Annotated in this window: 58 protein-coding genes and 2 tRNA genes (2 of these 60 only partly in view); 20 read left to right on the top strand and 40 right to left on the bottom strand. The window is 53.0% G+C overall.

What is annotated here, in order from left to right:
- From IE076_RS19490 to rirA, 4 genes are all read left to right on the top strand, one after another.
- A protein-coding gene (locus tag IE076_RS19490; RefSeq protein ID WP_189438456.1) for a thiamine/thiamine pyrophosphate ABC transporter permease ThiP crosses the window boundary here: on the top strand, positions 1–968 show its 3' portion. The gene continues 580 nt to the left of window position 1, outside the view; only the last 968 of its 1,548 coding nucleotides appear in the window; its start codon lies off the left edge, out of view; its stop codon occupies positions 966–968.
- The gene (locus IE076_RS19485) at positions 955–1,647 is read left to right on the top strand and encodes a thiamine ABC transporter ATP-binding protein (protein ID WP_189438455.1); all 693 of its coding nucleotides are present in this window, start codon (positions 955–957) and stop codon (positions 1,645–1,647) included. Before IE076_RS19490 ends, IE076_RS19485 begins: the two co-directional genes overlap by 14 nt.
- Positions 1,648–1,837: 190 nt before the next feature.
- Positions 1,838–2,818 carry a glutathione S-transferase family protein gene (locus tag IE076_RS19480; protein WP_189438454.1) on the top strand — a complete coding sequence of 327 codons (981 nt, stop codon included), beginning with the start codon at positions 1,838–1,840 and terminating at the stop codon, positions 2,816–2,818.
- A 507-nt stretch (positions 2,819–3,325) separates the two neighbouring features.
- The gene (gene rirA, locus IE076_RS19475) at positions 3,326–3,796 is read left to right on the top strand and encodes an iron-responsive transcriptional regulator RirA (protein WP_189438453.1); all 471 of its coding nucleotides are present in this window, start codon (positions 3,326–3,328) and stop codon (positions 3,794–3,796) included.
- 53 nt (positions 3,797–3,849) lie between these two features.
- On the opposite strand, the gene IE076_RS19470 is transcribed toward rirA, so the two are convergent.
- From IE076_RS19470 to IE076_RS19450, 5 genes are read right to left on the bottom strand one after another with little or no spacing between them, the layout of a single operon-like run.
- The gene (locus IE076_RS19470; protein WP_189438452.1) at positions 3,850–5,067 is read right to left on the bottom strand and encodes a TonB family protein; all 1,218 of its coding nucleotides are present in this window, start codon (positions 5,065–5,067) and stop codon (positions 3,850–3,852) included.
- Positions 5,064–5,450: an ExbD/TolR family protein gene (locus IE076_RS19465; RefSeq protein WP_189438451.1), complete on the bottom strand. Its 387-nt coding sequence runs from the start codon at positions 5,448–5,450 to the stop codon at positions 5,064–5,066. The genes IE076_RS19470 and IE076_RS19465 overlap by 4 nt, the downstream gene beginning before the upstream one ends.
- 33 nt (positions 5,451–5,483) lie before the next feature.
- Positions 5,484–5,867, bottom strand: coding sequence for an ExbD/TolR family protein (locus tag IE076_RS19460; RefSeq protein ID WP_189438450.1), 384 nt, complete (start codon positions 5,865–5,867; stop codon positions 5,484–5,486).
- Complete coding sequence (locus IE076_RS19455; protein WP_189438449.1) at positions 5,857–6,591, bottom strand: MotA/TolQ/ExbB proton channel family protein; 735 nt, start codon at positions 6,589–6,591, stop codon at positions 5,857–5,859. Before IE076_RS19455 ends, IE076_RS19460 begins: the two co-directional genes overlap by 11 nt.
- Positions 6,592–6,633: 42 nt before the next feature.
- Positions 6,634–7,077, bottom strand: a complete 444-nt coding sequence (locus IE076_RS19450; RefSeq protein ID WP_189438448.1) for a hypothetical protein — start codon at positions 7,075–7,077, stop codon at positions 6,634–6,636.
- Positions 7,078–7,374: 297 nt separating this feature from the next.
- Here IE076_RS19450 and hemP point away from each other — a divergent pair, with 297 nt between their 5' ends.
- The gene (hemP, locus tag IE076_RS19445) at positions 7,375–7,542 is read left to right on the top strand and encodes a hemin uptake protein HemP (RefSeq protein ID WP_189438447.1); all 168 of its coding nucleotides are present in this window, start codon (positions 7,375–7,377) and stop codon (positions 7,540–7,542) included.
- A gap of 85 nt (positions 7,543–7,627) precedes the next feature.
- On the opposite strand, the gene IE076_RS19440 is transcribed toward hemP, so the two are convergent.
- The 7 genes from IE076_RS19440 to kynU all read right to left on the bottom strand — a co-directional run bounded on the left by IE076_RS19440 (position 7,628) and on the right by kynU (position 14,728).
- On the bottom strand, positions 7,628–8,827 hold the full coding sequence (locus IE076_RS19440) for an ABC transporter substrate-binding protein (protein ID WP_189438446.1): 1,200 nt from the start codon (positions 8,825–8,827) through the stop codon (positions 7,628–7,630).
- 81 nt (positions 8,828–8,908) lie between these two features.
- Positions 8,909–9,889, bottom strand: coding sequence for a branched-chain amino acid ABC transporter permease (locus IE076_RS19435; RefSeq protein ID WP_189438445.1), 981 nt, complete (start codon positions 9,887–9,889; stop codon positions 8,909–8,911).
- A 12-nt stretch (positions 9,890–9,901) separates the two neighbouring features.
- Complete coding sequence (locus IE076_RS19430; protein ID WP_189438444.1) at positions 9,902–10,774, bottom strand: branched-chain amino acid ABC transporter permease; 873 nt, start codon at positions 10,772–10,774, stop codon at positions 9,902–9,904.
- Between the two features lie 14 nt (positions 10,775–10,788).
- Positions 10,789–11,559 carry an ABC transporter ATP-binding protein gene (locus IE076_RS19425; protein WP_244649733.1) on the bottom strand — a complete coding sequence of 257 codons (771 nt, stop codon included), beginning with the start codon at positions 11,557–11,559 and terminating at the stop codon, positions 10,789–10,791.
- A complete protein-coding gene (locus IE076_RS19420) occupies positions 11,559–12,332 on the bottom strand; it encodes an ABC transporter ATP-binding protein (protein WP_189438443.1) in 774 nt (257 codons plus the stop codon). Before IE076_RS19420 ends, IE076_RS19425 begins: the two co-directional genes overlap by 1 nt.
- 318 nt (positions 12,333–12,650) lie before the next feature.
- Entirely contained in the window at positions 12,651–13,493 is an 843-nt protein-coding gene (gene kynA / locus IE076_RS19415) for a tryptophan 2,3-dioxygenase (RefSeq protein ID WP_189438442.1), read from the bottom strand.
- A gap of 2 nt (positions 13,494–13,495) precedes the next feature.
- Entirely contained in the window at positions 13,496–14,728 is a 1,233-nt protein-coding gene (gene kynU / locus IE076_RS19410) for a kynureninase (protein WP_189438441.1), read from the bottom strand.
- Positions 14,729–15,096: 368 nt separating this feature from the next.
- Between kynU and IE076_RS19405 the strand changes: the two genes are divergently transcribed.
- Positions 15,097–15,555 carry an NUDIX hydrolase gene (locus IE076_RS19405; protein ID WP_189438440.1) on the top strand — a complete coding sequence of 153 codons (459 nt, stop codon included), beginning with the start codon at positions 15,097–15,099 and terminating at the stop codon, positions 15,553–15,555.
- Between the two features lie 17 nt (positions 15,556–15,572).
- On the opposite strand, the gene IE076_RS19400 is transcribed toward IE076_RS19405, so the two are convergent.
- The gene (locus IE076_RS19400; protein ID WP_189438439.1) at positions 15,573–16,319 is read right to left on the bottom strand and encodes an amino acid ABC transporter permease; all 747 of its coding nucleotides are present in this window, start codon (positions 16,317–16,319) and stop codon (positions 15,573–15,575) included.
- 257 nt (positions 16,320–16,576) lie between these two features.
- On the opposite strand from IE076_RS19400, the gene IE076_RS19395 reads away from it, so the two are divergent.
- Positions 16,577–17,353: a transporter substrate-binding domain-containing protein gene (locus IE076_RS19395; RefSeq protein ID WP_189438438.1), complete on the top strand. Its 777-nt coding sequence runs from the start codon at positions 16,577–16,579 to the stop codon at positions 17,351–17,353.
- A gap of 68 nt (positions 17,354–17,421) precedes the next feature.
- On the opposite strand, the gene IE076_RS19390 is transcribed toward IE076_RS19395, so the two are convergent.
- The 5 genes from IE076_RS19390 to IE076_RS19370 form a co-directional block, all read right to left on the bottom strand.
- Positions 17,422–18,081, bottom strand: a complete 660-nt coding sequence (locus tag IE076_RS19390) for a glutathione S-transferase family protein (RefSeq protein ID WP_189438437.1) — start codon at positions 18,079–18,081, stop codon at positions 17,422–17,424.
- Positions 18,082–18,302: 221 nt separating this feature from the next.
- On the bottom strand, positions 18,303–19,073 hold the full coding sequence (locus tag IE076_RS19385) for a hypothetical protein (protein WP_209009291.1): 771 nt from the start codon (positions 19,071–19,073) through the stop codon (positions 18,303–18,305).
- The gene (locus IE076_RS19380) at positions 19,073–20,140 is read right to left on the bottom strand and encodes a Rieske 2Fe-2S domain-containing protein (RefSeq protein WP_189438436.1); all 1,068 of its coding nucleotides are present in this window, start codon (positions 20,138–20,140) and stop codon (positions 19,073–19,075) included. The genes IE076_RS19385 and IE076_RS19380 overlap by 1 nt, the downstream gene beginning before the upstream one ends.
- Positions 20,141–20,303: 163 nt before the next feature.
- Positions 20,304–20,573 (bottom strand): hypothetical protein, encoded by a 270-nt coding sequence (locus IE076_RS19375; RefSeq protein ID WP_189438435.1) that lies wholly within the window; start codon positions 20,571–20,573, stop codon positions 20,304–20,306.
- 42 nt (positions 20,574–20,615) lie between these two features.
- Positions 20,616–22,232, bottom strand: a complete 1,617-nt coding sequence (locus tag IE076_RS19370) for a glutamate synthase-related protein (RefSeq protein WP_189438434.1) — start codon at positions 22,230–22,232, stop codon at positions 20,616–20,618.
- A 465-nt stretch (positions 22,233–22,697) separates the two neighbouring features.
- Between IE076_RS19370 and mog the strand changes: the two genes are divergently transcribed.
- Positions 22,698–23,222, top strand: coding sequence for a molybdopterin adenylyltransferase (gene mog / locus IE076_RS19365; RefSeq protein ID WP_189438433.1), 525 nt, complete (start codon positions 22,698–22,700; stop codon positions 23,220–23,222).
- 5 nt (positions 23,223–23,227) lie between these two features.
- On the opposite strand, the gene IE076_RS19360 is transcribed toward mog, so the two are convergent.
- Complete coding sequence (locus IE076_RS19360) at positions 23,228–23,812, bottom strand: nitroreductase family protein (RefSeq protein WP_189438432.1); 585 nt, start codon at positions 23,810–23,812, stop codon at positions 23,228–23,230.
- 211 nt (positions 23,813–24,023) lie between these two features.
- On the opposite strand from IE076_RS19360, the gene IE076_RS19355 reads away from it, so the two are divergent.
- A complete protein-coding gene (locus tag IE076_RS19355; RefSeq protein WP_189438431.1) occupies positions 24,024–25,244 on the top strand; it encodes a dipeptidase in 1,221 nt (406 codons plus the stop codon).
- A 71-nt stretch (positions 25,245–25,315) separates the two neighbouring features.
- Here the strand turns inward: IE076_RS19355 and IE076_RS19350 are convergent.
- From IE076_RS19350 to IE076_RS19330, 5 genes are all read right to left on the bottom strand, one after another.
- A tRNA-Arg gene (locus tag IE076_RS19350) sits at positions 25,316–25,392 on the bottom strand.
- 74 nt (positions 25,393–25,466) lie between these two features.
- Positions 25,467–25,543, bottom strand: a tRNA-Arg gene (locus tag IE076_RS19345).
- Between the two features lie 191 nt (positions 25,544–25,734).
- Positions 25,735–27,282, bottom strand: coding sequence for a sensor histidine kinase (locus IE076_RS19340; protein ID WP_209009289.1), 1,548 nt, complete (start codon positions 27,280–27,282; stop codon positions 25,735–25,737).
- Positions 27,283–27,412: 130 nt separating this feature from the next.
- Positions 27,413–28,858: a dihydrolipoyl dehydrogenase family protein gene (locus IE076_RS19335; protein ID WP_189438430.1), complete on the bottom strand. Its 1,446-nt coding sequence runs from the start codon at positions 28,856–28,858 to the stop codon at positions 27,413–27,415.
- Between the two features lie 40 nt (positions 28,859–28,898).
- Positions 28,899–29,675, bottom strand: coding sequence for a TVP38/TMEM64 family protein (locus IE076_RS19330; RefSeq protein WP_189438429.1), 777 nt, complete (start codon positions 29,673–29,675; stop codon positions 28,899–28,901).
- Positions 29,676–30,121: 446 nt separating this feature from the next.
- Between IE076_RS19330 and rpmH the strand changes: the two genes are divergently transcribed.
- From rpmH to IE076_RS19280, 10 genes are all read left to right on the top strand, one after another.
- Positions 30,122–30,256, top strand: a complete 135-nt coding sequence (rpmH, locus tag IE076_RS19325) for a 50S ribosomal protein L34 (protein ID WP_189438428.1) — start codon at positions 30,122–30,124, stop codon at positions 30,254–30,256.
- 62 nt (positions 30,257–30,318) lie between these two features.
- A complete protein-coding gene (gene rnpA, locus IE076_RS19320; RefSeq protein ID WP_209009287.1) occupies positions 30,319–30,723 on the top strand; it encodes a ribonuclease P protein component in 405 nt (134 codons plus the stop codon).
- Between the two features lie 49 nt (positions 30,724–30,772).
- Positions 30,773–32,581: a membrane protein insertase YidC gene (yidC, locus tag IE076_RS19315; RefSeq protein ID WP_189438426.1), complete on the top strand. Its 1,809-nt coding sequence runs from the start codon at positions 30,773–30,775 to the stop codon at positions 32,579–32,581.
- Positions 32,582–32,743: 162 nt separating this feature from the next.
- Positions 32,744–33,394 (top strand): ribosome biogenesis GTP-binding protein YihA/YsxC, encoded by a 651-nt coding sequence (gene yihA, locus IE076_RS19310; RefSeq protein ID WP_189438425.1) that lies wholly within the window; start codon positions 32,744–32,746, stop codon positions 33,392–33,394.
- A 283-nt stretch (positions 33,395–33,677) separates the two neighbouring features.
- Positions 33,678–34,604, top strand: coding sequence for an EAL domain-containing protein (locus IE076_RS19305; RefSeq protein WP_189438424.1), 927 nt, complete (start codon positions 33,678–33,680; stop codon positions 34,602–34,604).
- A 145-nt stretch (positions 34,605–34,749) separates the two neighbouring features.
- Entirely contained in the window at positions 34,750–35,637 is an 888-nt protein-coding gene (gene argB / locus IE076_RS19300; RefSeq protein ID WP_189438423.1) for an acetylglutamate kinase, read from the top strand.
- A 216-nt stretch (positions 35,638–35,853) separates the two neighbouring features.
- The gene (locus tag IE076_RS19295; RefSeq protein WP_189438422.1) at positions 35,854–36,552 is read left to right on the top strand and encodes a pyrimidine 5'-nucleotidase; all 699 of its coding nucleotides are present in this window, start codon (positions 35,854–35,856) and stop codon (positions 36,550–36,552) included.
- Positions 36,553–36,743: 191 nt separating this feature from the next.
- Positions 36,744–37,637: a LysR substrate-binding domain-containing protein gene (locus IE076_RS19290; RefSeq protein ID WP_189438421.1), complete on the top strand. Its 894-nt coding sequence runs from the start codon at positions 36,744–36,746 to the stop codon at positions 37,635–37,637.
- 110 nt (positions 37,638–37,747) lie between these two features.
- The gene (gene dapD, locus IE076_RS19285) at positions 37,748–38,599 is read left to right on the top strand and encodes a 2,3,4,5-tetrahydropyridine-2,6-dicarboxylate N-succinyltransferase (protein ID WP_189438420.1); all 852 of its coding nucleotides are present in this window, start codon (positions 37,748–37,750) and stop codon (positions 38,597–38,599) included.
- A gap of 152 nt (positions 38,600–38,751) precedes the next feature.
- Positions 38,752–39,210, top strand: coding sequence for a DUF4265 domain-containing protein (locus IE076_RS19280; protein WP_189438419.1), 459 nt, complete (start codon positions 38,752–38,754; stop codon positions 39,208–39,210).
- Between the two features lie 643 nt (positions 39,211–39,853).
- Here IE076_RS19280 and IE076_RS19275 read toward each other — a convergent pair.
- The 10 genes from IE076_RS19275 to IE076_RS19230 all read right to left on the bottom strand — a co-directional run bounded on the left by IE076_RS19275 (position 39,854) and on the right by IE076_RS19230 (position 48,863).
- Entirely contained in the window at positions 39,854–40,471 is a 618-nt protein-coding gene (locus IE076_RS19275; RefSeq protein ID WP_189438418.1) for an HAD family hydrolase, read from the bottom strand.
- A 103-nt stretch (positions 40,472–40,574) separates the two neighbouring features.
- Entirely contained in the window at positions 40,575–41,063 is a 489-nt protein-coding gene (locus IE076_RS19270) for a dienelactone hydrolase family protein (protein WP_209009285.1), read from the bottom strand.
- 187 nt (positions 41,064–41,250) lie between these two features.
- Positions 41,251–42,432, bottom strand: a complete 1,182-nt coding sequence (locus IE076_RS19265; protein WP_189438417.1) for an acetate/propionate family kinase — start codon at positions 42,430–42,432, stop codon at positions 41,251–41,253.
- Positions 42,433–42,457: 25 nt separating this feature from the next.
- Complete coding sequence (locus IE076_RS19260; RefSeq protein WP_189438416.1) at positions 42,458–43,879, bottom strand: bifunctional enoyl-CoA hydratase/phosphate acetyltransferase; 1,422 nt, start codon at positions 43,877–43,879, stop codon at positions 42,458–42,460.
- A 275-nt stretch (positions 43,880–44,154) separates the two neighbouring features.
- Positions 44,155–44,769 (bottom strand): TadE/TadG family type IV pilus assembly protein, encoded by a 615-nt coding sequence (locus tag IE076_RS19255; RefSeq protein WP_189438415.1) that lies wholly within the window; start codon positions 44,767–44,769, stop codon positions 44,155–44,157.
- A 3-nt stretch (positions 44,770–44,772) separates the two neighbouring features.
- Positions 44,773–45,381: a TadE/TadG family type IV pilus assembly protein gene (locus IE076_RS19250; RefSeq protein ID WP_189438414.1), complete on the bottom strand. Its 609-nt coding sequence runs from the start codon at positions 45,379–45,381 to the stop codon at positions 44,773–44,775.
- A gap of 14 nt (positions 45,382–45,395) precedes the next feature.
- A complete protein-coding gene (locus IE076_RS19245; RefSeq protein WP_209009283.1) occupies positions 45,396–45,905 on the bottom strand; it encodes a pilus assembly protein N-terminal domain-containing protein in 510 nt (169 codons plus the stop codon).
- Positions 45,906–46,045: 140 nt separating this feature from the next.
- Entirely contained in the window at positions 46,046–46,915 is an 870-nt protein-coding gene (locus tag IE076_RS19240; RefSeq protein WP_189438412.1) for a C40 family peptidase, read from the bottom strand.
- A gap of 103 nt (positions 46,916–47,018) precedes the next feature.
- On the bottom strand, positions 47,019–47,369 hold the full coding sequence (locus tag IE076_RS19235) for a MarR family transcriptional regulator (protein ID WP_189438411.1): 351 nt from the start codon (positions 47,367–47,369) through the stop codon (positions 47,019–47,021).
- Between the two features lie 111 nt (positions 47,370–47,480).
- On the bottom strand, positions 47,481–48,863 hold the full coding sequence (locus tag IE076_RS19230; protein WP_189438410.1) for a leucyl aminopeptidase family protein: 1,383 nt from the start codon (positions 48,861–48,863) through the stop codon (positions 47,481–47,483).
- A gap of 212 nt (positions 48,864–49,075) precedes the next feature.
- Here IE076_RS19230 and IE076_RS19225 point away from each other — a divergent pair, with 212 nt between their 5' ends.
- A complete protein-coding gene (locus IE076_RS19225) occupies positions 49,076–49,858 on the top strand; it encodes a tetratricopeptide repeat protein (protein WP_189438409.1) in 783 nt (260 codons plus the stop codon).
- Between the two features lie 21 nt (positions 49,859–49,879).
- Here the strand turns inward: IE076_RS19225 and IE076_RS19220 are convergent, their stop codons facing one another.
- The 6 genes in view from IE076_RS19220 to IE076_RS19195 are tightly spaced (at most 41 nt apart) and all read right to left on the bottom strand, a layout consistent with a single transcriptional unit that may run on beyond the window.
- Positions 49,880–50,854 (bottom strand): type II secretion system F family protein, encoded by a 975-nt coding sequence (locus IE076_RS19220; protein ID WP_189438408.1) that lies wholly within the window; start codon positions 50,852–50,854, stop codon positions 49,880–49,882.
- A gap of 10 nt (positions 50,855–50,864) precedes the next feature.
- Positions 50,865–51,884: a type II secretion system F family protein gene (locus IE076_RS19215; protein ID WP_189438407.1), complete on the bottom strand. Its 1,020-nt coding sequence runs from the start codon at positions 51,882–51,884 to the stop codon at positions 50,865–50,867.
- Complete coding sequence (locus IE076_RS19210) at positions 51,877–53,355, bottom strand: TadA family conjugal transfer-associated ATPase (protein ID WP_189438406.1); 1,479 nt, start codon at positions 53,353–53,355, stop codon at positions 51,877–51,879. Before IE076_RS19210 ends, IE076_RS19215 begins: the two co-directional genes overlap by 8 nt.
- A 41-nt stretch (positions 53,356–53,396) precedes the next feature.
- Positions 53,397–54,677, bottom strand: coding sequence for a CpaE/TadZ family protein (locus IE076_RS19205; RefSeq protein ID WP_189438405.1), 1,281 nt, complete (start codon positions 54,675–54,677; stop codon positions 53,397–53,399).
- 11 nt (positions 54,678–54,688) lie between these two features.
- Positions 54,689–55,423 carry a CpaD family pilus assembly protein gene (locus IE076_RS19200; RefSeq protein ID WP_189438404.1) on the bottom strand — a complete coding sequence of 245 codons (735 nt, stop codon included), beginning with the start codon at positions 55,421–55,423 and terminating at the stop codon, positions 54,689–54,691.
- An 11-nt stretch (positions 55,424–55,434) separates the two neighbouring features.
- Positions 55,435–56,683, bottom strand: the 3' portion of a protein-coding gene (locus IE076_RS19195; RefSeq protein ID WP_189438403.1) for a type II and III secretion system protein family protein. The gene runs 176 nt beyond the window's last position; 1,249 of the gene's 1,425 nt are visible here — the last part of the coding sequence; its start codon lies off the right edge, out of view — the gene reads right to left on this strand; its stop codon occupies positions 55,435–55,437.

The raw sequence follows: 56,683 nt of genomic DNA, 5'->3' as shown, positions 1-56,683 counted from the left end.
TGATCTTTGCCATTTGCCTGACAAGCTTTGCTGTTGCGCTTACTCTTGGCGGCGGGCCTCGGGCAACAACCATTGAGCTAGCGATTTATCAGGCTTTCACTTACGACTTTGATCTTGGGCGAGCGGCCTTGCTCTCTGCCGTGCAATTGGCGCTGACCGCAGCAGCAGCCTTTGCAGCCCTGAGGCTTTCGCGCGGAGAAGGTTTTGGGGCGGGTCTCGACAGAGCAATCCAGCGTTGGGATGGGGGCACGCCGGTCGTCGATACGATTTGGATCGTTCTGGCAGCCGTGTTCTTACTGCTCCCCTTAAGCGCTGTTGTGCTTTCCGGGATCAGTGGTCTATTCGAATTGCCGGTTATCGTTCTGAAGTCAGCCCTGATCTCGATTGGTGTCGCCTCAGCCAGCACTGTTATTTTGCTGTTGCTTGCGCTGCCGATGGCCGCTGCCGTTGCAGTACGTCGGCATGGGATGGTTGAAGTAAGCGGCATACTTGGCCTTGCCGCTTCGCCGCTTGTGATCGGGACTGGCCTTTTCATCATCATTCGCCCATGGGCAAACCCGAGTGATCTTGCGCTTCCCGTTACGGCGCTGGTGAACGCTGCCATGGCACTGCCGTTTGCGCTTCGTATTCTTGTGCCAGCCGCACGGGAGACTGTGTCACGTCATGGACGACTGGCACTCTCGCTCAATATGGAAGGCTGGGTGTTCTTTACGCGGGTCCTTATTCCTCGCATGCGCCCACAAATCGGCTTTGCGGCTGGGCTTGCAGCTGCGCTTTCCATGGGAGATCTGGGCGTGATTGCCCTGTTTGCAGATCCGGAAATTGCGACGCTGCCCTTACAGATTTATCGCCTGATGGGCGCTTATAAGATGGAAGCAGCCGCTGGTGGCGCTTTGCTGTTGTTGATGTTATCGCTGGCCCTGTTCTGGCTTTTGGACCGTGGAGGACGCTGGCATGCTGAAGCTTGACACCTGCACCATCTCAAATGGTGCATTTCACTTGCAGGCCGATTTAAGCGTGGATGCTGGCAACAGTGTTGCTGTCATCGGTCCCTCGGGAGCTGGAAAGTCCACTCTTTTGGAGGCTATTGCCGGGTTTCGCGAAATATCGGCAGGCAGTATTTACTGGCAACAGCAGGACCTGACTAAGCTGGCACCCGGCAAGCGGCCCATTGCTATGCTGTTTCAGGATGGCAATCTGTTTCCCCATTTAACGGCTGAGCAGAACGTAGCTCTTGGTTTGCACCCAAGCGGGAAACTCTCGCATACAGAGCAGGATCAGGTTCAGGCCGCGCTGGAGCGGGTTGGCCTTGCGGGTATGGGCGCACGGAAACCGGCGGAGCTGTCAGGCGGTCAGCAAAGCCGTGTGGCGCTTGCCCGCGTTCTCGTGCAGCACCGTGACCTGTTGTTGCTGGATGAGCCCTTTGCAGCACTTGGTCCGGCACTGAAGGCCGAGATGCTGGATCTGGTTGCTGAACTGGCTGCGGAAACCGGCACGACCCTCTTGATGGTCAGCCATGATCCCCAGGATGCGCGCCGCATCACCCGCCAGGCGATCCTTGTGGCAGATGGGCGGGCACACCCGCCCGCCGAGACTGAGGACCTTCTTGATAACCCACCTCCGGCACTGCGGCAGTATTTGGGGTAAGCTTATACTGGAGCCCTGTGCCGGGAAGACGTATAGTGCGCACGGAAGCGTGATTGGCGAATACAAGCGATTTCTGGTTTGGTGTCTCCTCTTGCCAGCAACGCAGGCGAGCACGGAATGCTTTCAGTACCAACCGATGCGCGTGCCTTGGTGCCACGCAGATCTTATCAAGAATAAAGAGGTTTAGGTCATGGGTTTGCTTCAGGATGGTCGCTGGGTCGACCAGTGGTATGAGACCTCATCAACGGGCGGGCGTTTTATGCGCAAGGACGCTCAGTTCCGGAACTGGATCACTCCAGATGGAGGCCCTGGGCCAGATGGCCAGAACGGCTTCAAGGCCGAAGCGGGTCGCTATCATCTTTATGTCTCCCTCGCCTGCCCATGGGCGCACAGGACCTTGATCTTCCGAATTCTCAAGGGTCTGGAGAGCAGTATCTCGGTTTCGGTGGTTCACTGGCATATGGCAGAAAACGGCTGGACCTTCGAGGAGGGCGCTGGTGTTGTGCCTGATACCGTCAACCACGCAAAGTTCCTCTATCAGGTCTACACAACAGCGCAGCCGGACTACTCAGGCCGGGTTACTGTACCGCTCCTCTGGGACAAGAAAACCAACTCTATCGTCTCAAACGAGTCTTCCGAGATCATTCGGATGTTCAACACATCGTTTGACGGCATTGGCGCGAAGCCGGGGGACTATTATCCCGAAGCTCTGCGCAGTGAGATTGATGCCCTCAATGATCGGATCTACTCCACAGTTAACAACGGTGTTTACAAAGCAGGTTTTGCTACCACACAGGCGGCCTATGAAGAGGCTGTGTACCCGCTATTTGACACGCTGGATTGGCTTGATGCCAAATTGGCTACCCAGCGCTATCTGACAGGCAACACGATCACTGAGGCTGACTGGCGTTTGTTTACAACACTGGCGCGTTTCGACCCGGTTTATGTTGGCCACTTCAAGTGCAATCTGCGGCAGATCAAGGAGTATCCGAATTTATCGGGCTATCTGCGCGACCTCTACCAGATGCCTGGCATCGCAGGGACCGTAAATATGGATCACATCAAGGATCACTACTATTCCAGTCACGGAACGATAAACCCGACAGGAATCGTTCCGGTGGGTCCGAAGATTGATTACTCCCTCCCCCACGATCGTGCAAAGCTGGGCTAAACTTCCCTGAGATTGCGACCGTCAGCGGCGCTATACCTCAGCTAGCCTGTGGCTTCTGTGGATCCAAGAAATCGCCCATGAGCGCCCTTCGCGCCATGGGCTTCCTTCTATGTACGGGGCTGAGAACCCGTAATCCCTTGATTTGCCCATGATTCTAGACTGGGACAAATTGTCGGTCCAGCAAAGCTGACACTTGTTTCTCTCCGTTTTTTTACGAAACCCACTTTGCAACTCAAGTGCCTTACCGTACTCACCTTCACCGTTGATCGGGGGCACACCTAACGCTCTGAAGATGTGAGGAGTTTAACACTCCAGATATCTGCATTGGGAGCATTGAAGGACCGGCAGGAGTTAGGTAGTTTTGTGCGTGCATTGGCCAAAGACGGCGTCGGTTTGTGTCCTGTCCGGCAAAGTTTTTAATGACTCTAAACTGCGGATGGTTTATTGTTGAGTTAAAGATGCATATTTATATTGACGACAGACGCCGGAAGACGCATAGCTAATCCTATGAGACTCACTCAACAAACCAACTATGCTGTACGTGCCCTGATGTATTGTGCGGCAAATCCTGGCAAGCCAAGCAAAGTTGCAGAGATTGCAGCTTCGTTTTCCATGTCGGAAACCCACCTTTTCAAAATCATGAAGGTACTCGTTGACGCTGATCTGATGAAAACCATCCGAGGGCGCAACGGTGGTATCATGTTGCCGCGCCCTGCTGATCAGATCACTGTGGGTCAGGTGGTGCGTGCGACGGAAGAGTCCTTCATTCTCGCGGAGTGCTTTGACAGCAGCCGTCAGGACTGCCCACTGGTCAATCACTGCGGCTTTAACGCGGTTCTGCATGAAGCGCTGCAAGCGTTCCTCGGCGTGCTCGACAAGTGCACCATTGCAGACCTTGCGGATAACCGCGCAAGCATTCGTCATCTATTGCAGATTGAAGACCCGCTTCTGCCAAAGAACATGGCTGCTGCTGAATAAGCGCGCCAGCAAAGACGAGATGATCAGGCAGCGAGCAATCGCTGCCTTTTTTGTTAGTAAGGCTTGAAGGTGATCGGTGCGGTTTTGCGAACTGTTCCGCTTCTTATGGAAGGTGGAAAAGGCGGGAATGGCGCTGCTGCCTCAACCGCCTTTAGGGCAGCCTGATCGAACCGCTCATTTCCACTGGAGCGGGACAGTTTAATTCCTGTCACTGAGCCATCTTTGTGCACGGCAAAGCTCACATGGACAACGCCAGATTTCTTCCTCTTCTTTTCACGGCGTGGGTATCGTTTCTGTGCAGCACGCTGGATCTTCGTCTGTACCTTGCCCCAATAGTTGCTCGTGGCAGCATTGCCTGCCGTGTTGCCAGATCCAGCTATATCACTGCCATTTTTCGCAGAGCTTGAGCCTTTGCGCGCAGACTGAGAGCCTCGTGCCGAGTTGACGTCTGAGTTGCCCGTCCTTCTGGCAGGTTCTTTGTTCGCTGTTCTCTTGGGTTTGGTTTTCTGCAGTAGCTTTGGGCGTGGGGGCGCGGCGCGTGGGATCGGAACGGATTGCGCGGCAACTTCAGTCTCGAGCGGCTTTGCCTCAAGGTCCTTAGTATCCTCAACCGGTTCGGCTTGTCTCTTTTCGACCGGGTTCAATTCTTCCGGCTTTTCTGGCTCAATTGGCTTAGCTTCTTCCGGCTGGACGGCTTCCATTGGCTCTGGAGGCTGAGCAGGTTCGCTCTCTCTCACCTGCTCTGCTGGTTTTGGCTGTTGGACCGACTGAGGCTTTGCAGTCTCGGCAGGCTTAAGCTCCTGTACTTCTGCGGAGTTGATTTGCTCTGGCTGGAGCTGAGGTTTGACGGATTCAATCTCTTCCTTGGGTTGGACCGGCTCGTTTTCCGACTTGATGGTCACACCTTCCGCGACCGGCACTACTGCTGGAACGATCGGGTCAGCGGACTGAACTGGTGTAATCTCCGCTACTGCCAGTTCAGTTGGCACAATCTCTTTGAGCGGTTCCACCGGCTGTTCTGCTTCAATCTCACGAGGATAAAGTTCTGTTGGGAGGTCTGGCTCTACCGGTTCGACAACTTCCTTTGATCCTGCAATCAGGTCTTCAATGGAGCCGACGACTGAAATTGAGGTTGAGTGAGTAGAGGCAATTTGAACATCGGAGCCTTGTGCATAGAACCACGCGAACCCAGCAGCGTGGACACTTACGGAGACCAGCAAGGCGGCGGTAAGTGCTGGGCCTCCGACCTTTTGGAAAGGGCCCCTTCTCATTGAGCAGCCTTCACAGTGATCAGCGTGATATTGGCAAAGCCTTGTTTCTTTAGCGCAGCGAGAGTTCTGGCAAGTGCTTGGCCGGATAGCTCCTTGTCCGCAACTATCATCAGCGGCTCTTCGGTGCCTTCGTGTGGTGTCAGGTTCTCCATGAGGACGGGCTGTTCGTTTTGGGCCATTGTTCCGTCAGCGGCGATGATCAATGCGCCGGCTATCAGTTCACGATTGGATTGCTGCTGTGTTTCTGCTGGGCTTACATTCTTGGCGTCGTCGCGATCAATCGAACCGGCAAAGAGAAAGAAAATGAGCATGAGGAACACGATGTTGATCAATGGGATCGTGTTCTCCAAAGTCCTCTTTTGTGGTTTTGTCTTCAGACGCATTCTTAAAACTTCTTATCTCACAATATGCTGACTTCAATTGGCGACGATGGTTGCGGACCAGCCTGCGGCTTTGAGCTGCTCAAGCGCATTTACGACGTCCTGAACGGTCGAATCTCTGGCTGGTATGAGCGCCACTGGTCGCGCCTTTTCGATCCCATCATCCTCAAGAGATGAAATCAACGCCCCGATATCCACCCGCTCACCATTCAATGACAGCTGGCCCTCAGCGAAAACCTGCAGCAGGATGGGGGATCGTTCCATCTGCCCTGCCCCTTCAGCCCCTGATGTCACATCCAACCGCTGGTAAATGGAAAAGGTGGAGGCGAGCATGAAGAACATCAGGAGGAGGAAAATCACATCTATCAGAGATGTAAGACCCGGCGCTCTGCTACGTTTTGGGGCCGTGCTAAGGCGCATCGTGGACCACCTCGAAGCGTGGCAGCTTGCTTGCACTAGTCGCTTCTTCAGGTTGGGCTGTGGCAGAGGTCACCGCTCCGGTGAAGAGTTCTGTCACCATCCTTTCCATGGCGCCCTGCTCTTTTTCGATCCGGCCTTCGAAGAGAGACAGCATGACCGATGCCGGGATTGCAACGGCCAGTCCAACGGCTGTTGTCATCAATGCCACCCAGATGCCTCCAGCCAATGTGGATGGGTCTACCTGAGATCCTGCATCTGCCATTGCCTGAAACGCGCCGATCATACCGAGTACAGTTCCAAAGAGGCCCAGCAGTGGAGCGATTTGGGCGATCATGTCCAGTGCGCGTAGATAGCTGCGCAGATCACCAAGGTGAGTAAGGCAAACACGCTCAACATCTTCGCGGACCTTTTCTTCCGGCACCTGCGGTTTCATGAGGCCGCGCATGGTGTGCGCCAAAACATCTGACAGTGGAGAACGATCAGAAGCTACAATCTTGTAGGCCTCAGCGCGCTTACCCACACGCCAGACAGCAACCGACTGTTCGGCTTTGCGATGGCGACCGACGCCAGCCAGCCAGAATTGCCAGAGTTTTGCGAACACGATTGTCAGCGCAAGCACGCTCACGACCAGCAACAATCCAACGACGACCCCGCCTTTGGCGAGCAGATCCATCAGTGGGCTCACGGCAACGGTCAGGCCCAGGTTTTCAATCATGGCATTCATACTGGAGGTCTCGTCGTTCTTCTGGTTTGGTCGTATGGCAGTTCAGAGCGTTAGTTCTATTGCAGCGCGAGAGGATACTTTCAATGCATCTAAGCATCTAGCTGGGGAGACATTTGCGGTGCCCTCGCACTGAGTGACATTGTTGACGAGCACTGAAGAGATAGCGGCACAATCGCCGGATGGGAGGTCATATTGTCGAACCCGTGTCTTTCCAGAAGGAAGGCGCCCTGTCTTCATGCTTAGAAAATCTGCGATTTCGCCTGCATTATCAAAGAGAACCAAATCTAAGGCCAGTTGTGTGACTTCTTCTTGAAGGTGATTGCGAACCACCAAGCTGACGCGACACCCATTCTGGGTGGTATCGGCTTTGTTCAACTGGAGGGTGATGACAGGCTCTTGTTTGGTGTCCGCCGCATGTGCTTCGGTTACCTGTGTTATCCACAAGGGAGCGAGTGCAAGAGACGACAGCTTCAGCAACGTATTCATAGGCCCCAATCCAAACAATCAAATCTTATTGCAAATGCAAATCAGTCGCAGATATCAAAGATATCGTGGGCTGGCTGACTGCGGGGGAGAGACAAACAGTTGGCTTGCGCACCGATATGAAACCTGCCCCAGAACGGGATCCTGAAGGACGCGATCTTCAGGATTTGAAGAGCAGGCATTGCACTTGTAGTAAAACATGAGTATTAAAGTCAAGAAATAAACGCGATAGGGTCTCCCTAACTCTTGAGGATATCGCGACTGTCCACTCTAGCCGAATTCGGGGAAAGGCTGAGGCGAATGACTGATATGGAAAAAACTCAGGAAAGCTCAGTAAATCAGCCAGATAGGCGCACTGTTGATAGCAAAGCACTGTTTGGAGATGAGAGAGAGATCACGATCTCCCATCGTGAAGATCACTACCGATTGTCGATCACAAAACTCGGAAAGCTCATCCTCACCAAGTGACAGTTCTGGTTTGACTCCAACGATACCACAATAAAAAAGCCGGCCCCTGATGAGGCCGGCTTTTCTTTTTTGATGGGGCTGAAACTTAGTTCAGAGCCTGCTGCAGAGCGAATGCGTCACCCTCGACCTTGAACAGGCCGTAAGAGCCAGGAACGTCGCCTGCATTATCGAAGTTCAGGTCACCGGAAGCGCCTTTGTAGTCGATGTCTTTGCCAGCAGCGATCAGCTCAACTGCCTTTGTCCATTCACCTGGAAGCACAGCTTCACCCTGCCCATCGGACACAGCAGACATGGCAGCAGATACCTTAGAGGAATCGCCGCCAGCTTTTTCCAGAGCAAGTGCCATCAGGAATGCCGCGTCGTAGGAGTTGGATACGAAGATTGCATCCGGGTTGCCGCCAACGGCTTTGTAAGCTTCGTTGAAGATTTCAAGGCTGTTGGATTTCTCGCCGACCGGAGAAGAGGCGATGAAGGTTGTGAGGTTGTCAGCACCGAGTTCGCGGATAATCGCGTCGGACTTCATGCCGTCGCCGCCAACGAAATTGGTGAAGAAGCCGTTTTCCAGCGCCTGACGCAGGATGGTCAGACCGGTGCCATCGCCGTAGTCGAAGATGACGAGTGTATCAGCACCACCACGGGACAGTTCAGCGAGGTTTGAACGGTAAGATGCCTTACCTTCTTCGTGAGCGGAATAACCAGCAAGTTCACCGCCGTTTGCTTCAAACTCAACCTTGAACGCGTTGGCCAAGCCACTGCCGTAATCGTTGTTCAGGTATGCGACAGCAACCTTCTTAGTGCCCAGGTCTAGCAGCGTACGTGCCAGAGAGCGGCCCTGGAAGTCATCGGAGGGTACTGTACGGAATACCTGACCCTTGTCATCCAGACCTGTGATCTCAGGGGATGTACCAGATGGTGTGATCAGGGTAATGCCCGCTGGAACGGTTACGGAGTTCGCAACAGCCAGAACAGCACCCGAGCAGTGCGGGCCGATAAGACCTGCAACCTGTTCGATGTTAACCAGCTTGGTTGCTGAGTCTACGCCGTTCTGCGGATTACAAGCACTATCACCAACAACAGCTTCAAGCGTCTGGCCACCCAGAATACCGCCCTGTTCGTTCACCTGCTGGATTGCCAGCTGTGCTGAATCAAGCATTGGTGGAGCCATAGCTGCGATTGGGCCGGAAATTCCTCCCAGAAGACCGACTTTCACCTCTGCCTGAACAGCGTTGGATGCAAGTGCAGTAGCGCTGAACAAGCCTGCTGCCAATGCGATTTTCTTAAGCATCAGTTCACCTCCAAATAGCCCTGTTTTAAACGGAATGCAGATTGATCAGGGCGTTAAAATTAATTTCCATGAGTGCTGGCGTTACTTCGCTGCACTTTCTTGGTTTTGAAGTGTTTTGACTTCTGGTCTGTCTGCGGTTCCCTGAGGTTCCGGCAGGATCCCTTCCGGTCTGAACCGAAGGACCAACTGCAGAAGCAAGCCAATGATAAACACGCGCATGTACTTGGCTTTAATGGCGTATTCGGTTGGTAGCTGATCAGTTACAAACTCAGATGCAGACCAAATGATCCAGACAACTGCAACACCGAGGAGCGCACCACGGTTGTTCCCTGACCCGCCTAGGATCAACATGATCCAGATCAGGAAGGTTGCGATCATCGGGTCAATCGCTTCTGGAGTGATAGAGCGGTTGAAGTGTGCAAACAGCGCTCCTCCCAGCCCCATGACAGCAGCACCGAAGATAAATGCCTCAAGACGGCGGGCCTTGATGTCCTTACCCATAGCCGTTGCAGCATCTTCGTTGTCACGGATGCCGCGCATCATGCGGCCCCACGGTGCTGAGATCTGGCGCTCAATAGCCAGGTAGACGACGAAGACGATCGCTACTACCAGCGCCAGATAGGCGAGCTGGGAATACAGGTAGGTCAGGTCACCGAAGGGGCGCGGGATCTTGTTCACGCCACGAGCACCACCTGTCATCCAGCCTTCAGACTTCACGACCAGACGGATGATCTCCGCAACACCGATTGTGGCGATTGCCAAATAGTCGGAGCGGAAGCGCAGGCACACCTTGCCGATGGGCCATGCAATCAGACCGGCGGCGATCATAGCACCGATCCAGCCAGCAACCACCGGCAGCTGGAAGCCGCCAAGGTGAACACTGGATTCTGGTGCTGTCAGCAGCGCGGATGTGTACGCACCAACGGCGAAGAAGCCCGCGATACCTGCGTTGAAGAGACCGGAAAAGCCCCACTGGATGTTAAGACCGAGTGCAAGAAGGGAGTAAATGCCGATAAAGATCGCCATGAACACCGCATAGTTTAGCAGACCGATGAGTTCCATGATTTTCCCCTCCTACAGAACTTTACCCTTGAGCAAGCCAGTTGGCCGCACAAGAAGGATGAGCAGGAGGATCGCAAACGCCATCGCGGCTTTGTACTCTCCCGGGATAAACAGAACAGACGTTTCTTCCGCAATACCGACGATCAGGCCGCCGATCACGGCACCTTCCACACGACCGACACCACCAAGAATTGCCGCTGCGAACATTGGCAGAAGCATTGTCCAGCCCATGAGCGGTTTTAGCTCTGTGTTGATGCCGAGGAAGAAGCCGGAGGCTGCACACAGCATGCCGACAATACCCCAGGTCAGCATTGTAATTTTGCGGTTGTCGACGCCGGACAGCAATGCAAGATCCGGGTTGTCGGACATGGCGCGCATGGCCTTGCCCCATTTGGTTTTCTGCAGGAAGGCCCAGAGCACACCAACAATCACGAACATGGCGATGATGGTGTAGATCTCGCGGTCACGGATACGGATACCCCAGTAATCGTCTGGCCGGACGATACCGCGGGTATAGGTTTCTGTATCAACACCCCAGACCACCTGTACGATAGCGCGCAGCATCAGAGCGATACCCAGAGAAGACATCACCACGATAATCTTCGGGCGCTCTGAAAGGTAATCGTAAAACAGTTTGTCGATGCCGATTGCCATGAAGGCGCAGAAAACCATTGCAGCAGGGAGCGCGACCCAGGGGCTTACTCCAAATATGGTCACCACGCCCAGTGCAGCAAATGCGCCGAGGGTTGCGAGGTCACCGTGCGCCAGATGCGCAAATCTCAAAATGCCGAAAACCAGCGTAATACCGACTGCGCCCAGAGCGTAGATCGAGCCCAGCACAATCCCCGGCATGAGGTAAAAATTGACGAATTCCATGAATGGCATTGGAGTTTCCCTTATTACCCACCGAGGAACATTTCAGCGACTTCACGATCTGCCAGCAGCTCCTGACCCGTGCCTTCGTGCCGGTTGCTACCAGCGGCAAGCACATAGCCTTTGTCAGCAAATGCCAGCGCTTGCTTGGCATGCTGCTCTACGAGCAAGATCGAAAGACCTGCATCACGCAGGTTGCGGGTGATCTCAAAAATCTGCTCCATGTATTTTGGAGAAAGACCAGCGGTTGGCTCGTCCAACAGAAGCAAAGAGGGGTTGAGCATCAGCGCTCGGCCCATGGCAACCATCTGGCGCTGACCGCCGGACAGGTTGCCTGCCAGCGCATTGCGGCGCTCTTTGAGATCAGGGAACAGGGTGTAGACCCTTTCCAGGCTTTCAGAAATGTCACCTTTCCTGAGGAAGGCACCCATTTCGAGGTTCTCGTGAATGGTCATCTCACGAAAGATGTTGTTGACCTGCGGCACGTAGCAAACGCCGTGCTGCACGATGCGGTTCGGCTTCCAGCCAGCGATATCAGTTCCGTTGACAACGATGGAACCGCCTCGCACTTTCAACAGACCAAAGATCGCTTTCATAGCCGTTGATTTGCCTGCCCCGTTCGGGCCGACAATCACCACGATTTCCTGCTCGGTCACCTGCATATCAACGCCTTGCAGGATATCTGCGTCGCCATAGCCACCACGAACGCCTGTCATGGTGAGGATTGGTTTACCGGAGTACTTTTGCGGCTCGGTTTTCTTGGGCATTGGTTGCTCTGCAATTGCTTGAGACGTCATCAGAGTGCTGCCTCCCCCACAGTTTCACCCAGGTAGGCTTCAAGCACGCGCGCATCGGAACGGACAGTCTGGAAATCGCCTTCGATCAGAACCGAGCCTTCCGCCATACAGATGACCGGATCGCAAAGCTTCTCGATCATCTCCATGTCGTGCTCGATCAGGATGAAGGTGTAGCCACGTTCCTGATTGAGGATCTCGATCTTGTCTTCCAAACGGCGCAGCAAGGTGCGGTTGACGCCGGCAGCGGGCTCATCGAGCAGCACAAGCTTCGCGTCAGTCATCATGGTGCGGCCAAGCTCAAGGAGCTTCTTCTGTCCGCCTGACAGATTGCCTGCGCGCTCATTCGTGAGGTGCGTCAGTTCCAGAAACTTGAGTGTCTCCAGAGCCTTCTGGCGCACTTCCTCTTCTTGCTTTTTCACGCTGCCATAGCTGAGCCAGTTCTGGAATAGACTCTCGCCCTTTTGAGAGGGCGGAACCAACATCAGGTTTTCAAGAGCAGACAGGTGGTGAAATTCATGCGGGATCTGGAAAGTGCGCACCAAGCCCTTGTGAAACAGCTGATCAGAGCTGAGGCCGGTTACGTCTTCTCCCAAAAAACGAATTTTCCCAGCAGTTGGCTGCAAGGCACCTGCAATAAGATTGAACGTTGTGGTTTTGCCAGCTCCATTTGGACCGACTAAACCTGTGATTGTGCCCTTTTGAACCGAAAATGAGCAATTACTGACGGCTCTAAACCCGCCGAACTGCTTCGACAGCTGTTCGATTTCCAGCATTATTATCCCCCCAGACTACAAAGAACTGGCGTTTTATTGTTGTCAAGCTCCTACCTAATGCCTCTAGCAGCATATTATTTCAAGGCAGGATTCCGCGGTTTTTGTAGCCTAATCACTCGATTATTGTGGTTCTATCCGGACAAATTGAGTGAAATTTTCCAGATTCCCTTCCCAAGCAAACTTCCCATAAGTTGCATGAAAATAGCTTCGACTGCGCATATATTGCCTGATATATATAGATATTTCCACTTAGATGCAAAGTTCGAGTGAATCTTGGAATAAATTAATTTCGCAAATCAGGTCATTTTTGCAGCAATCTTACAAATCGCTACGCACCTGCCAAAGTTCTGGAAACAGCACAGTATCCAACATTTTTTTCAGATACGGCGCTCCAGAGGTGCCTCCGGTCCCCATTTTGTTTCCAATAATGCGCTCTACGGTTGTGAGATGATTGAATCGCCAGCGCCGGAAGAAGTCCTCAAAGTCTATTAGCTTCTCTGCAAGATCATAGAAATGCCAATTATCGCGCGGATTGCGATATATTATTTCCCAAGCCTTCTGAACTGACGCATCGGTTGTGTAAGGTTTCGTAACGTCCCGATTGAGCACATCTACGGAGATTTCGAAGCCAGCGCGTGCCAAGGCGCGGACCATCTGATCATAGATGCCCGGAGCCTCGTAGATCTGGTGGAGCCACTGGGAAACCTCTGGCATGTGCTCGTGTGGTTTCATCAAGGCCGGGTTCTTGTTACCGACGACAAACTCAATGGCGCGGTACTGGTAGCTTTGGAACCCCGAGGACTTGCCCAGGCTATCGCGGAAGGTCGTGTAATCACTCGGCGTCATGGTGCGCAGGATATCCCAGGCTCCATTGAGCTGAGCAAAGATCTTATTGACGCGAGCCATAAGTTTGGAGACCTGCGCAAACTCGTCCTGTGCCAGAGCGGTGCAGGCCTCGGACATTTCTCTGATCGCCAGCTTCATCCAAAGTTCTGCCGTCTGATGCTGGATTATGAACAAAAGCTCATCGTGTGCCTCTGTCAACGGCGCTTGCGCGCCGAGGATATCTGTGAGGCGGAGATAATCACCATAGGACATATCTTCTTTGAAGGAGAGTTCCGCCCCGTGGTGCTCCAATTCCGTATTCGTGCTATCAGCCATATCTATGTCACCTTGCTTTTCTGGTGGTATTCCGGCTTGTCCCAGAGATCACCTGCAATAATTTCCTCAAGAATCTCAGCGGCTTTAAGAACCTGCGCATAGGAAAGGTAAAGTGGAGCGAACCCGAAGCGAATGATATCTGGCGCACGGAAGTCACCGATCACGCCGCAGTCGATTAGCGCCTGCATGACGGCGTAGCCCTGCTCGTGCCGGAAGGAAACCTGCGAGCCGCGTTTCATCGGATCGGTTGGTGAGGCGAGTGCCAGATTTGGACAACGGCGCTTTACCTCGGAAATGAACAGTTCGCTCAGTCCGATCGACTTGGCCTGCAATGCTTCCAGATTGGTTTTATCGAACACATCCAAAGACGCATCCAGAGCCGTCATGGCGAGCACTTGGGGTGTGCCAACACGCATCTGGTCGGTTTTTGCAGAGGGCGTATATCCAAGATCAAAGGCAAACGGTGCGTCGTGCCCCATCCAACCAGTCAGCGGGTTACCCGAGGTACCTTGGTGCTGTGGCGCCACGTAGACAAATGCTGGCGCACCCGGGCCACCATTGAGGTATTTGTAGGAGCAGCCAACAGCAAAGTCCGCTTTGGCGTCCTTTAGATGGACAGGGAATGCACCGGCAGAGTGGCACAGGTCCCACATAGCCAGCGCTCCAACAGCATGGGCTTTTTCAGTCAGCACCTTCAAGTCGTGTTTGCGGCCTGTCCGGTAATCCACTTCCGTCAGCATCATCACCGCAACGGTTTCATCCAGTGCGGCTTCCACCTCTTCAGGGGCGACCAGACGCAGCTCAATATCACCGCCTGTCAGCTCCTTGAGGCCCTGAGCCATGTAAAGATCAGTCGGGAAATTGCCAGTGTCAGAGAGAATAACCCGCCGTTCTGGCCGAAGCTTGATGGCCGTGGCAAGCACTTTGAATACATTCAGGGACGTGCTGTCAGCGCAGATCAACGTTCCTTCATCTGCACCAACCAGTTTTGCTATCCGGTTTCCAATCTTGCTTGGCAGATCAATCCAGTTGTGGCAGTTCCAGCCTTTTATGAGGCTCTTGCCCCATTGCTCTTCAACCGCGTTGGTCAGAACCGCAGACACATTTTTTGGTAGAGCGCCCAGCGAATTTCCGTCCAGATAGATAATCCCGTCGGGAATTGAGAAGAGCTGCCGCAGATGTGCAAGCTGATCAGCTTCATCCCGTTGTTCAACGCTGACTGTATCCAGTGCCACTATCAGGCTCCCTGTTATGTTCTTTTATCGCGTTTGGCTTACTCTCAATGAGCACCCAGCCACGAACTCAATTTTAATATTTCAAGTTTAAAGTATTTTTAGCAACAGTCTTGCTCTGAAGTCTAGGCAAAAAGTATTATTTGGAAAATTCGAGATAAATATCCTAAATAGGAGGAATTCGAGAGGGATTTGGCTCAAAGGGCTGTTTGAATAGCGATATTTTGCAATAGCACTGACAAGAATAAGTAGTACAATTGATCAGAGGGGCAGATCCAACCTCCACCATCACCAAGGGAAGATCTGTACAGGGCCAAAGACAGCTTCAAACAAGAATGGAATACGGCCTTCTCACTGCAAGGAAGATACCCATGAAGAGCGCTGCAAGAAAGACAGAGGCGCAAACCTGGTCAGAACCAAAACGCCAGTTTGCCGCGCTGCCTTTCAAAAAGAAGAAAAAAGGCAAGCTGCAAATCCTTCTTATAACCTCCCGAGAGACCAAACGCTGGGTTCTGCCAAAAGGCTGGCCCATGAAGGATCTCAGTGGTGCGCAAGCTGCGGAACAGGAAGCCTATGAAGAAGCCGGGATTCAAGGCGAGCTTTCCAAGCAGTCTGCCGGTAGCTACCATTACCCCAAGCTTCGGGTCACCAAAGATCCAATCTTATGCCAGGTCAAAGTTTATCCGCTTGAAGTGACCGAGATGCTTGATGACTGGCCCGAGAAAGAGGAACGCACACGGAAGTGGTTTTCCGTGAGCGATGCTGTTCACGCTGTTGATGAGCCTGAATTGAAGGCGTTGCTCGCGAACTGGGCGCCGGAGGAAAGCTAGTCCCCCTGCTTTTGCAGCTAGATGCGTTCTGCCTTATAGCGGCGCTCCAGCCAGCGGACCCCTTGAGACACGATCAGGATCAGCACCAGGTATTCCAGCACAAGAACGCTGTAGATCTCCAGTGGTCGGTATTCCGTCACGACCAACTCGTTGGCGCGTCTGGTCAGATCCTGCAGGCCGATCACGGAGACCAAACTGGACATCTTCAGCATGTAAACCAGCTGGTTTCCCAATGGTGGCAGCATGCGCCGGATAGCTTGCGGGAGGATGATAAAGCGTAGGCGCTGGAAGTAGCTCAGCCCAAGCGAGCGGCCTGCTTCGACCTGCCCTTTATCTACCGACTGAATACCTGCCCTGAATATCTCAGCCTGAAAGGCGCTGTCTGACAAGGCGAGTGCCAGAACACCAGCCCAAAACACATCAATTGAGATGCTCGCAACAACCGGAAGGCCGTAGTAGACCCAGAAGATCAGCACCAGACTTGGCACAGAGCGCACCACTTCAACGTAGGTTCTGTTGAAAGCACGGCCATACTTATTCTCGGAAAGACCCGGCAAAGCAACAAAGAGACCGACCACCATGGAAATCACGATTGCCGTGAGCGAAACGCTGAGCGTTTCTTGCAGGCCTGCGATCATGAAGCCGAGATTCACTCTTCCCGTTTCAGTGCCCGGTGAGACCACATACCAGCCCCACTGACCTCCAGAACAGCCCGCCAAAACCAACGCTAATGCGACGAGCACTGCAGCATTTCGGAATTTCAAGGTATCTACCTTCCAATTATCATCAGGCTTCCATCTGGAGCGAAGCACACGAAGAGCTTGCATCTACCCGATTACTGGTAGATTACCGGAGACAGAACCTAGAGTGTTGTGCGCTCTTATACAAATCTTATACAAACTTACCGCACACAATTAGTTGAAATCGGTTTTCTATAAAAAACGATATTGTAGTTGCTGCTAAAATGACTAGGTTTGCATTTGGCCACAATCAAACTGCGTTTCAAGGAGCATTCACGAAGATGCTACGCTCATTTCTTACTGTAATTTTTGCCGTGAGCACATTGTTCTCCGGTTCTGCATATGCGCAATCCGCGCTCAACGAGATTCTGGATTCTGGTGAACTGAAGGTCGGAACAACCGGCGACTGGAACCCCATGTCCGTTCGCGACCCTGCCAGCAATGGATATAAAGGGTATGATATCGACATTATGAACGAACTTGCAGCCGACCTTGGCGTGGAGCTCACCTTTGTCCCAACCGACTGGAAGACATTGGTAAATGGTATCGTTGCAGACAAATATTACTTGACTGGTTCAGCTTCCATCTCTCCTAGCCGCATGAAGGTGGCCGGGTATTCCGACAGCTACATCTCTGCTGAGATCCTGCCGTTCACCACCAGTGACAAAGTTGAGAAGTTCGACAGTTGGGAAAGCATTAATCAGCAAGATGTGACTGTGGCAACCACGCTTGGCACTACTTTTGAGGCGCTCAGTAAGGAATGGTTCCCAAATGCGACCATCAGGGTTGTTGAGGCCCCTGCGCGTGGATATCAGGATGTACTGTCAGGTCGTGCTGACGTCTTCATAACCTCCAACATTGAGGGCGCAACGCTGAAAGAGAAGTTTAACCAGATTGTGAATGTTCCGGTTTCCGAGAGCAGAGAGCCAACCCCGATCGCAATGCTTATGCCACAGGATGATCAGGTTTGGATCAACTACGTCAACAACTGGATCAAAATCAAAAAGATGGATGGTTTCCTTGACGCGACAGCCCGTAAATGGGGTCTGGCGCAGTAAAAACTGCTCATAAACAGCAAAAAGGCGCTGCATCTTGCAGCGCCTTTTTTGTTGGTCTCAGTGCGGGTTTATGCATCTACCTGAATGAATTTGCTCACCCAGTCCTGCATAGCCTTGCGGTTCATATCGATGGATGTTGCCGCATGAGACAGGGATTGCATCGCCTGCCACCAGCGTTGGCACTTTGGCTTGAGCTGGAGCTCACCGCCAAACAATGCAGCAAGCTGTTGCGCTTGAGAAAATGTGGTTGCGTAGGCACATTCGGCCAAGGTGACGTACGGCCCGACCGCATAAGGCTCGGCATCAATCACGTCTTCCAGACGCTCAAACGCAGCGCTCATATCCGCAATCAGCTCCTTGTAGACCTCATCCTTAGGGGACTTGCCGGCCTTGATTGATGCGTAGAATGCGCGAACGGATGGCTCAATACGAGTATCGTGCAGGCCCATCAGCGCTCTGACCTTGGCACGTTCAGCGGGTTTTTCCGGCAGCAAGGCTGGAGATGGCGCGATTTCCTCGAGATATTCGAGGATCGCATTTGAGTCAGACAGCGCTGCTCCGCCATCCTGCAAGCCCGGAATGGACCCTGCTGGAATAATCTTCTTGTAGGCGGCTGATCCATATCCATCAGGAGGAGGGACTTCGGCGTAATCCAAGTTTTTCATGTCCAAAGCAATGCGAACTTTCGCGCAGAAGACGGATTCTGGATAGGCAAAAAACTGTATCATTGGATCACCGGATTGTGCATAGCAACGGCACTGTTTCGCTCACACGCTTGGGCACATGTGGTATGAAAGAACACCTAGGAGGAGGAGGCAACACAAGTTGTGCTGCACTGCAAACTTGGGCTTTTCTAACAGCCTAAGTCTGATTACGCCACTCCAACCTTTGGGCACGCTGAGTTTGGTCGGCAATCTGTTCGCCCTCACAGGCATCACGGCGGAATGATTTAGAGCTGTTTTGCGCTATCCAGGTTCACCTTGAAGATCATCAGGTCATCACGGCGCTCAACCTCACCTTCCAGTGAAATCAACAGGGCGACCCAATCCTGCACTTCAGATGATAAGGGCTCACCATTCTCGTCGGCTAAGAGAAAGAACTGGCTGCCCATCAAGGGTGTGGTGGTAACAAAAACCGGTGGGATTCCACCGATGATGCAGAGGTTCGCGCAGGCCTTATGTGCCAATCCGACACCGGGTCGCATTGCTCCAGTGTAGCACTTGCCGTCGCAGATCTCGCCGGATAAGCGCCACTTGCCCAGATGCTCTGCAGGAGCTGGCGTGAAGTTGGGTATTGGGTTTTCAGCCGCGCGAAGTGACACATCTCCACCCACTTGCAGCATGTCCAGATCGCCGCGTTTGAGCAGGATACCGCCTGCATCAACGGCTTGACCATCTAGCGGACCTGCAAGCTGTTGCATGCCGCGTTTGCCAATGCCTGAGATCAGCATCGCATGCGGCTGGTCCCGACCATCTTCGCCCGCAGGGAGCCTCAGGAGCGGGTAAGGTTTGGCATCAACGTAGCCGGTGAACGTCTGGTATCCGGCTCCCCACTCAAAGCGCGCATCGCCGGGATCCGGAACAGATGCGCCTATGCCCAATGCGACACCGACCGCAGCCCCAACCAGCACGGCCGAGATCAAGAAAAGGAACCCTTGAAGGACCTTCGGCGGCTTTTTCGCCCAACCGATGAAGAAGGGATCAGGTTTCTTTTTCGCCATTAGCTTCCCTCTGCCAGTATGGGAGCAACGACGGGCTCAACATAAGTGCCAGGAGGCAGCGCTTCTATATTCAGCCACAGGCGACCATCTTCCAGTTTGAGCCGGTAGGTGGAAATCTTCTCCGTGAATGGCGGCGGAGATCTCCCGTCTTCCACCCGATATTGGTAACCGTGCCATGGACAGGTTACACAGCCATATACGATCTTCCCTTCTCCCAAAGGTCCGTTCTGATGGGCACAAACATTGGAGATGGCAGAGAGCTTTTTGCCGTTTCTGAAGATTGCAACGCGTTCATCGTCCGTGATGGAGATAATCCGCGCGCGTTTGTCAGGGACCTCCGTTGGATCACCTGCATCCATCCAAGTGCCGCTGTCATCCATTGGACTTTCTTGCGTGTCAAACAGGTGCTCTTTTCTTGCAACCAGTAGATGCAATGCGGCCACGAGGGCGACGGAGGCGCCAACAGCAGTGGTCATAAAGGGACCTGCAGCGCTTTGCAGAGCGCCGAGAGCCACATGGGCGACGATCAAAGCGTAGGCCAGATAGATCCCCATATGGAGGAATTTCCAGAGGGTTGGCTTCAGGAAATGGAGCCAGAAGTCATGACTGGTAACCGCAAGGATCGTCAGGATCAGAAGCGCCAGGACCCCAAGGATCTCAAAGGGGAAACCCAGGAAGCGGTCAAAACTCGTGTTGACAATGAAGACCGAGACATAGCGATTGATTGGTGAGAACGCGTTGTACCAGCCAAGGATGTTGTCAACGTGGAAGTAGGCGAGCACGCAGGTGATTACGCCAAGGTGGCGGCGGTTATAGAGCAGTGGCAAGAAGCGCTTGTCCAGCCGTGCCATGGGTCCGATGCATAATATGAAGGTCAGTAAAAAGAAGACGCAGGTACCAAATGCCTGCGCTTTGTAGATATCCCAGTCAATCGGCATTGTGACTGTTTGGAACTGCGGTGCCACGTAGAGATAGATGCCAAGATATGCGCCAACGGTTGCCAGCACGACAGCATCGTAGGCAAGTTTGGTGCGGTTCCAGATTACCGGCACATATTTAACACTCACTGGTTTGCCTCCAGAGCCGACTTTGCCGCGTCATCAAGGGGAACGGGCGGCTGCTCGTGCGTTCCCGTGGGTCGCATCATGAGCGCCAAGCCCAGGACAATTGGAATGAGAAAAGCCAGAACAAGCCAAAGGGAACGATGGGCTCTTCGGAAGGCGCGCTGCATTATTTTTTGCCCTCTTGCTCTTCGTCTAACTGTTTTTCTTCTTCATCAAGCAAAGCTTTTTCACCTGAGCGCTCCAACGCAACCCAGCGAACAATCACAATTGGCCAGAGCAGGATGAGCCCTGGAAGGATTTGCAGACGGAAAAGATAGGCCTTGCGGGCAGCAAGTTCCACGCGGCTCAGCCCGATGGTGATAAACACAATGGCAACGATAAAACCAATCACGCAGTAAATTTGTGCGATCAGAATAATAATTTCAGCAACAACCATTTATACGACCTACTGATTTTCTGCTGTTCAAAGCAGCCAGATTTACTCATTAGGGTCGTGCCCAGCCCAGCTGATACCGGCGAGCTCCGACATTTCCTTCTTCCAACTGGTGATGTCATTGATTGAGAAATCCGAGATATGCGCATGCCCACATGCCCGGGCCATCACCTTCATCAGCTCTACAGACGCCGTGAAGAACTTCTCCAGACGCTTTGCTGATTTCTCAACCTCCAGACGCGCAACAAGGTGGTCTTTCTGCGTTGCTATGCCGACGGGACAGTTGTTCGTGTGGCATGCGCGCATGGCAATACAGCCGATGGCTTGCATAGGCGCGTTTGCCAATGCGATTGCATCTGCACCCAAAGCTATTGCTTTGACGAAGTCTTCGGGTTTGCGTAGCCCCCCCGTGATAACAAGCGTAACATCCCGCCGACCACTGCGGTCCAGATGGCGTCGCGCGCGTGCCAGCGCCGGTATGGTTGGAACCGAGATGTTATCTCTAAACACCAACGGGGATGCACCAGTTCCGCCACCTCGTCCGTCGAGAATGATGTAGTCCACTCCAACTTCCAGCGCGGCATCTATATCCTTTTCGATATGCTGTGCTGACAGTTTGAAGCCAATCGGGATTCCCCCGGTCTTGTCACGTACTTTGTCGGCAAACTCGCGAAAATCTGCTGTTTTCATCCATTCGGGGAACCTTGCCGGAGAGATTGCCCCCTCGCCTGCTTTGAGGCCCCTCACCTTTGCAATTTTTTCGGTTACTTTTGCGGCCGGAAGATGCCCGCCAGTTCCGGTTTTTGCTGCTTGTCCGCCTTTGAAATGGAAGGCCTGAACTCTTTCCAGCTGATCCCATGAAAAACCAAACCGGGCGGAAGCTAACTCATAAAAGTACCGCGTGTTCTCAGCCTGCTCCTCAGGCAGCATGCCCCCTTCACCGGAGCAAATTCCGGTCCCTACACTTTCTGCTCCGCGGGCGAGAGCGATTTTGGCTGGCTCTGAGAGCGCACCAAAGCTCATGTCCGAGACTAAGAGCGGGATTTTCAGATGGAGAGGCTTTTGCGCTTTGGGGCCGATGACCACATCGGTTCCAACAGGTTCTTCATCCAGACGCGGCGGATTATGCAGTTGTGCTGTCAGGATCTGAATGTCTTGCCACTGGGGTAGCTCTGTCGTGGGTACCCCCATGGCTTCAATTGCGCCGTGATGACCAGTGCCCTTCAAGCCCGAGCGCGCATATGTCTGTATCAGTTTGTTATGTGGTTCTTCTTCAGTGCCGTGAAAATCTGCGTATTGGCCCAGATAAGCTTTGCGGAAGTAAGGTTGCGGGTTGTCTTTGGCCCAGGCGGTCACTTCATCTTCATCGACATAAACGTTGCCATCCTCGACGAAGTGGGTAAATTTTTGCAGGCATTCTTTGTTGTCGTAAGCACTGACACCCGAACTCAGCCGATAATCCCATTGGTGTAACCCACAAATCAGATTGCGACCTCTGACGAACCCATCAGATAAGAGCGCTCCGCGATGGAGACACCGTCCGTACAGCACGGAGATCTCATCATCATACCTGACAATGACAAGGTCGACCTCACCAACAAGTGCATAAGCAGGCTTACGATCTTCAAGTTCATCGAGTGCAGCAACTTGCGCCTTACGCATTAAGCGGCTTCCTTATGCTTTGCAGCCCTGAGGCTGATTGAGGGCATTTTCAATAGTCAAGTCACCGAGCTATCCTGAGCACTTAACCGATACTCTTCAGTCCAGTGCATATGCGAGAAAAAGCTCCGACACACCCCAGCGGGTGTCGAACCTCCAAGAGACCATTCCTGTTACGGGTAAAATGCATATCGCTGTGTTGCAGCGTCTCCCCCCGATTACGCAGTCAGCCTCAAAAAACGACTAGTAATGACGGAATAGTAGCGTTTAAATCACGCAGCGTCAGTCTATCAAAATGCAGAGTGAGAAACACAAGGGGCGCAGAAGAGACCGCCGGAAAATCCATGGTGCTTTCTGCGGGGGACAAAGAATAGGAGGACAAGGATTTTAGCGGGCAATTAATGTTTGAACCTGAGCACCTCCATGCTTACTCTTGCGCCAAACCCTTCGTATCTATGAGAGATATCTATGAAAATTGCAGCTGTTACCATCTCCGACCGCGCCAGCGATGGGACTTACGAAGACAAAAGCGGCCCCGCTATTCTTGCATACCTTGAGAAAGCCGTGACGAGCCCATGGGAGCCAATCCATAAGATCATTCCAGATGGAATTGAGAGTGTCAGCAGCACTTTGAAAAAACTGGCGGATGAAGACGAGGTTGACCTGATCCTCACGACAGGCGGAACCGGTCCCTCCCCTCGCGACCTTACACCGGAAGCGATGGAACTGGTTATGGAGAAGGAGCTTCGCGGTTTTGGTGAGTTGATGCGCCAGCTGTCCTTGAAAGAGGTTCCAACTGCAATTCTTTCGCGCCAGACCGCCGGCATTCGTGGCAAAAGCCTCATCATCAATCTGCCGGGCAAACCTGCCAGCATCAAGACCTGCCTTGATGCTGTGTTTCAGGCGGTTCCCTATTGTCTGGACCTGATTGGTGCAGGGCGCATTGAAACAGATCCAGATGTGATCGTGGCCTTCCGCCCAAAGGCGAAGTAGTTGTCTTAATCTGGCGTCCAGATTGAAAGGAGTTCCTGCGCTTCCTGTCGTCCTTTGGCAGGTCTTGGATCATCAATCTTGCCGAGAGAGATGAAGCAGAGGAACTCTTCATTTTCAGAAAGACCCAAGCCTTTATGGAAGCTCGCCGCGCGTGCACTTTCGCCGCTCGTAATCCTTGAGGCATACCCGAGCGCGTGTGCAACGAGCACCATGTTTTGCAGAGCAGTGCCTGCGGAGATCATTTGTTCGTATTTTGGAATGCTGGTCTCTTCCGAGCCGTGAAAACATCCAACCAATACTAAGAGCACTGGCCCTCTTTGCGCCTTTTCCCTTGCACGCGCCAGTGCCTCATCGGTCGGCGCCTCCTGCCTCTCTTTGACAGCTTGCGCAAAAAGCTCTCCCAAAGCATCCCTCGCATCGCTTGGGATCTCGAGGATGCGGAAAGGATGCAGCCGGCCATGATCGGGTGCAGCTGCTGCAGCTTCCACAATCAGTTTCAGCTCCTCAGCATTTGGACCGGGTGTTTCCATACGTTTTAGGGGTGCTGATGTGCGTGAGGAAATTAGATCGACTAGTTGTTGAGCGTTCATGATGACGCCTCTCGCCTTTAACCATTTATAAAACCGATGAAATTCGCGCTTATTTTACCCCAAGGATCTTTGTGCCAACAAGGAAATAAGCGTTGCGCCCGGGCATGAGCAAAGCTAGTTCGTGGTTGAGATAACTGGACAAACACCGAATCTACCCTAAGGTAACCTATTATTTCTCGGTCGATGACTGCAAACATATTGGACACATATTATGGGCATTTCTTATTTAAAGGTTGGTTTAGGGGCCATTGTTTTAGTTGCTGCTGTGGGCTATGGCGCCCTTCGCACAGGCTATGTTGCCCAGTATGTCGACAACAGCCGAAACGTGGTTGTTGAGCACGAGCCATATGCCATCAGTTCTGATACGCAGGCCTTACACGACAGGCTTCGGATTGCGGACCTGCATAATGATGTTTTGCTCTGGGGCCGGAATATTTCGGATGAGTCCTCAATTGGGCACTCTGACCTTCCGCGCTTCGTCAAAGGCAATGTTGGCGTGCAAATCTTCACAAGCGTCACCAAATCTCCCCGCGGCCAGAACTACGAAAAGAACTCAGCGGAGGCGGCGGATAACATCACCTTACTTGGCCGGTTGCAGAGCTGGCCGTCAGAGGCACTCAACAAGCTTTCCGAACGCGCTCTTTTACAGGCGCGGCGCCTGTATGCTCTGGAGAAGAAACATCCGGAACAAGTCAAGGTGGTTCACACTCAGGAAGAGCTGCAAGCTGTGCTGGACGCGCGGGCGAACGGCTCCACGATGATTGCCGGTATTCTTGGCACTGAAGGTGGGCATGCACTGGATGGGGACATCAAGAATGTCAACCGCCTATACGACGGCGGGCTGCGCTTGATGGGTCTGCAGCATTTCTTTGATAATAAGCTCGGCGGCTCTCTGCACGGCCAATCCAAGGCTGGCCTGACCGATTTCGGCAAGGAAGTTGTGCAGCTGATGGAGCAGAAGGAGATGATTGTCGACGTGGCGCACTCCTCTCCTGCAGTGATTGAAGATGTTCTGGCGATGACAACACGTCCGATTGTTGTTTCCCATACGGGCCTGAAGGGTATCTGTGACACACCGCGTAACCTCACCGATGAACAGGTCAGGGCCATTTCCGCAAATGGCGGACTCATTGGGATTGGGTTCTGGGATGCAGCTGCTTGTGACATCAGCCCTAAGGGTGTTGCGGACTCCATTGAGTATGCTGTTTCGATTGCGGGAATTAACAGTGTTGCACTGGGATCTGACTTTGATGGGTCGGTGACCACCGCGTTTGATATCTCAGAATACGCAATCCTGACGCAAGAGCTTTTGAAGAAGGGTTTTACTGAAGATCAGATCGCAGCTGTGATGGGCGAAAATATCATCAAGTTTCTGCTGGAAAACCTTCCACAGGGAGAAAGCGCAGAAGAGAACCTTGCTTCAAGCAATTGATTGCACTGAATATTTGATAAGCGCAACTCGGTTATTGAAGTGGAGCAATTAAGTTTTCGGGGAAGAAGAAGTGGCGCACCGGGGAGGATTCGAACCCCCGACCCCCAGATTCGTAGTCTGGTGCTCTATCCAGCTGAGCTACCGGTGCGCAGTTTCTTGCGAACAAGAATTATATGTTGGCCTAGTGCTATTTTTTGCCATGACCTCCTTTAAGAGAGGAAATGGCGCACCGGGGAGGATTCGAACCCCCGACCCCCAGATTCGTAGTCTGGTGCTCTATCCAGCTGAGCTACCGGTGCAGGCCGTGTTCCCTGCGGAACGGGGGTCTATGTAGCCGCCTTCCCGGACCTTGGCAAGCGCTTTGGAGAAGTTTTTTAAAGTGATTTCGCGTTTTGGGGATAACAATTTCTGACTATCAGAACAAAGACGTAGGGCTTTGCGGCATAATCGAGAGAAAAGCTGCATTTGCACACTGCAGCTTTTATGGAAATTAGCCCTTGCTGGTATCCGCCGGGAATAGTCTTGTAATTTTTTCAGTCGCTTGCGCGCCCTGCCGATATGGAAGCTGGATTTTAAAACACGCTCCGGTGGTCACATTTTTTTCCAATGTGATCTGACCGCCGTGGGCAACTATAATCTCTGCGGCGATGGCCAGACCCAGTCCGGTACCACCAGCCTTGCCCGAGCTCTGGAATGCTTTGAACAGGCCTTCCTGCGCCTTTTCCGGTATCCCCGGCCCCGTATCAGCAACGTAGATACACAGCATGTCGTCCTGCACTTGTGAGTGGATCTCGATGCGGCAAACGACACCGGACGTGCCCTTGGAGGCTTGCATTGCCTGTACTGAATTTCGGCAGAGGTTGAGAAGCACACGGAAGATCTGCTCCGGGTCTGCTTCCAGCTCCTGCGTCTCCGGCACATTGATGTGCATCTCAATTTCTTCTGAGTATCTGGAGAGGCCCAGCACCTCCTCCACATCACGCAGGATCGGAGCAAGACGGATCAAGCGTAGTTCCGGCGGCGGTTCCTGTGCCTTTCCGTAGGACAGTACTGCGCTCGTGTAGCTGGCGGCGCGATCGAGCGTCGCCAGAATTTTCGGGGCAACACGCTGCACCGTAGGATCCGGCAGCATTTCTAAGCGCTCCAGAAACAGCTGGGCGGATGCCAGCAGATTGCGCATGTCGTGATTGATCTTGGAAACCGCCATTCCCAGCGCTGCCATACGGCGCTGCTGGTTCAATGTGTGGTTCAGCGATTTCTGCATGGATTGCAGTTGAACTTCGGCCTCGCCCAACTCATCAACCCGCCCGCTCGGCTTGATGATCTCGCGCGCATTCTCCGGCGCTTCAGCAAAGCGGCGCATCGAGGCGGTAAGTCGTTGCAACGGGCGCAACAGCAAAGAGCGGATGGACAGATAGACGAGTGCGGCTGTCAAACAGGAAATCAGCAGGGAAAGTTGCAGGATGTTGAGCGCGTACTTCTGCAGATCGGCTCGCACCAATGAAGCCGGGAAAATCATATCCACTCTGCCACCGGAGCTCATATCAACGTCGCCGATCACACGGATTTGTCCTGTGTAGCCTCCAATCAGAAACTGAAGGCTACATTCAATCGCCTCCCATGGAGAGTCATGGGTCATATCGATCGTCTTGGTGATGTTCATTTCTGAACTCTCCATGGCAATCAGATTACGGCGCTCACCTACGACCAGAGAGATGGCCTGTGCGCCTGTCGCTTCAAGCAGTTTGTCCTGCACCTGAGGAGACAGAGTCTCGCTGTCAGTCAGCAAGGTGGCGGCTACACCGCCCACAGCGAGACGGTCACGGAGCCAGGTGTTGCGGTAATTTGCGATTGAGGGGACGAAAATTAGCACTTCACTGAGCATGACAAACAAGATTGTCAGCACTAGAAGCTTGCCAGAAAGACCCATTCCACTAGGGAATAATCGGTGGAGCCTCCCTTTCGGGACTTCATCCGTGTCCATCTTTTTCGGTGTGACCTCTGTTTCAGAGGCCACTTTCCTACTATCTTGAACCATCCACCTACCTGATGAGTTGGTACACAATAATCGTGCAGCGCAGGTTGTTGTTACGCGCTATGCCTAACTCATTTTTAGCAGATGACGCCTACCAAGCAACAAACTTCTGTTATTACTGGTCATAACTGCGTCAGCCAAACTTTCTCAGGAGAGCCAGAATTCTGCGGACCCACGGATTTTTCGGAGCATCCGCATAGTAAGTCAGGGCAGCCCTGCGAATTCCTTCGTTCAGGGTCGGATACGGGAACACAACGCCCAGCAGAGCGCCTACCTTCAGCTTCTGCGAGATCATCAACGTCAACAAGCCGATTTGCTCGCCAGCACCCGGACCAACAATTGATGCGCCGACAAGCCGTCCCTTGTTATCGGCCAGCAGCTTGATCTGACCAACGCCCTTACCTTCAGCCAGTGCTCTGTCGTTGCCCGAGAACTCTGCTGTCAACACTTTTAGTTTGTCACCCAGTTTGGTGCGGGCCTGTTGCTCCGAGAGGCCCACCTGACCGATTTCCGGCTCGGTGTAGGTCACAGCAGGCATGGTGATGCTGTTGTGGTTGATCGGCATGCGGAACAGGATGGAGCGGACGACCAGAGATGCATGTGCGCCAGCAGCATGCGTGAACTGCACACCACCGGCAACATCCCCAATTGCGTAGACCCTGCGGTTGGTTGTGCGCAGGCCATCATCTGTTGTGATGCCGCGACGCGTAAACTCGATGCCAGCCGCCTCAAGACCAAGGGAAGAGATATTCGGCGCACGCCCTGCTGCGATCAATAGGTGCGAGCCTTCGACGGTGCCCTCGGCTTCATCATCCACCTTGATGCTGACTTTGACACCTACCTCTGTTTTTTCAACACTGAGCACCTTGGTCTCTGAGAGGATTTCCACGCCCTCATCTTCCATTTTCCGGATGACCAGATCCGCGTGGTCATAATCGGTCACCGCCAATGGGCGCAGCGCCTCGATGACAGTTACGCGGCTTCCGAGGCGGCGGTGGGCCTGAGCCATCTCCATGCCGATTGGCCCTGCCCCGATAATGATCAGGTGCTCCGGACGCTCTTTGAGCTCAAACAGGTTTTCGTTGGTCAGGTAAGGTGTATCATCAATCCCCGGTATCGGTGGAACCGCGGCACTGGATCCGGTAGCAACCACAAAGCGGCGCGCTTTGATCAGTTGTTCGCCCACTTTAACCGTATCAGCCGAGATAAACTCAGCTGCGCCCTGAATGACGTTGACGCCCAACCCTTCGAACCGTTCGACAGAGTCATGCGGTGCAATGGTCGCGATGACATCATGGACATGGTCATTCACTCTGGAAAAATCGACCTCGGGCTCCGTGGCAACTACACCGAATTTTTCCGAGGAACGGAAGGTTGCGGCTGCCTTGCCTGCTGCGATAAGTGCCTTGGAGGGGACACAGCCATAGTTCAGGCAGTCGCCGCCCATCTTGCCTTTTTCAATCAGGACAACATCCACCCCGAAAGCTGCTGCAGCTGCAGCGACCGAAAGGCCGCCCGAGCCAGCGCCAATCACGCAGATGTCCGGTGTCAGTATCTTGGAGTTATTATTTTGTGTCATCGAGAAAGTCCGTGCTTTCGAAATTGATCTTCTATGAGCATTAGGCGTCGCGGAAGCGTTTTATGATTGGCGGAATGAGCGCGACCAGTCCAAGCGCTGCAAATGCCCATAATAGCTCAGGCGTAATCAGCGCGGAGATGTCCACTTCGCAGGTTCCTGCGGCGGAACAGCCGGGATTTGCCATTTCCTGTGCTGCAATCACGCTGTCCAGACCAGCACCGATGAATGCATACGCAAAGGTGCCCGGAATGATGCCGATAAAGGTTGCGACAAAATAGGTAACCAGCGGGACGCGGAACAGGGCTGGCGCGATGTTCACCAACCAGAACGGGAATACCGGGGTCAGACGCAAGAAGAGAAGGTAGCTGAAGGCGTTCTCGCGGAAGCCTGCAGACATTTTATCAAGAAAGGGCCCTGCTCTTTCCTTAAGCGTTGCGCCGACGGATGTCTTTGCTGCCACAAACAGCACTGATGCTCCGATAGTTGCCGCCACGACCGTCAGTAAGCCACCAAACAGCCAACCGAACAGGAAACCACCCGTGATTGTCATCAGGGAAGCCCCCGGGAACGAGAGAGCAACAGCGAGCGTGTAGACCACTAAATAGATAAACGGTGTGAGGAGCGGATAGGCCGCCAGGAAATCTGCCAGCATCTGCCGGTTCTTGATCAGATTGCTGAGTGTGACTTCCTTATGCCAGCCCTGCGAGGCGCCATAGGCGGACACAGCAAGGATAACAATCAGGAGCCCCCAGCGCTTAATGAAACCGATGGCTCCGTCGGCTGCTGATTTGTTATCGTTGTGTTCCGTGATTCCCATGTGCTCTTCCTTAGATGGTTTCAGCAGTCAGACCTGCGAAAACTGAAACCCCTGTTGTTGTTAGCCAGTTTAAGCCGAATAGGTTACTATGTTTTTTGTAGGTCTATTCGGATCGTGAATTGAAGTATTACAATTTCCATACAATTAGAAAGACCTCCGGTGTGATCACAGGTTCGTGCAATCCCCGTAGTTTCACTTGGTTTTGAATGAGGGGTCACAGTCACACACGGGTCTGTGAGGTAAATAAAGAGTCAGGATATCGCAGATTCCAACGCAGCAATTATTGACTTGGAGCACGCACACTAATATAAGCGCCGACGAGTAGGAGTGCGCGTCCCATGCGCAAAGTCCTGCAACTTGTAGAGAGTCGCGGTGATTTCGGGGACAAGGCGCACAGTCCAAGTTAACGTTTAAGTTGGAGCCGATGGCTCTGCTAGGGTAATAAAATGAAACGTACTTTCCAACCGAGCAACCTTGTTCGCAAGCGTCGCCACGGCTTCCGGGCACGTATGGCAGACAAAAATGGCCGCCAGGTTTTGGCACGTCGTCGTGCTAAAGGTCGTAAGCGTCTTAGCGCTTAATCGCGACGTTGCGCGGCGGCATTCACTTCACTTCCATTGAACCCAAGTTCCGCCGCAAAAACATGAAAACACTCAAAAAGCGCTCCGAGTTTCTTACCGTCGCCAAAGGCGGAAGGACAGCTCGGCGTGCTTTTGTGCTTCAAGCGGCTAAAACCCGCAGTGATGGCGCCCCTCGGATGGGTTACACGGTTACCAAAAAGACCGGAAACTCTGTTGAGCGCAGCCGAATTAAGCGCCGACTTCGAGCCGCTGTCGCCTCTCTTGATCTGGATATCGCACAGACTGGCGCCGACTACGTACTGGTTGGCCGGAGAGCTGCACTTTCCCAGCCCTTTGAGGAGCTTTTAAAGGACCTTAGAGGAAGTGTGAGAAATGCATTCAAGCCTCGTAAATCGCGCCCTATCCAATCAAAATCGAATTCGCTGGCGAAATCTAACCCTCCCTATGATAAAGTGCAGGCGGACTGATCAGTGATGAATGTTTATTCCACCCTTATGAAAATGAGTGATCCAGTCGATGAACGATAATCGCAATATGATCGTAGCGATCGTGCTGTCGCTGGTTGTGCTATTGGGCTGGCAATATTTTATTGCCGGACCACAGTTAGAAGCTCAGCAGGACGCGCAACAGGCGCAGCTGGCAGAAGATGCACAACAAGCCGGTTCCAGCGCACCCGTTGCCCTTCCTGAAGGCGCATCTGGTCAAGTGGCTCCGGGCGCCGAAAGCGGGACCGCAGTTCAATCATTCGTCAGTCGCGAACAAGCATTGGCCGCATCCCCTCGCCTGATCATTGACACCCCGAGCCTCTCCGGTTCTGTCAATCTGGAAGGCGCGAAGCTGGACGACCTTCGCCTGAAGGATTACCGCCAGACAATTGACGAGGACAGCGAGACAGTTATCCTATTCTCGCCCAAAGGCAGCAACGCGCCATACTACGCAGAGCATGGCTGGGTTGCCGACCCGGGTGTACAGGTTAACCTTCCTAATGCCGATACTGTCTGGACAGCCGAGACATCCGGCGAGCTGACGCCTTCCTCACCGATCATTCTTAGCTGGGACAACGGCGAAGGTCTGACCTTCACCCGCACCTTCTCCGTTGACGAGAACTACATGTTCACCGTTGAGCAGGAAGTTCAGAACAACACCGGAGAGAATGTTCAGCTTTATCCTTACGGCTTGATCGCGCGTACCGGTGAGCCGGAAACCGCTGGCTTCTTCGTTCTCCACGAAGGTCTGATCGGCGTTATCGGCGACGAAGGCCTGCAGGAGATCAAATATTCTGACCTTGCGGAAGAGGGAAGCATTCGCCCGGGCCGCACCGATACCGGTTGGCTCGGCTTTACCGATAAGTACTGGGCGGCAACGCTGATCCCAAATCAGGGCACAGACTTCCAGCCAAACTTCTCCTACAGCGCAGGTACCCAGAATTTCCAGACTGATTATCTGGCAGATCCGGTTCAGGCCGTTGCCGGTGGGACTGCTACGAGCTCCTCCCTGCTCTACGCTGGTGCAAAGGTTACCAGCCTGATCGATGGCTATCAGGAAGCTCTCAACATTGACAACTTCGATCTGATGATCGACTGGGGTTGGTTCTACTTCCTGACCAAACCAATGTTCTGGGTAATTGACTGGCTCTACTCGCTGGTTGGCAACTTCGGCATCGCAATCCTTCTCGTGACTGTGATCGTGAAGGCAATCTTCTTCCCGTTGGCAAACAAGTCCTACGTCTCCATGAGTAAAATGAAACTCGTGCAGCCGAAGATGACTGAGATCCGCGAGAAGTTTAAGGACGACAAGCAAAAGCAGCAGCAAGCCATGATGGAGCTGTACAAGACGGAGAAGATCAATCCGCTGGCAGGTTGTTTGCCAATGGTGATCCAGATTCCGGTCTTCTTCTCGCTCTATAAGGTTCTGTTCGTTACCATTGAGATGCGTCATGCGCCATTCTTCGGATGGATTCAGGACCTTTCTGCTCCAGATCCGACGACCATCTTCAACCTGTTTGGCCTGATCCCATGGGATCCACCAAGCTTCCTGATGATTGGTATCTGGCCGCTGATCATGGGTATCACCATGTTCCTGCAGATGAAGATGAACCCAGCACCAGCTGAGCCTGCACAGCAGATGATCTTCAACTGGATGCCTGTTCTGTTCACGTTCATGCTGGCAACCTTCCCGGCTGGTCTTGTGATCTACTGGGCCTGGAACAACACACTGTCCGTTGCTCAGCAGGGAATCATCATGCGTCGTCAGGGCGTGAAGCTTGAGCTTTTCGATAACCTGAAAGACACGTTCAAACGCAAGCCAAAGGAAGAAAGCAAGTAAGCTTTGCTCTTTGGAGATGAACATAAAAACGCGGCCTCAGGGTCGCGTTTTTTGCTTGGGATACCCGCTCTTCACGATGAAGAAGCGGGAGGGCAAACATAAAGCTGAGGCTTTGGAAAACAGCTCTCGACCAAATCAAAATTGCAGGTTAAAAGGCAGGGCATGAGCTCAGAAAAAGAATATTCAGAAGAGCAGCTGGAGGCGGGACGCCTTCTGTTTGCGCGTCCCTGGGAATTTATTACCAGCGTTAAAGAGATGCACCAGCTGCCTGTGCTGGATGGCATCGAGATTGCATTTGCAGGCCGGTCCAATGTTGGCAAGTCCAGCCTGATTAACAAGCTAACCGGCAAGAAGGCACTGGCCCGTACATCCAACACGCCGGGCCGCACCCAGATGCTGAACTTCTTTGGAGCGGAACACTCCATCCTCAAGATCGTCGACATGCCCGGCTATGGGTATGCGGAGGCACCAAAGGGGATGGTGGACGCCTGGACATCGCTCATTTTTGACTATCTTCGCGGCCGAAGCACGCTGCGCCGTGTGTTCTCGCTGATTGACTCGCGGCACGGCATCAAAAAGAACGATCTGGAAGCCATGTCCATTTTGGACAAGTCTGCAGTTCCTTATCAGGTTGTGTTGACCAAGGCTGACAAACTGAAGCCTGGGCAGCTTGAGCGCGTGAAAGAAGAGACTCTGAAACTGCTCGCAAAACGTCCGGCTGCGCACCCGGAGATCATTGCCACCTCCTCTGAAAAAGGCAAAGGTCTGGATGAGCTGCGCGCTGAGATCGCTCAGCTGGTCAGTTACGGCTAGTCAATTGGCGGCGCAGGCATCTTGTGATCCTGCGCCCTTCTCAACTTGAGGGCGGACTCTCAAACATATCAGGCAGGCCTTGTCCATCCTGCAATACTGCGGTTTCTCCCTTATTCTCGGGTTTTACGGCGTTTTCCCCAGACCCCCCAGTGATTACTTGACCCTAGGTCATTTTACCCCTCGAATATGTGTAGGCCATCGTCGAAGGGGAGATCGTCGAATGTCTTACAAAGACAGGCAAAGAGGCAGTTACAAAGCCACCTCCGGGAAAAGGAGCTGATGTATGTGCGCAGCTCCATCCGCCCGGCAGCAATGGGCGCTTACGCCTGAGCCTACCGGTACCAATGCCCTCACCTACCTGCGGCGGTTCGTCCGGGCATTTCCAACGCTGGCGTTGGCAGGGTTGAACTTTCGCAAGTGGCATCGGGCGCGTCAGCTTGGTCCGAATCCGCTGGAGAGGTCTCTGATTTCGGCCTATCTTCGCGATGAGTTTGTGCTGCATTATCAGCCCATCGTGCGTGTGACTGACCGCAAGCTGGTTGGCGCGGAAGCGTTGATCAGATGGGAGCATCCGGAAAATGGTCTGCTGCCCCCTTCCCGCTTCATCTCCACCCTGTTCCGTAGTTGCCTTGGCAAGGATGTTGGGTACTGGGTGATCCATGAAGCCTGCAAGATGGGCCGTAGTTGGGGCGATCTTGTTGATCCAGATTTCAAAATCTCCGTGAACATTTGCGGCAAGATTTTTGCCGATCCGCACATCGTTTCCCGCATTCAAAAGATCCTGCAAGACACGGCGACGCCCAGCCATTTTCTTGAGCTGGAAGTCACCGAGTGGATTGATCTGGACCGGGCTGCTCATGCCATGGAGAACATGCGCACACTGCAGGAGATGGGTCTTTCGGTTGCGTTTGACGACTTCGGGACCGGCTTTGCCTCCGTGAAGCACCTGCTCGACTGTCCTGTTGACCGGATCAAGATCGACCGCAGCTTCGTTTCCGGCGTTCCACACTCCAACCTGCACAGTGCGACCTGCGCTCATCTGATTGAGTTGGCGCACTTGCTGGACATGGAAGTGACGGCAGAGGGCGTGGAGACCGAAGAGCAGATGCGACTGCTGGAGAGCAGCGGCTGTACGAATGCTCAAGGCTTCCTGTTCCTACCTCCCACATGTGAGGATGGCTTTTCGGAGTATCTTCGGGAGAGACATTAGGCAATTTCGCCCATTACTTGAGTAAATCCACGCAGGTTCAAGTGACGGAACATTTGTGGCGTGATTATAATGCGGTTATATACCTGTCACGCAGTCCGCGTGATCTGCGTATCAGTCCATTCTTTCTCCAGGTGTACCTATCGCTATGAGTTTCTCGGAAAACAGTAATCGTGCGCATGTCATTGCCCAAGCTCTCCCCTACATGCAGCGTTATGATGACCGGCGTGTTGTTGTAAAATACGGCGGCAATGCAATGGGAGACGACTCCCTTGCCCGCGCTTTTGCCCGAGACATTACTCTGCTGCGCCAGTCTGGTGTGCATCCTGTGGTCGTTCACGGTGGCGGCCCTCAGATCGGCTCCATGCTCGACCGCCTGAATATCAAAAGCGAGTTCAAAGGCGGTCTGCGTGTTACCGATCAGGCCACCGTTGAGATCGTCGAGATGGTGCTGGCTGGCTCCATCAACAAGGGCATTGTTGCCAGCATCAACCGCGAAGGTGGCCGCGCTATTGGCCTTTGCGGCAAAGATGGTGACATGGTCACAGCCCGTAAGCTGCATCGCAAACACCGTGATCCGGATTCCAAGATCGAGGAAGTTCTGGATCTTGGCTTCGTGGGCGAGCCTGAGAACGTGAACTCAAAGGTTCTTGAGCTAATCCTTGAGCGTGACCTCATTCCTGTTGTGGCTCCTGTGGCTCCGGGCCGCGATGGTGAGACCTATAACATCAACGCCGATACGTTTGCTGGTGCAATCGCTGGTTCACTGAATGCAAAACGTCTGTTGTTCCTTACGGATGTCCCGGGTGTTCTGGACAAAGACGGTAAGCTGATCAAGCAGCTGACCCGCGCCGGTGCCCGTGCTCTTATTGAAGACGGGACAATCTCAGGCGGTATGATCCCGAAGGTTGAGACGTGTCTTGATGCGCTTGAACAGGGCGTTGAAGGTGTAGTTATTGTTGACGGAAAAGTCGCACACGCAGTCCTTCTGGAGCTGTTCACCGATCACGGCGCAGGTACTTTGATCGTGCCTTAAGTGTGCTGCGTGCCCCCAAGTCATGCATCGTGCTTCAGGGTCCGATCTCATTCAGATCTTACCTCCGAAATCCAGTGGTGAGCTTTCGCCACTTCACTTTATTGTTTGGTCCAGAGAGGCGAAAGACAGGCGCCTCCCTTGATATCCTAACTTTTTCCTGTTTTGCTTGGCGTTAAACAACAAATATCGGCAATGCTGATAGCTGAACGGAAAAGTATGACACAATCCCCATTTACCGGCGTTAAAAGCTGGATTTTTGATTTAGACAACACCCTTTATCCTCACCACTCAAAGCTGTTCGATCAGATTGACCAGAGGATTTCCGAGTTTGTACAAAAACTCACCGGAAAGCAGGTTCACGAGGCCAGAGAGCTCCAGCTTACCTATTACAAAGAGTATGGCACCACGCTGCGTGGCTTGATGATGGAGCATCACATTGAGGCCGACGAATTTCTCGAATTCGTGCATGACATCGACCATTCGGTCCTTGACCCCAATCCGCAGCTTGCGGAGGCGATCAATCAGCTACCGGGCAAATGCTATATTCTGACCAACGGAACGCGCAAACATGCGGAGTCTGTTGCCAACCGTCTTGGGATTACCCATCACTTTGAAGATATCTTCGGCATTATGGAAGCGGATCTGGTCCCGAAACCAGCTGCAGAGACTTACCGACGCTTTTTGGAGAAGAATGGCATTCTCCCGAACAGTGCTGCAATGTTTGAGGATCTGTCACGCAATCTGATTGTACCAAACTCTCTTGGCATGCGGACAGTTTTGGTTATTCCGGACGGAACACGCGAGGTTTTCCGTGAGGATTGGGAGCTTTCAAACGGTACTGAGCCCCATGTGGACTTCGTAACCGACCATCTGGATGGGTTTCTCCATAACATCCTAAGGGAACTCAAGAATTAGGGTAATTCTTACAAAACATGATGCCCCCGTCATTTTACGCATTAAACTCCAGTAGGGGCAGTTTTGGTCAAAAATTGCAAAATTTGCGCGTAATAAGGCCAAAAGAGAAAAAATATCACGATCATCTGGACGAATGCCTATTTTCCCTTTATTGAGATTAATTCAAGAACTCATAAAGAAGGGCATTCGTCATGGTTTCACTGCGCGCGCTACACGCATTTTCACTGCTGGCCAAACATGGTCGCGCCGCTCGTGCAGCAGAAGATCTTGGCGTTACACCCTCCGCTCTGACGCACTTGCTGCGTTCGCTTGAGAACGAGCTCGGTGCCGCTCTTGTTATTCGTGATGGCCGCGGCCTTGCACTGACCGAGGAAGGGCAGCGCCTTTCCTCTAATCTTGGCAATTCGTTTGACCAGATCGAGCATGCAGTGGAAGCCTTCCGGCGCAGAAGTCGGACAGAGCTGCGCATTTCTACCCTTTCTACTGTGGCCACCCGCTGGCTTATTCCGCGTTTGCCGGACTTTCAGGAGAAGCATCCGGATATTGAGTTGCTGATCTCGACGAGCATGCGCGTGGTGGACCTTGACCGGGAAAGCTATGACTGTGCGATCCGGCTGGGGGATGGAGCATGGCCTCATGTGGAGCGAAATATGCTCTGGCAGGAGGATCTGGTCGTTGCCTTTGCGCCTCAACTGAGTAACGGCGATCCGAACCCGGATATCAAGCTGCTGGATAAACTGAAGTTGCTGCATACATCCTCCCGACGTGAAGACTGGCCGCGCTGGTTGAATGGTACGGGCCTGCCAAATTCCAACCAGATCTCCGGTGCTATGTTTGAGAGCCGGAATATGGCTATTCAGGCTGCTGTTGCGGGCATGGGTGCTATTGCGATTGATACCCGGTTTGTTGAACAGGAAGTGGCTGCAGGCCACCTTGTTGTGCCGGACTGGCCACGCCTTTCTCTGGAGAGCGGTTACTGGTTCGTCAGAAACGCCAATCGCCCGCTGACGCGCCCTGTTGCCTCTTTCCAGAAGTGGCTGATGGAGCAGTCTCAGCAGCCGTTCAAGGCACCTGAAACAACCTAAATCGATAGATGAGACAACCGGAAGCCAGAGAGTATTGACTTCTGGTTTGCGCTTGCGTACGCCTCGGTAACTCTAATTCGTAACCCGTTAAATGTGAGAGTCTGCCGCCAATGAGCCAGATTGATCTTGCGGCCCTTGAGGCCATCATCAACGCTGCGTTTGATGACCGTGACAATGTAAACACCGATACGACTGGTGACGTGCGTGATGCTGTAAACACCGCACTGAATCTGATGGACCACGGCAAGCTGCGTGTTGCTGACAAAACCTCTGGAGATTGGGTTGTAAACCAGTGGGTGAAAAAAGCAGTGCTGCTTTCCTTCCGCCTAAACCCAATGCAGATCATCAAAGGCGGTCCAGGTGAAGCTCCGTGGTGGGATAAAGTTCCTTCCAAGTTTGACGGCTGGAGTGCCGTTGATTTTGAAGAAGCTGGTTTCCGTGCGGTTCCTGGCTCCATCGTTCGTCGCTCTGCATTCGTCGGCAAGTCCGCAGTTCTGATGCCTTCTTTCGTGAACCTTGGTGCTTACGTGGACGAAGGTACCATGGTTGATACATGGGTGACTGTTGGTTCCTGTGCCCAGATCGGCAAAAACGTTCACCTTTCCGGTGGTGTTGGTATTGGTGGTGTTCTTGAGCCGCTTCAGGCTGGCCCGGTTATCATTGAAGACAACTGCTTCATCGGCGCTCGTTCTGAAGTTGTTGAAGGCGTGATCGTACGCGAAGGTGCTGTGCTTGCAATGGGCGTGTTCATCTCCGCAACCACCAAGATCATCGACCGCAACACCGGCGAAGTTTTCGTGGGCGAAGTTCCTGCATACTCCGTTGTTGTTCCAGGTACCATGCCAGGCAAACCGCTGCCAGACGGTACCCCAGGACCAGGCCTGGCCTGTGCGGTTATCGTGAAGCGCGTTGATGCACAGACCCGTTCCAAAACCTCTGTGAACGACCTGCTGCGCGACTGATTTTCTGATCAGATCTGATCAATGAGAGCCGGGGCAAATGCTCCGGCTTTATTCTTTGTATGCATGCATTCTTTTCTGAACACATATACTCAAGATGCTGGTTGCTTCGCAGGAGCGCATGGGTATATTGCGCTTAGAATTTGCGAGGCCCCATGAATAAGAACAGCAATCTGCACAAGCTTGTCTTCAAGCTGGACCCACACGACTGGCACGGTATTGAGAGTGAAACTGTGTGGGTGCGCTCACTCGGTGGCAATCGCTATAAGCTGGAGAATACGCCTTTCTTTGCGTGCGGTGTTGCCAATGGCGATGAGTTGCTTGCAAACAGAGAACGCGGGCAGCTTGTCTTTGACCGCGTCGCCAAGGCCTCCGGCAACTCCACCTACCGGATCATGGTGGAAGAGACCACTCAGCCCGAAGAGTTTGCCAAACAATGGGGCAAGCTGGAGAAGCTTGGTTGCACATGCGAAGACATTGATGCGGACCCACCGCTGTTCAGCGTGGACGTTCCTGTGTCTGTCGATATCCATGCGGCCTACTCGATCCTTGAAGAAGGGGAAGGTCTTGGTATCTGGGCATTTGAAGAAGGTCACTGCGGGCATCAGGTCTAGCCTCCGACCAGATCCAAGCTGACAACGACGATTATCACCGCGTGGTTCTCCATGCGGTGTTTTTGTCTGAAGTTTCCCGCTTTAACGGGTGGAGCAAGGCGAACAGGCTCTGCCTGCGCTACTTGTTAAATATGTTTCTTCGGCATTGGCTGCTCGCCTCGCCCGGGTCTTTTATCATGAACACGCGGGCTCCCTCTCGGACAGGCGCGACTGACACGTTTTCGTGTCATTGGCAGTTTCCTGCCACCACCGGACGCCCTCCGGAACGACCCCAAGCTCCCTTTCACCACTGTGGCCTCAAAAGGGTATTGCGCTTCACCGGACCTCCCGACACGATACGTTACCTCATGCCGGTAGCCCAACCCCACCCACGCCGAGGGACGGACGGTCCATCCCTGCCCGATTGCGTGGGCACGAGAACAAGCATAGGACCGGTTTTAGGTAGGGGGATAAGTTTTTTGGGAGCTTAAGGGCGCCGTCAATTGCACGAGCGCCCTGCTCCGCACTCCCGCAGATGATGCGGGATGCAAGTGTCTGGCTTTAGAGCGTGTTGCGTTCATATGCATTCACGCACCAAGCTCCAACTCTTTATTTTCATGCGTATTCTTGTCCGAAAACCGGAGCCACTTTTCGGGAATACGCTCTAAAGTGGAAGGCCCAGCTGCTTCAGTTCTGAACGAAGCTTGTCTGCCTCCGAGAAGTGCAGTGCCTTCATGCCAATGTCCTGTGCAGCGACCACGTTCTTTTGCGTATCATCGATGAATACGAGCTCTGATGGCTTGAGGCCGTTGCGTTCAAACAGGATGTTGTAGATCGCAGCATCCGGCTTGAGCAGGTTCTCTTCACCCGAGATAACGGTGTCGATGAAGCTGTCAGCCAGGAACGGGAAGATGCGCTTTGCTTCCTCGAACTTCTCGGTTGAGAAGTTTGTGATTGCGTAGAGGGGAACCCCCTTCTCCTTGAGATCCTTTAGGAGTGCGACATTGGCCTCGATCGCACCGCCGAGCATGTCTTCCCAACGCTCGTAGTAGGCTTTGATCCACTCTTCATACTGCGGGAACTTTTCGAGACGCTCTGAGATGGCTTCATCCCAGGGACGGCCACGGTCCTGCTCCAAGTTCCACTCGTAGGGACACACTTCACTCAGGAAGTATTCGCGCTCGGATGCATCCGGGATGAGATCATTATACAAGTTCTCCGGATCCCACAGGATCAGAACATTGCCAATGTCAAACACGACTGCATTGACCGGTGAGGACATGCCTCCCTCCTTTCTTTACACAGTTCTTCTTCGCTCATTTAGTATTTGGTCAGGCGGAATGATGCAATGCGTGAGATTGCAACCTGACACGGGCGGGGTCTGCTTAAGCCGCCGCCAGCAATGGAAGCGCAGGCATCATATCACTTTTTGAGATACATTCAGCAACCTGCTCTCCAAGACCAAAGCCATGTACGGACACGCCGATCGGCTCTACTTCCTCGACACTTTCAAGCAGCTGCAAACCGGAACAGACATTTGCCAGTAACTCCTGCTGGTGCTCTGTTGTCAGCATGGCTTCTACCAGTGGTCCGGCTTCTTCTCTGGACTGGGGAACCTTGCCGCCAAACAGATCAAGGAGGAACACGGCATAGCCTTGTTCTGCGATTTTTGCCGCCTGTTGGATCGCTGCGTCGGTTAATCCGTTCCAGTCATGAAACAGCAAAAGTGCAGGAAGTTTCTTGGCGGTTCGAGGCACGATGATGTAGGCAAGATTTCTTTGGTGGTATTCCACCAGACGCAGCTCAGCGGCGGTCAGAGAAACCGGAAGTGCAAGTGTGGTTGCAGCGATAATCATTGGAGTGCCAGTGTTCATTGAAGCTCTGTATACACGAGTTGCATATCTCATTATATCAATTTTTTTGATATTAAAACCCATAGGAATATGTTTGGGCAACTCTCCAGTTTGCTTTGATAGGTCTAGGCAAACAAAAAAGAAACCGCACTTCTCCTTGTAGAAAAGTGCGGTTTAAACATTGTGATCGAGACCACGTTTTGGTCGATTATGCTTCGCAGATCACACGAGTCTGACGGGCAATCATCGCCTCTTCATTGGTTGGGATCGCCATGACCTTAACCTTGGAAGACGGCTTGGAAATTGTGATTGCTTCCTTCGCACGTGCCTTGTTTGCTTCCTCGTCGATTTCCACGCCGAGAAACTCAAGGCCCTTGCACACGCCTGCGCGTGTCAGGGAAGAGTTCTCACCGATGCCACCGGTAAAGACGATTGCATCCAGACCGCCCATGACTGCAACCAGAGCACCGAGCTCACGCTTGATGCGGTTGTCGTAGTAGTCGAGTGCGCGCTTTGCTTCCGGGCTGTCGGATTCTTCCAGATCACGCATATCCTGCGAGATTCCGGAGAGGCCTTTCATGCCGGATTCCTTATTCAGCAGGTTGGCAACTTCTTTCACCGACATGCCTTTTTCTTCCATCAGGTAGAAGATGACACCCGGATCGATCAGACCGGAGCGTGTGCCCATGGCCAGACCATCAACTGGCGTAAAGCCCATGGTGGTGGTGACGGATTTGCCGTTTTCGATTGCGCACATGGACGCACCATTGCCAAGGTGGGCAACAACTACCTTGCCATCTGCCACTTCCGGAGCAACGTTGTGCAGTTCCTCGGCAATATAGTGGAAGGACTGGCCGTGCATACCATAGCGGCGAATGCCTTCGTCGTAGTACTTGGTCGGAATGGCGTAGGCTTCGTTCTTGAAGTCCTGCGTGCGGTGGAACGCAGTATCAAAACACGCTACGTTCGGCTTGCCCGGAAAGGCAGCTTTCGCGCCTGCAATGCCTGCAAGGTTGTGCGGGTTATGCAGTGGTGCCAGCGGGTTGAAGGTTTCCAGCTCAGCGGCAACCTCATCCGTCACCAGCACAGGTGCGGAGTACTTGGAGGAGCCATGCACAACACGGTGACCGATTGCGTCCACTTCGAGTTCCGTATCGAACTCTTTGAGCAGCGCAAGGATGACCTGAAGCGCGGTGTTGTGGTTCTGAGCTTCCTCTGTTGATAGCGCACGATCCATGATCGTTTTGCCTTCAGCAGATTTGCCTTTTACCCAAGCAGATGCTCCCAAGCCATCAATCTGGCCGGAAAGCACACTTTCTTCGCCTTTGAACAGCTGGAATTTGATGGAAGAAGATCCAGCGTTCAGAACAAGAATAGTTTCGATTGTCATTATTATCTTCTCAGCTATCCCGTAATCACTCTGCAGCTTCTGCAAGCTTCTGCTCATTGTCGAACGCTACACCGTTGCGCAGGTAGTAGTCGTACATGGAGGCAAGAGCACAAGAAACGAGGCGCGCACGATCATTGTCCGCGCGGCTGGTGAGGATAATCGGAACAAGAGCACCGGTGACGAGACCAGCAGTTTCCGCGTGCGCCAGGAAGGTCAGCTCTTTAACGACCATGTTGCCAGCTTCGAGGTTTGGCACGATCAGCACTTCTGCGCGTCCTGCCACAACGGACTCGATGCCTTTGGTGCGTGCTGCTTCGAGGTCGATCGCGTTATCCATGGCCAGAGGACCATCAACAATACCGCCCTTGATCTGACCGCGGTCAGCCATCTTGGACAGCACAGCTGCGTCGATGGTGGATGGGATTGCCGGGTTTACGGTTTCCAGAGCGGACAGGATACCGACCTTTGGTGGCTCGATACCGATAGAGCGCGCTACGTCGATCGCGTTCTGAGTGATATCAACTTTTGCGGTCAGGTCTGGTGCAATGTTGATGGCAGCATCGGAAACGATCAGCGGTGTTTCACGGCCCGGAACATCCATAACAAATGCGTGGGACAAACGTCGCTTGGTGCGCAGACCACCTTCGCGCTTCACAATGTGGCGCAGCAGGTCGTCGGTGTGCAGGTGCCCCTTCATAACGGAGCGAACACGGCCTTCATGGACCAGCGCAACCGCTTTTGCAGCAGCGGAGCCTTCATCCGGTGTGTCGATGATTTCGTAGCCGGAGATATCTGCCCCGATCTTATCAGCTGCTGCCTGAATGCGTTTTTCAGGGCCACAGAGGATTGGAACGATCAAGCCAGCCTGAGCTGCCATAACTGCACCGCCGAGAGAGTTGGCGTCGTCCGGGCATACAACAGAAGTTGGGATAGCAGGCAGCTGGGAGGCGGTTGCGACGAGGCGGTCAAAGTGCTGGTGGCGCTTCATAAGCAAGCCTGGCAGCTCTTCGGCATCATAGGAGATGGACTTAGTTGGTGCCTGAACGCGGGCTTCACCTTCAGCAACCAGCGTGCCGTCATCAACCTTTACGGTGGTGGACAGGCGAATTTCATCGTTCGGGAGTTTCTCAAGAACCGTCACAGTGACGTCGAGAACCTGATCTACCTTCACCTTGTTATGGAAGGACAGGGTCTGGTCGCGGTAAACGCAACCTGGGCCTGGGAGATAGTTGCCGACAACTGCGGAAATAAGAGACGCGCCCCACATGAACGGTGCGGATGGGCCATCCTTCTGCTCGATACCTTCCCACTGTGCATTTGGCAGGTGCAGTGGGTTGATGTTGCCAGACGCATGAGCAAAAACGTAGAGATCGTTTGCCGTACAGATACGGGAACGCGTAACGGTATCGCCGACCTGAATTTGGTCGTAGGTCCGATTGGTAGCCATTGATAGCCTCTTCTATTTCTTACATACCGCACCCGTCGGAGCGCAAAACGTTACGATAGGGCTATTGAGGGGAGGTCTCAGCCAGTCTATCGCAGCTCTGTGACTGTTTCGCGATATGTGCCTTAAATTCTTTCGCCAAGCGTGCCGCGCTTATTCAACATTTGGGCTAACAAATCTATGAGTAAAGGTCACAAAACAGCAGATTTTAGCGATCTGCGAAGTTATGACACATCATTCTTTAGGTTACAGCGCTGAAACTTACGTAAATATTCGTATCACTCTGGCGGATAGTTTGCGCAGTTGTCCAAGTATTCTACGCAGGAGACCCCGCGAGGCCGTAAGATGAAACTATCACTGAGCGGGATGGAAAGGAAATTGCCCTTGTCGCCCGTTAAGTGCTCGCTCAGGTTCGACATTACACTTCCCAAGAGGGGCGTGTATTCAAAGTTTGCTGTCGCCACCAGATAGTATTGCCCAGTGGTGAGCATCGTATCAGGAAACGTAATGCCTTCAGGTTCGTTTCCTTGTGTCCAAGCAGTGGTGTTATTCGCCCAGCCCCAGACGACTTCCGGGAGTTGATTAACAATCAGGACCATGCCGACACGCACCTCAACGGCAGCGTCTTCGAATGGGGTCATCTGGTGCTCGATTGCTCTCTCAATATCATTTATTGAGGTAGAAACATCCTGCGCGCGCGCGACGAGGTCCGCGATCGAAGCTGCGGTTTTGCTCACACGCCGGTCGTAGGAGAGCGCTGTTGTCAGCTCTACCATTCCAACAAACAAGAACAACAGAAGCGGCAGAAGTATTGCGAACTCGATCGCTGCGGCACCGGCATCATGTGCGGTTATGTGCAGAATCTTCTTTCCGAGTTTTCGGTGGGCCCGCATAGATCACGTCTCCCCGGATGAATTTGTGCCGCCAGTTGCACTGTATGGTTCGTTTCTGAAGATCTCAGTCGAAACCAAGAGCCGTTTCCCACCCGTTGTGGTTCCGAAGATCTCCATCATTTTCGAGGTAAACATTGGCCATGCACACAGCACTCTCACAAGGACAACTTCATTTCGTTCTCCCTTTGCCCAGCCCTGCTCCATAACCACTTCACCATCTTCGACCAAGGGTTGTGGCTCCGGAATGTCCCCGAAATTCTCGAAGGCCTCGACATCAATGTAGATGTCATTTTCGACGGCTTTCAACAGTCCGCCGCCCTTCTCCAAAATGGCATTCTTGAAACTGGCTGCGTTGAAGCCTTCCTCTTGATGCACCTGCCCCGTTCGAATTTGTCGCGCCGCATCAGCAACCGCATTGTCCAGCACAACCTCAACAAGAAGTGACAAGCCTAACTCGATAATGGCCATAACAACCAAGAATAGGACCGGGGCAATGAAAGCAAACTCGATGGCAGTTACACCTTTGTCATCGGCGCGAAGACGGGCAAAGCTCGCTAATTTCCGCTTTTTGCAGTGCTGTCTTTTCGGCACACATGATGAAATAACGGCCACCTCTGAGTTCCAACCTAGTCGTTGTTATTCGCTATGATACCGTTTTCGGCCAGTTCGTTACGCAAGCTGATGGAGCTGGAGACGTCTTCCATTTTTTTCTTGTCATCACCCAGACGCAATACTTCCTGGCAGTCCGGATTGCACGAGTAGGTGACGCGGCTGTTGTTGCGTTGGACGGCGACGTAGCCAGCCATTTCGGCGGTCACAGTGATCAGCTCTTCGACAACAGGTTCTGAGGCATCGTTGAGCACAACCAGATTGGTGCTGCCGTAGGACTTGCCGGTGATGACGATAGTCAGGCGGTCGTGCACGGTCACATCAGCGATGCTTGGATTGCCAAGTATGATGGTTTCGGCGGGCTCATCGAGACGGAAGACTTTCGCCTGATCAGCAACAACCTTCACATCCGCAGAGGCTGGTGCAATCGCTATGGTGGAGATACCCGCAACCATTGCAGAAAAGATCACGCCCGGCGCAATCCTTGGCAAACGATCTAAGACCCGTTCCTGCAGCTTCCAAAACACGGCAAACTCCACTGAATAACTGTTAAAATTTATTAGTTATTTGTGCGATATTTTTAGTGAATGAAAACCTAATTTGAGAAAGTTGGCGGGTTAGTTCCGCCAATAACGAGCCGTATGGTTAAATCTTTGTAAACCTCTGATTAGCGTAGCCTCTTCACAGAGGTGAGTTGACCAAACTCGTTTTCGCGAACTCGCTTGCGGGCCGCCAGTAAGTTCTCATTGGCCACGGTCATGGTGTAACCATTGGCATGCAGCAAGGTCTCATGGTCGGACATAACGCCCACATGACCTTTCCAAAACAGCAGATCACCACGTTGCAGTTTGGGAAGTCCGCCAGAAATGTCCAGCGGTTCACCCAGCACGGCTTCTTGCATGTCTGTGTCACGAGGTGCTTTCATGCCGCCTGTCTGCATTGAGAGCTGTATCAAGCCGGAGCAATCCAGCCCCAGAGTGGAGCGCCCACCCCACAGGTACGGAGTTCCGATCATGGCTTCTGCGGCACCGACCCAGTCGTCCGCTTTATGGTCACGCGCAACAAGGTGCTTTTTGACGACGAACGATCCGTCAGAGAGCTTCGCAAACTCCAGCCCTCGTGTCGTCTCAGAGCCCACAACACGCACCAGTGCACCCATGGATATTTGCGAGAGAACAGGCCGCTTCATTTCCGCTTCCGGATACCTGTAGGTGCGCAGAGCGGCCACTCTATGGGTTACCTGTTCAACCGGCCCCAGTGTGTCAGTGCGCAACCAGCCGACATACCCGTCTGTCTGGAGCTGCCCCCACGACCAGCCGTCTGGCGTGCTTTCGAAAACGCGGAAGGTTTCGCCAAAGACCAGTTCTGTATCAATTCCGCATGCCAGGTCGGGCTTTGCACGCAACTCAACCTTATCTGCCTTAACAGAAAAGTCGGTCCCATCAACAAAGCGCTCAGCCTGCACCTGACCACGATAGTGCGTGGCGGCGAGATCTGGCCTTACCGGGTGTAAACGGCGATCAAGCTGATCATTCATGCACCTTCCCCTTCCAAACAAATTGGTACAGTCATCCTAGAGCATGTTGCGTTGATATGCATTCACACACCAAACTTTCGATTTTCAAAGATGCGCATCCCGGTTATCGCGGAAGGTCCAGCGCTTTTTCCGAGACCAGATCCCCCAGATGTTCCAGATAAAGCGCACCATCAACGGTGCGCGTGACGACAACGTTGCGGCGATCGCTTTCATCGCGTTTTCTGGACAAAAGCTTGTTTGCCCCAAGTGTATCCAGCGCGCGCGTAATTGCGGGTTTGGTAACACCTAGTTTTTGCGCTAATCCGCGCACGGTATGTGGTGGAGGCTCAAGATATACAGTTAAAAGAATAGACATTTGGCGGGCAGTCAAATCCTGATCTGCCGCGCGCACCAATTCCAACACTACATCATGCCATAGCTTAAGCGCCTGCGACGGGCGAATCTCTACGGGCATATTTAATCGTCCTAATCCCTATTTGCAGGCTAAAACCTAGCCTGCAAATTATTTCGGGACCCTTACCAGATTGAGATATTGGGTAGTTTTGCCGTGTAACCTGCTTCGTACTCAGCCGAAGCGGGTTTTCAACATGTCAAAGAGTGCCCGGATTGCTTGTGCTTCCCCGCCATGGGTTCTGAAATCTTTTTCAATTGGCGTCCAGCCATAGATATCAAAGTGCACCCAGCTTCCCGCATTCTCAACGAAATTCTGCAGGAACAGCGCTGCGGTTACAGAGCCCGCAAAGCCTGCCCCACTGGTATTGATGTTTGCCAGATCTGCCGTTTTGGAAGTGATGTACTTTTTGTATGGCTTCCAGAGCGGCATGCGCCATAGGGGGTCGTTCACAGCTTCACTATGTACAGCGATAGTTTCTGCCAGTTCTTCATCATCGGTGTAGTACGGCGGCAAGTCCGGTCCCAAAGCAACACGTGCAGCCCCAGTGAGCGTTGCCATATCGACGATCAGTTCCGGGCTTTCCTCATCGGCCAGAGCTAGTGCGTCGGCAAGCACAAGGCGCCCTTCTGCATCCGTGTTTCCGATCTCAACGGAGAGGCCTTTGCGGCTCGTGAAAACATCTGACGGGCGGAAGGCGCGACCGGAGATGGCATTTTCAACAGCAGGAATGATCACACGCAAGCGCATCGGCAGCTTTGCTTTTATGATCATCGCCGCAAGGCCGAGCACATTGGCAGCGCCGCCCATGTCCTTTTTCATAAGGATCATGCCAGCAGCAGGTTTTATGTCCAGCCCACCGCTGTCAAAGATTACGCCTTTGCCGACCAGCGTGATCTTCGGATCAGTGTCTTTACCCCATGTGGCATCGATGAGACGCGGAGCTCTGTCGCTGCCGTTGCCGACGGCGTGAATGAGTGGGAACTCGTTCTCAAGCGTGTCATCCATGATGACTTTGATGCGGCCACCATGTTCCTCAAAGAGCTGAGAGGCAGCAGCTGCAAGCTCTTCAGGCCCCATATCATTTGCAGGCGTGTTGATCAGGTCTTTTGCCAGACGCGCGCCAGCCAGGATTGGTTCCAGCTCTTCCAGAACATCTGCGTCGCTGATAATCAGTTGCGACTTTGGATCGGAGACTTTTTTGTAGGTATCGAACCGGTAGGAGGCCAGAGAGAAGCCCAGAGCGATGCCTGCGATATCCTCAAAACCGTTGGAGAGAGTAAACGCTCCGACAGGAAGATTTTTGCTAAGAGCAGCGCCTGTTTCCAAGGCGTCTTTTTGGTTGTCACCATAACCGAACAACACGGTTTCGATCTGGCCCGTCGCATTTGGGATAGACAGGGTCTGGCCAAAATCTGCGGTGAAGTCCTGCGCTTTCGCCCAAGCTTTCGCCGTGTCGCCAGCAGCTTCAAGATGCGCTTCCAACTCACTGGTCAGGAGGCCCACCACCGAGATTGGATTGACTGTTTTTTCAGCGGAAATTAACGGAACGTGCACCGGAAGCTCCATGTTTGAGATCTTTAAAATCTGTCGGTTGCCCGTAAGGGGCAGTGTGGTGGCAACCTAAACACGTTACAGGTTCAGCGCAAGCCATTGCGCTTGCTGCTCCCCCATCCAGCTCCGCGTGCAGTATCGGCGAATTAACCGGAAATTAGGGATAATTTTAGATATTCAAACAAAATTTAAATCGCTTCGTTGCTGAGGGTTCCATGGCTGCTTTTGACCGCACTGACACAACCAGAAAGACCGCTGGCATTTCCAAGAGTGCAGTTGCTGTTTCGCTGTTGTTGGCTTGCGGGATTGTTCTTTCTGGGTGTGCAAGTAAGCCAGTACGCACTCAGCCCGCTATTTCCCAAAGTCAGGACATAAAACCGGGCTCTGTGCAGATGCAGCAGGCGCTTGCCTATTGGGGGAGCGCTTATGCGAAGGACCAGAGAAATCCACACAAGATCCTGAACTATGCAGCGGCTTTAAGAATTGACGGTCGCGGTCAACAGGCCGAAGCGATTTTGCGGCGGGGTGTGATCGCCCATACGGACAATAAGGTGATTGCGGCAAGCTACGGTAAGGTGCTGGCTGAAAACGGTAAGTTGCAGGAAGCTCTCAATGTCATCGACAATGCGTTCGATCCGGCACGACCAAACTGGAAAATGCTATCAGCCAAAGCCGCTATCCTGGACCAGCTCGGTGAGACACAACAGGCCCGTGCCACTTATAAGCAAGCGCTGAAGATCTCGCCAAATGAGCCCTCTGTGCTAAACAATCTGGGAATGTCCTACCTGCTGGCGGGAGACTTGCGCAATGCGGAGATCGCGCTGCAAACAGCGTTGGACACAGGTAAAGCCGGCAGCCAGATCCGTCAGAACCTTGCTCTGACCCTTGGCTTGCAGGGCCGGTTTGACGAGGCGGTTCGCGTGGCCCAGTCTGACATGGATCCACGTCAGGCGGCGGAGAATGTTGCTTATCTGAAGACCATGCTTGGCAAGGCTTAGGGCTTCTTTTTGGGAATACGCTTAGAACGTGCGCATGACCTGTATAACTGCAGGGCCGATAATGACGATAAAGAGCACCGGTAGAAAAAACAGCATCATGGGGACGGTTAGTTTGGGCGGTAATGCGGCGGCTTTGCGTTCTGCCTCCTGCATACGCATCTGCCGGTTTTCATCCGCCAAAACGCGCAGGGCATGCCCGATAGGCGTGCCGTATCTTTCAGCCTGATTGAGGGCCGTTACCACATTCTTAACGCCATCAAGTCCGGTTCTTTCCGCCAGATTCTCGTAGGCTTTCCGACGCTCATCCAGATAGGAAAGTTCAGCATTCGCCAGTACCAACTCTTCTGCCAACGCGGGCGATTGGGCTCCGATCTCTTCTGCAACCTTGCGAAACGCTGATTCAATAGACATGCCGGATTCAACACAAATTAGCAACAGATCCATGGCGTCCGGCCATGCGAGGCGAATGCTCTCCTGACGTTTAGTAATCTGGTTCTGCACAAAGATGCTGGGCGCGTAAAATCCAATAGCAGCCCCAAGAAAGCTGATGAAAAGCACACCCAGAAAAAACAACTCCACCTGCATGATAGCTGTCAGGTAGGCAAAGATCAGCACGAAGAAAACGATTGGCATTATGATTTGAAGAAACACGTAAGTGTATAAAGGGGATGGTCCCCGATACCCTGCCATTTTGAGCTTTCTGACGGTACCGTCGTTCGACAGGAGATTCTTCAGGTTATATTTGTCAACGAACTCGCGCACGCTTTCCTTTGGGCTGCTGCGAAGGGACACACGTTCCACCTCTTTGCTTTGCGAAAGCCGAATGCGCTCTCGGGCCCTGATTTTTTCGCGCTCCAGCGCAACTGACTTCATGCGGCTTTTCAGTTCATCACGCTCAAAGATAGGCATCAGAAGCGCATAGACTGTGCCAGACACCGCGAGCAGTGTGAGAACAACAACAAACAGATTACTGTCTCCAAGATCTGCAATGGTCATCTCAGCGCTCCTATATCTTGAAGTCGATCATTTTACGCATAACCAGAATGCCAAGTGTCATCCAAACCAGTCCAATGGCGATGAGGATCAAGCCGATATCAGTCTCAAACAACAATGTTATGTAGTCCGGAGCGACGAAATACAGCATGAGCGTCACCAGAAATGGAAGCGAACCAATAATCGCCGCAGAGGATTTTGCCTCCTGACTCGCTGCCCGGATTTTGCCCTTCATCGTCTTTCTCTGGCGCAGGGTTCTTGACAGATTGCCCAGTGCCTCGGCCAGACTTCCGCCCGCCTGAGATTGAATTGTGATCACGATTGCGAGAAAGTTGGTTTCCTGCAGAGGCAGACGTTTGGGCATATTATGGATGGCCTCAGCCAGTGGGACGCCCATCTGCATTTTTTCGAGTACCAGCGCAAACTCCGGACCGACCGGCTCTTTCGCCTCGGTTGAGGCGATATGAATACAATCGCCCAGTGGCATTCCTGATTTGATACCACGGACAATGATATCTACGGCGTTTGGAAACTCATCCAGAAATTGATTGAACCGTTTCTTACGTCGTCTGGAGACGTAGAACCGTGGCAATCCAAACGTTCCTACAAACAGCAGCGCAATTGAAACCCAGAGGGGTTGCCCCCATAGGAAGCTCAGCGAAAAGAGGGCAATGCCACAAACAATTGAGATTACGAAGTACTTCAATTTAGACCATGACAGACCCGCCTGCCCAATCCAGTCTGCAAATGCTGGTTTGTCGCTCTTTTTCTTCTTCGCTGCCTGAGCAGCTTCCATCGCTTTGAGCTGATCCTGAACGGTTTTCCGCCGAGCCGTGACGTCCAGCCTTTGGGAGCGACCAGTTTGATGAGCTACGCTACTTTGAATGAGATTTTCTTTTCGTGCCCCTAACTTGTCCTTTGTCAGCAAGGGGGACAGGAGTGAGTACGTCACGCCTACAACGCTGATCACGATCAGGAGGGTGATGAGGTAATCCGCCAATGGAGAGGCGAGGAAATTTTCCAGATCAGCCATGCAGGCCCCCAACCGCGTCTGACGCGTCCAGTGCCCGTGCTAGTCTTTCTTCTTCGTTGAAATATCGTGCTCTGTCCCAGAACAGTGGGCGACCGATGCCTGTGGAGCGGTGCTGCCCGATAACTTTGCCATTCGCATCCTCACCGGTGATGTCATAGACAAACAAATCCTGCGTTGTGATGACATCCCCTTCCATCCCAACAACTTCGGTGATGTGTGTAATGCGCCGAGAGCCGTCTCTGAGTCGGGCTGCCTGAATAATGACGTCGATGGAGCCAACAACAATCTCACGCACTGTTTTGGACGGGAGCGCAAAACCACCGAGGGCGATCATGGATTCAATACGTTTCAGACATTCACGCGGGGAGTTGGAGTGAATGGTGCCCATGGAACCATCGTGGCCGGTGTTCATTGCCTGAAGCAGATCAAATACTTCGGCGCCACGAACCTCACCCACAATTATGCGTTCTGGACGCATACGCAGGCAGTTCTTGACGAGATCGCGCATGGTGATCTCGCCCTCGCCTTCAAGGTTGGGCGGTCTGGTTTCCAGTCTGACAACATGGGGCTGTTGAAGCTGAAGCTCCGCACTGTCTTCGCAGGTGATGATGCGTTCGTTGCTGTCAATGTAGCGCGTCAGGCAGTTCAGCAGTGTGGTCTTACCCGAACCGGTACCGCCGGAGATCACAGTGTTGCAGCGCACACGGCCAATAATCTCCAGAATCTCGGCACCTTCTGGCGAAATCGTCCCGAAGTCGACCATTTGGTCTAGGGTCAGCTTGTCTTTTTTAAACTTACGAATTGTGAGCGCGGGCCCATCCAATGCGAGCGGCGGGGCAATGACGTTGACACGGGAACCGTCGGGAAGACGGGCGTCACAAATTGGGCTGGCCTCGTCCACTCGTCGGCCAACCTGTGAAACGATACGTTGGCAGATGTTCATGAGCTGGCGATTGTCGCGGAAGCGGATATTGGTCTGCTCAACTAAGCCAGCGGTTTCGATATAAACCGTGTGCGCGCCGTTGACCATGATGTCGGCGATATCATCACGCGCCAGCAAAGGCTCCAGCGGTCCGTATCCCAAGACATCGTTACAGATATCTTCAAGCAGATCTTCCTGCTCGGAGATGGACATGACGAGGTTTTTCAGGACGATAATGTCGTTTACAACATCGCGGATTTCATCACGGGCATCTTCCGGTTCCAGCCGGCTTAGCTGGGAAAGGTCGATAGCCTCAACCAACGCGTTGAAGATGGAGGCCTTTGTTGCGTAATATTCTTGAGTTCTCGTGGTCTCCGGGACGGTTTCTTTTGGCTTTTCCTGTTGAGGTTCAACAAGCTGTGGCTTCGCGTTTGCAGTCTTTGGTGCCGGGACAGCAGATTTTGTTGCCTGCGCCTGTATCGCTGGGTTTACAGGAGCAGACTTTGGTTTTTTGTTGCCAAACTCACCGTTGCCACGTCTACCAAACATATTCTTCCGCCTTTGAAATCAGCACAAAATCAGCCAGAGGACTATTTGCGGACTTTCTTAATCAGTGATGCGATGAGCGACTTGCTCTTTTTTCGTGTTTCGGCCTTGCCGGTTACCTTGGCCGCGATCTCTTCAAACATCGAGGCAACAGCATGCTTGCTGTCAAACTCCGCGATCATTTGCCCATTGTTCGAGGCTGTCCCGAACAAGGCAGGCTCAAATGGCAGTGCAGCCAACGAGACGACCTCCAGCGCCTTACTGAACTCGTCCACCTTAATTTCAGGGCGTTTGGACATGCCGACTTTGTTCAGAACCAGAAATGGTTTTGCATCGTTGGGGCGAAGCTGGGCAATGCTATCAACAAGGTTTTTTGCATTTCGTAGGTTGGCCAGATCCGGCTCGGCCACGATCAGGACTTCATCTACGTTTGCAAGAAGATGGCGGACCCACCCGTTCCACGTATGGGGCACATCAAGCACAACGGTTGGAGTTCCCTTTCGCATGACCTCGATCAGCTGATCGAACTTATCGGTTTCAAAGTCATAGGTCTGATCAAGCGTGGCCGGTGCTGCCAGCAAGCTCAGCCGGTCACTGCATTTGGCGAGCAAACGATCAAGTAAGGTGTCATCGAGGCGTTCGGGTGACGCGATTGCTTCCAGAACCCCTTGCAATGGGTCCTGATTGAAATCCAGACCGGCAGTCCCGAATGGAAGATCCAAATCGGCAATTGCGACGTCACTTTCCAGTGTCTTCGCAATAGACCATGACAGGTTGTGAGCGACAGATGACGCTCCACTTCCGCCCTTTGCGCCTATGACGGCAATGGTGCGTCCAAAGGGTTCGGCGTCCGTGTCCGAATAAAACTGCCCTATCGTATTGATAAGCTGCGCGGTGTCGATTGGTCCGACAATGTATTCCCCAACGCCGCGGTTGATGAGCGCCCGATACAGGTTCACATCATTAACGCGCCCGATGACCAAGACATTGGTGCCGGCATCACAAACTTCGGCGAGCTGATCGAGTTCTTCAATCATCTCTTGTGCGCTGGACAAAGATTCCACGATCAAAAGATTTGGCGTGGCAGCGCTTTGAAATGTCGCGATGGCAGCGGCAACGCCGCCTTGCTGCACCATCGTGTGAGTTCGTGCCATACGACGATCCAAACTCGCATTCTGGATCGTTTCCGAGGTTCTTGCTTCCAAGCAAAAAGCCTGTACCGAAATACGTGGAATATTCACGAACTGAAATTCAGAGGTCGGCAGCTGACCGGAGGTGCCAATTTGTTTGGCCTGATCTGAACCAGAATATGCAAAATCGCTCATTTATTATCCCACTAGTTCTGAGCAACCGAAGACACGTCTGCGCCAACGCCGGTTTCGTATTGACCTGCAGTAATTTCGCCCGCCCTGCTCCGCGCCAGAATTTCGTTGGTCCGGGCCGGGTCACCTGGACCCATTGGACGCGGACGTAGCAGATCTGTTGGGTTGGCCACCATTGCTGCCAAGTTGGCCTGAGTGGCGCAGCCGAAGTTGTAATAATCACGGTTCCGCTCATCACCCCTCATAGCATCCGGCCAGTTGCCGCAATCACGAACAACGCCTTTGACCCGCATGAATGACAGGCGCACCGGTGCAGATGCACTTAGATCCGAGACCGGATAGGTGCGCATAATGATACGATCATGGCCGACCCCGCCGCTTCTCAGCGCGGTGCGGATATGAGGCGAGATGGCTCTTACGGCAGCCTCATTGGCAGACCCGGATGGGACAAGGACCTCCACAAACCCGTTACCGTCGGTTTTTGCCTCCTGCCCAAACGCGGATATGGCTGTTTTCATGGAACCGTTGAGATTTCGCATGTCCCCTGCAACAGGGATGTCAAAGTTGTCAGGAACTTCTGAGATAACAATTGGATGGCGCTTGCGATAATCAAAGTCGGCGAGTGAATACTCATCGACGTAGGATGGTTGAGATTTACAAGCAGCAAGCAGGAGGACAGCGCCCGCCAGAATTAGTGCGTTCTTCAGCGGTGTTCTACATTTCATCACAGGTGAGAATGGTCTTTGCATTTCATTTATCCTCACTCATAGATGTAGCCGACTTTGCCGTGATAGGTTCCCTTAACAGGCGCATCGGTTGCTCTGTATATCCGGCTCAGCTGGTTGAGAAAGATTGTTGACTGGTCACTTGGCGCGGCAAAATTATCGTCGGGGCGGGTAACCTGAGAGCGGGCAATGGGCTTCACGACATACGGGGTTACAAAGATGACAAGCTCAGTCTGACGGTTGATGTAATCGCGGCTTTTGAACATTGTTCCCAGAATGGGGACGTTCTTCAGTCCTGGAATGCCATCAACCTCCTGCCCGTAGTTCTGCTTCAATAGGCCTGCCATGACCAAGGTGCCGCCGGAGGGAAGCTCAAGAACGGATTCCGCCCGCCGGACCTTAAGGGCGGAGACGGCAATGGCTCCTGCAATACTCACCGCGCCTTCAGAGCTCAGTTCACTGACTTCGGTTTTGACTCTTAGTTTGATGCGGCCTTCTGACAAGACAACCGGCGTAAAATCCAGTCCAACACCGAATGGTTTGAACTCCAGACTTACCTTGTTGTCTTCATAAGCAACCGGGATCGGGAACTCGCCACCTGCCAGGAAACTGGCATTCTCACCGGAAACAGCAACAAGGGTTGGCTCTGCCAGTGTGCGCATAACGCCTTCGCGCTCGAGCGCTTTGATGGTGGGTGTGATCGACCCTTCACCGAAGAGGAACTTACCTGCTAAACTTCCCGCATTCACAACCGATGGATTGGTGTTAAACGCTGGTGCGGTATTGAAGTTGGCATCAAGCGCGCCGATTTTGATTGAGCCTTGCAGGTTCACTCCGAGCTGTTTGATTGTGGTGCGCTCAACTTCGGCGACGGTTACCTTTAGCTGGACTTGATCCTTTTCGGCGACGGCAATCGTGTTTACGATCTTCTTATCATCGTTCCCGACAAATTTTAGTGCAATGTCATAGGCTTGCTGTGCCTCCAGCGCCGAGACTGCAGTGCCGGACAGCACAACGCTCTCATTTACGATATCTGCATTAATGGCCGAGTTGGGGAGCAGGCGTGCCAGCATTTTAACGAGGCCGGATGGGTCAGGCTGCACACTCAAGTTGAATGAGGCCAGTTGGCGCCCACCGTTGCCGAACAGGACAAGAGATGCCTGACCGATGTCGTTGCCAAATACAAACACACGATTTCTGGTGCGAACGACAGCATCTGCGATGTTCGGATTGGAGACCAATACATCACGTACTTCTTCGTTGGTGTTCAGAACAATCGAACGG

Source organism: Pseudovibrio japonicus, assembly GCF_014651595.1.
Taxonomy (GTDB): Bacteria; Pseudomonadota; Alphaproteobacteria; order Rhizobiales; family Stappiaceae; genus Pseudovibrio; species Pseudovibrio japonicus.
This window is presented reverse-complemented; position numbering and strand designations above follow the sequence as displayed.

Coding starts and splice junctions, on each gene's coding strand:
- IE076_RS19210 (WP_189438406.1), bottom strand. CDS start 53,355: ATGTTTGGTAGACGTGGCAACGGTGAGTTTGGCAACAAAAAACCAAAG.
- IE076_RS19480 (WP_189438454.1), top strand. CDS start 1,838: ATGGGTTTGCTTCAGGATGGTCGCTGGGTCGACCAGTGGTATGAGACC.
- IE076_RS19340 (WP_209009289.1), bottom strand. CDS start 27,282: ATGGTTCAAGATAGTAGGAAAGTGGCCTCTGAAACAGAGGTCACACCG.
- IE076_RS19390 (WP_189438437.1), bottom strand. CDS start 18,081: ATGATACAGTTTTTTGCCTATCCAGAATCCGTCTTCTGCGCGAAAGTT.
- IE076_RS19305 (WP_189438424.1), top strand. CDS start 33,678: ATGTGCGCAGCTCCATCCGCCCGGCAGCAATGGGCGCTTACGCCTGAG.
- IE076_RS19440 (WP_189438446.1), bottom strand. CDS start 8,827: ATGCTTAAGAAAATCGCATTGGCAGCAGGCTTGTTCAGCGCTACTGCA.
- IE076_RS19290 (WP_189438421.1), top strand. CDS start 36,744: ATGGTTTCACTGCGCGCGCTACACGCATTTTCACTGCTGGCCAAACAT.
- IE076_RS19420 (WP_189438443.1), bottom strand. CDS start 12,332: ATGCTGGAAATCGAACAGCTGTCGAAGCAGTTCGGCGGGTTTAGAGCC.
- argB (WP_189438423.1), top strand. CDS start 34,750: ATGAGTTTCTCGGAAAACAGTAATCGTGCGCATGTCATTGCCCAAGCT.
- hemP (WP_189438447.1), top strand. CDS start 7,375: ATGACTGATATGGAAAAAACTCAGGAAAGCTCAGTAAATCAGCCAGAT.
- IE076_RS19265 (WP_189438417.1), bottom strand. CDS start 42,432: ATGACAATCGAAACTATTCTTGTTCTGAACGCTGGATCTTCTTCCATC.
- IE076_RS19470 (WP_189438452.1), bottom strand. CDS start 5,067: ATGAGAAGGGGCCCTTTCCAAAAGGTCGGAGGCCCAGCACTTACCGCC.
- kynA (WP_189438442.1), bottom strand. CDS start 13,493: ATGGCTGATAGCACGAATACGGAATTGGAGCACCACGGGGCGGAACTC.
- IE076_RS19385 (WP_209009291.1), bottom strand. CDS start 19,073: ATGGCGAAAAAGAAACCTGATCCCTTCTTCATCGGTTGGGCGAAAAAG.
- rirA (WP_189438453.1), top strand. CDS start 3,326: ATGAGACTCACTCAACAAACCAACTATGCTGTACGTGCCCTGATGTAT.
- IE076_RS19280 (WP_189438419.1), top strand. CDS start 38,752: ATGAATAAGAACAGCAATCTGCACAAGCTTGTCTTCAAGCTGGACCCA.
- IE076_RS19405 (WP_189438440.1), top strand. CDS start 15,097: ATGAAGAGCGCTGCAAGAAAGACAGAGGCGCAAACCTGGTCAGAACCA.
- IE076_RS19430 (WP_189438444.1), bottom strand. CDS start 10,774: ATGCCATTCATGGAATTCGTCAATTTTTACCTCATGCCGGGGATTGTG.
- IE076_RS19240 (WP_189438412.1), bottom strand. CDS start 46,915: ATGAATGATCAGCTTGATCGCCGTTTACACCCGGTAAGGCCAGATCTC.
- rpmH (WP_189438428.1), top strand. CDS start 30,122: ATGAAACGTACTTTCCAACCGAGCAACCTTGTTCGCAAGCGTCGCCAC.
- IE076_RS19450 (WP_189438448.1), bottom strand. CDS start 7,077: ATGAATACGTTGCTGAAGCTGTCGTCTCTTGCACTCGCTCCCTTGTGG.
- IE076_RS19460 (WP_189438450.1), bottom strand. CDS start 5,867: ATGCGCCTTAGCACGGCCCCAAAACGTAGCAGAGCGCCGGGTCTTACA.
- IE076_RS19220 (WP_189438408.1), bottom strand. CDS start 50,854: ATGACCATTGCAGATCTTGGAGACAGTAATCTGTTTGTTGTTGTTCTC.
- dapD (WP_189438420.1), top strand. CDS start 37,748: ATGAGCCAGATTGATCTTGCGGCCCTTGAGGCCATCATCAACGCTGCG.
- IE076_RS19200 (WP_189438404.1), bottom strand. CDS start 55,423: ATGCAAAGACCATTCTCACCTGTGATGAAATGTAGAACACCGCTGAAG.
- IE076_RS19295 (WP_189438422.1), top strand. CDS start 35,854: ATGACACAATCCCCATTTACCGGCGTTAAAAGCTGGATTTTTGATTTA.
- IE076_RS19270 (WP_209009285.1), bottom strand. CDS start 41,063: ATGAACACTGGCACTCCAATGATTATCGCTGCAACCACACTTGCACTT.
- IE076_RS19275 (WP_189438418.1), bottom strand. CDS start 40,471: ATGTCCTCACCGGTCAATGCAGTCGTGTTTGACATTGGCAATGTTCTG.
- IE076_RS19465 (WP_189438451.1), bottom strand. CDS start 5,450: ATGCGTCTGAAGACAAAACCACAAAAGAGGACTTTGGAGAACACGATC.
- rnpA (WP_209009287.1), top strand. CDS start 30,319: ATGAAAACACTCAAAAAGCGCTCCGAGTTTCTTACCGTCGCCAAAGGC.
- IE076_RS19395 (WP_189438438.1), top strand. CDS start 16,577: ATGCTACGCTCATTTCTTACTGTAATTTTTGCCGTGAGCACATTGTTC.
- IE076_RS19205 (WP_189438405.1), bottom strand. CDS start 54,677: ATGAGCGATTTTGCATATTCTGGTTCAGATCAGGCCAAACAAATTGGC.
- IE076_RS19485 (WP_189438455.1), top strand. CDS start 955: ATGCTGAAGCTTGACACCTGCACCATCTCAAATGGTGCATTTCACTTG.
- IE076_RS19215 (WP_189438407.1), bottom strand. CDS start 51,884: ATGGCTGATCTGGAAAATTTCCTCGCCTCTCCATTGGCGGATTACCTC.
- yihA (WP_189438425.1), top strand. CDS start 32,744: ATGAGCTCAGAAAAAGAATATTCAGAAGAGCAGCTGGAGGCGGGACGC.
- IE076_RS19355 (WP_189438431.1), top strand. CDS start 24,024: ATGGGCATTTCTTATTTAAAGGTTGGTTTAGGGGCCATTGTTTTAGTT.
- IE076_RS19455 (WP_189438449.1), bottom strand. CDS start 6,591: ATGAATGCCATGATTGAAAACCTGGGCCTGACCGTTGCCGTGAGCCCA.
- IE076_RS19425 (WP_244649733.1), bottom strand. CDS start 11,559: ATGACGTCTCAAGCAATTGCAGAGCAACCAATGCCCAAGAAAACCGAG.
- yidC (WP_189438426.1), top strand. CDS start 30,773: ATGAACGATAATCGCAATATGATCGTAGCGATCGTGCTGTCGCTGGTT.
- IE076_RS19370 (WP_189438434.1), bottom strand. CDS start 22,232: ATGCGTAAGGCGCAAGTTGCTGCACTCGATGAACTTGAAGATCGTAAG.
- IE076_RS19375 (WP_189438435.1), bottom strand. CDS start 20,573: ATGGTTGTTGCTGAAATTATTATTCTGATCGCACAAATTTACTGCGTG.
- IE076_RS19225 (WP_189438409.1), top strand. CDS start 49,076: ATGGCTGCTTTTGACCGCACTGACACAACCAGAAAGACCGCTGGCATT.
- IE076_RS19360 (WP_189438432.1), bottom strand. CDS start 23,812: ATGAACGCTCAACAACTAGTCGATCTAATTTCCTCACGCACATCAGCA.
- mog (WP_189438433.1), top strand. CDS start 22,698: ATGAAAATTGCAGCTGTTACCATCTCCGACCGCGCCAGCGATGGGACT.
- IE076_RS19330 (WP_189438429.1), bottom strand. CDS start 29,675: ATGGGAATCACGGAACACAACGATAACAAATCAGCAGCCGACGGAGCC.
- IE076_RS19435 (WP_189438445.1), bottom strand. CDS start 9,889: ATGGAACTCATCGGTCTGCTAAACTATGCGGTGTTCATGGCGATCTTT.
- IE076_RS19260 (WP_189438416.1), bottom strand. CDS start 43,879: ATGGCTACCAATCGGACCTACGACCAAATTCAGGTCGGCGATACCGTT.
- IE076_RS19235 (WP_189438411.1), bottom strand. CDS start 47,369: ATGCCCGTAGAGATTCGCCCGTCGCAGGCGCTTAAGCTATGGCATGAT.
- IE076_RS19255 (WP_189438415.1), bottom strand. CDS start 44,769: ATGCGGGCCCACCGAAAACTCGGAAAGAAGATTCTGCACATAACCGCA.
- IE076_RS19335 (WP_189438430.1), bottom strand. CDS start 28,858: ATGACACAAAATAATAACTCCAAGATACTGACACCGGACATCTGCGTG.